At 70.3% G+C, this 55,256-nt stretch carries 49 protein-coding genes and 2 pseudogenes; 29 read left to right on the forward strand and 22 right to left on the reverse strand.

What is annotated here, in order from left to right; all coding sequences use genetic code 11:
* Window positions 1–313 precede the first annotated feature (313 nt).
* Both cydB and BMZ45_RS14615 read right to left on the reverse strand, forming a co-directional pair.
* Window positions 314–1,321 (reverse strand): cytochrome d ubiquinol oxidase subunit II, encoded by a 1,008-nt coding sequence (cydB, locus tag BMZ45_RS14610; protein ID WP_091637291.1) that lies wholly within the window; start codon window positions 1,319–1,321, stop codon window positions 314–316.
* A gap of 70 nt (window positions 1,322–1,391) precedes the next feature.
* On the reverse strand, window positions 1,392–2,804 hold the full coding sequence (locus tag BMZ45_RS14615) for a cytochrome ubiquinol oxidase subunit I (protein ID WP_091637292.1): 1,413 nt from the start codon (window positions 2,802–2,804) through the stop codon (window positions 1,392–1,394).
* A 174-nt stretch (window positions 2,805–2,978) separates the two neighbouring features.
* Here BMZ45_RS14615 and BMZ45_RS14620 point away from each other — a divergent pair, with 174 nt between their 5' ends.
* The 4 genes from BMZ45_RS14620 (at window position 2,979) to hemF (ending at window position 8,239) form a co-directional block, all read left to right on the forward strand.
* Window positions 2,979–5,369 carry a S9 family peptidase gene (locus BMZ45_RS14620; RefSeq protein WP_091637293.1) on the forward strand — a complete coding sequence of 797 codons (2,391 nt, stop codon included), beginning with the start codon at window positions 2,979–2,981 and terminating at the stop codon, window positions 5,367–5,369.
* Window positions 5,370–5,468: 99 nt separating this feature from the next.
* Entirely contained in the window at window positions 5,469–6,593 is a 1,125-nt protein-coding gene (locus BMZ45_RS14625) for a hypothetical protein (protein ID WP_091637294.1), read from the forward strand.
* Window positions 6,590–7,273: a hypothetical protein gene (locus BMZ45_RS14630; RefSeq protein ID WP_091637295.1), complete on the forward strand. Its 684-nt coding sequence runs from the start codon at window positions 6,590–6,592 to the stop codon at window positions 7,271–7,273. The genes BMZ45_RS14625 and BMZ45_RS14630 overlap by 4 nt, the downstream gene beginning before the upstream one ends.
* Window positions 7,274–7,342: 69 nt before the next feature.
* On the forward strand, window positions 7,343–8,239 hold the full coding sequence (hemF, locus tag BMZ45_RS14635) for an oxygen-dependent coproporphyrinogen oxidase (protein WP_091637296.1): 897 nt from the start codon (window positions 7,343–7,345) through the stop codon (window positions 8,237–8,239).
* A gap of 84 nt (window positions 8,240–8,323) precedes the next feature.
* On the opposite strand, the gene BMZ45_RS14640 is transcribed toward hemF, so the two are convergent.
* Both BMZ45_RS14640 and polA read right to left on the reverse strand, forming a co-directional pair.
* A complete protein-coding gene (locus BMZ45_RS14640; protein WP_091637297.1) occupies window positions 8,324–8,818 on the reverse strand; it encodes a DUF421 domain-containing protein in 495 nt (164 codons plus the stop codon).
* A gap of 413 nt (window positions 8,819–9,231) precedes the next feature.
* Window positions 9,232–12,000, reverse strand: coding sequence for a DNA polymerase I (gene polA, locus BMZ45_RS14645; RefSeq protein WP_091637298.1), 2,769 nt, complete (start codon window positions 11,998–12,000; stop codon window positions 9,232–9,234).
* Between the two features lie 228 nt (window positions 12,001–12,228).
* Between polA and BMZ45_RS14650 the strand changes: the two genes are divergently transcribed.
* The 3 genes from BMZ45_RS14650 to BMZ45_RS14660 all read left to right on the forward strand — a co-directional run bounded on the left by BMZ45_RS14650 (window position 12,229) and on the right by BMZ45_RS14660 (window position 15,001).
* Window positions 12,229–12,528, forward strand: coding sequence for a DUF2782 domain-containing protein (locus BMZ45_RS14650; RefSeq protein ID WP_091637299.1), 300 nt, complete (start codon window positions 12,229–12,231; stop codon window positions 12,526–12,528).
* A 14-nt stretch (window positions 12,529–12,542) separates the two neighbouring features.
* A complete protein-coding gene (locus tag BMZ45_RS14655) occupies window positions 12,543–12,980 on the forward strand; it encodes a GNAT family N-acetyltransferase (protein WP_091637300.1) in 438 nt (145 codons plus the stop codon).
* 299 nt (window positions 12,981–13,279) lie between these two features.
* A complete protein-coding gene (locus BMZ45_RS14660; RefSeq protein ID WP_091637301.1) occupies window positions 13,280–15,001 on the forward strand; it encodes a hypothetical protein in 1,722 nt (573 codons plus the stop codon).
* A 62-nt stretch (window positions 15,002–15,063) separates the two neighbouring features.
* Here the strand turns inward: BMZ45_RS14660 and uvrD are convergent, their stop codons facing one another.
* Window positions 15,064–17,241 carry a DNA helicase II gene (gene uvrD / locus BMZ45_RS14665; protein ID WP_091637302.1) on the reverse strand — a complete coding sequence of 726 codons (2,178 nt, stop codon included), beginning with the start codon at window positions 17,239–17,241 and terminating at the stop codon, window positions 15,064–15,066.
* A gap of 60 nt (window positions 17,242–17,301) precedes the next feature.
* Between uvrD and BMZ45_RS14670 the strand changes: the two genes are divergently transcribed.
* Together BMZ45_RS14670 and BMZ45_RS14675 are read left to right on the forward strand one after the other, a co-directional pair.
* The gene (locus tag BMZ45_RS14670; RefSeq protein WP_175489085.1) at window positions 17,302–18,264 is read left to right on the forward strand and encodes a M61 family metallopeptidase; all 963 of its coding nucleotides are present in this window, start codon (window positions 17,302–17,304) and stop codon (window positions 18,262–18,264) included.
* Between the two features lie 164 nt (window positions 18,265–18,428).
* On the forward strand, window positions 18,429–18,659 hold the full coding sequence (locus tag BMZ45_RS14675; RefSeq protein WP_091637304.1) for a hypothetical protein: 231 nt from the start codon (window positions 18,429–18,431) through the stop codon (window positions 18,657–18,659).
* Window positions 18,660–18,769: 110 nt separating this feature from the next.
* On the opposite strand, the gene BMZ45_RS14680 is transcribed toward BMZ45_RS14675, so the two are convergent.
* On the reverse strand, window positions 18,770–19,408 hold the full coding sequence (locus BMZ45_RS14680) for a TIGR00645 family protein (protein WP_056177824.1): 639 nt from the start codon (window positions 19,406–19,408) through the stop codon (window positions 18,770–18,772).
* Window positions 19,409–19,598: 190 nt separating this feature from the next.
* On the opposite strand from BMZ45_RS14680, the gene BMZ45_RS14685 reads away from it, so the two are divergent.
* From BMZ45_RS14685 to BMZ45_RS21850, 3 genes are read left to right on the forward strand one after another with little or no spacing between them, the layout of a single operon-like run.
* The gene (locus BMZ45_RS14685) at window positions 19,599–20,294 is read left to right on the forward strand and encodes a glutathione S-transferase N-terminal domain-containing protein (RefSeq protein WP_091637305.1); all 696 of its coding nucleotides are present in this window, start codon (window positions 19,599–19,601) and stop codon (window positions 20,292–20,294) included.
* Window positions 20,295–20,341: 47 nt separating this feature from the next.
* Entirely contained in the window at window positions 20,342–22,537 is a 2,196-nt protein-coding gene (locus tag BMZ45_RS14690; protein ID WP_091637742.1) for a S9 family peptidase, read from the forward strand.
* Window positions 22,534–23,388, forward strand: coding sequence for a transglutaminase-like domain-containing protein (locus BMZ45_RS21850; protein ID WP_091637306.1), 855 nt, complete (start codon window positions 22,534–22,536; stop codon window positions 23,386–23,388). The genes BMZ45_RS14690 and BMZ45_RS21850 overlap by 4 nt, the downstream gene beginning before the upstream one ends.
* Window positions 23,389–23,397: 9 nt before the next feature.
* On the opposite strand, the gene BMZ45_RS14700 is transcribed toward BMZ45_RS21850, so the two are convergent.
* Window positions 23,398–23,934, reverse strand: a complete 537-nt coding sequence (locus tag BMZ45_RS14700; RefSeq protein WP_091637307.1) for a hypothetical protein — start codon at window positions 23,932–23,934, stop codon at window positions 23,398–23,400.
* A gap of 40 nt (window positions 23,935–23,974) precedes the next feature.
* Window positions 23,975–24,526: a hypothetical protein gene (locus tag BMZ45_RS14705; RefSeq protein WP_091637308.1), complete on the reverse strand. Its 552-nt coding sequence runs from the start codon at window positions 24,524–24,526 to the stop codon at window positions 23,975–23,977.
* A gap of 112 nt (window positions 24,527–24,638) precedes the next feature.
* Between BMZ45_RS14705 and BMZ45_RS14710 the strand changes: the two genes are divergently transcribed.
* Both BMZ45_RS14710 and BMZ45_RS14715 read left to right on the forward strand, forming a co-directional pair.
* Window positions 24,639–25,157 (forward strand): cytochrome c oxidase assembly factor Coa1 family protein, encoded by a 519-nt coding sequence (locus tag BMZ45_RS14710; RefSeq protein WP_175489087.1) that lies wholly within the window; start codon window positions 24,639–24,641, stop codon window positions 25,155–25,157.
* A gap of 84 nt (window positions 25,158–25,241) precedes the next feature.
* Window positions 25,242–27,044 (forward strand): DUF885 domain-containing protein, encoded by a 1,803-nt coding sequence (locus BMZ45_RS14715; protein WP_091637310.1) that lies wholly within the window; start codon window positions 25,242–25,244, stop codon window positions 27,042–27,044.
* A gap of 91 nt (window positions 27,045–27,135) precedes the next feature.
* Here BMZ45_RS14715 and BMZ45_RS14720 read toward each other — a convergent pair whose 3' ends face one another.
* Complete coding sequence (locus tag BMZ45_RS14720; RefSeq protein ID WP_139215526.1) at window positions 27,136–29,433, reverse strand: serine hydrolase domain-containing protein; 2,298 nt, start codon at window positions 29,431–29,433, stop codon at window positions 27,136–27,138.
* Between the two features lie 167 nt (window positions 29,434–29,600).
* On the opposite strand from BMZ45_RS14720, the gene BMZ45_RS14725 reads away from it, so the two are divergent.
* Complete coding sequence (locus tag BMZ45_RS14725) at window positions 29,601–30,344, forward strand: helix-turn-helix domain-containing protein (RefSeq protein ID WP_091637312.1); 744 nt, start codon at window positions 29,601–29,603, stop codon at window positions 30,342–30,344.
* Window positions 30,345–30,541: 197 nt separating this feature from the next.
* Here the strand turns inward: BMZ45_RS14725 and BMZ45_RS14730 are convergent, their stop codons facing one another.
* On the reverse strand, window positions 30,542–31,225 hold the full coding sequence (locus tag BMZ45_RS14730) for a YdcF family protein (RefSeq protein ID WP_091637313.1): 684 nt from the start codon (window positions 31,223–31,225) through the stop codon (window positions 30,542–30,544).
* A gap of 200 nt (window positions 31,226–31,425) precedes the next feature.
* Here BMZ45_RS14730 and BMZ45_RS14735 point away from each other — a divergent pair, with 200 nt between their 5' ends.
* From BMZ45_RS14735 to BMZ45_RS14750, 4 genes are read left to right on the forward strand one after another with little or no spacing between them, the layout of a single operon-like run.
* Window positions 31,426–32,607 carry a beta-ketoacyl-[acyl-carrier-protein] synthase family protein gene (locus BMZ45_RS14735; protein WP_091637314.1) on the forward strand — a complete coding sequence of 394 codons (1,182 nt, stop codon included), beginning with the start codon at window positions 31,426–31,428 and terminating at the stop codon, window positions 32,605–32,607.
* Window positions 32,604–33,383 carry a beta-ketoacyl synthase chain length factor gene (locus BMZ45_RS14740; RefSeq protein WP_091637315.1) on the forward strand — a complete coding sequence of 260 codons (780 nt, stop codon included), beginning with the start codon at window positions 32,604–32,606 and terminating at the stop codon, window positions 33,381–33,383. The genes BMZ45_RS14735 and BMZ45_RS14740 overlap by 4 nt, the downstream gene beginning before the upstream one ends.
* Entirely contained in the window at window positions 33,376–34,203 is an 828-nt protein-coding gene (locus BMZ45_RS14745) for a glycosyltransferase family 2 protein (protein WP_091637316.1), read from the forward strand. The genes BMZ45_RS14740 and BMZ45_RS14745 overlap by 8 nt, the downstream gene beginning before the upstream one ends.
* A 35-nt stretch (window positions 34,204–34,238) precedes the next feature.
* Window positions 34,239–35,489 (forward strand): cation:proton antiporter, encoded by a 1,251-nt coding sequence (locus tag BMZ45_RS14750; RefSeq protein WP_091637317.1) that lies wholly within the window; start codon window positions 34,239–34,241, stop codon window positions 35,487–35,489.
* Between the two features lie 10 nt (window positions 35,490–35,499).
* Here BMZ45_RS14750 and BMZ45_RS14755 read toward each other — a convergent pair whose 3' ends face one another.
* The 10 genes and pseudogenes from BMZ45_RS14755 to BMZ45_RS14800 all read right to left on the reverse strand — a co-directional run bounded on the left by BMZ45_RS14755 (window position 35,500) and on the right by BMZ45_RS14800 (window position 43,338).
* Complete coding sequence (locus tag BMZ45_RS14755) at window positions 35,500–35,991, reverse strand: hypothetical protein (RefSeq protein WP_254776658.1); 492 nt, start codon at window positions 35,989–35,991, stop codon at window positions 35,500–35,502.
* Window positions 35,992–36,104: 113 nt separating this feature from the next.
* Window positions 36,105–36,845 carry a 3-oxoacyl-ACP reductase FabG gene (gene fabG, locus BMZ45_RS14760; protein ID WP_091637319.1) on the reverse strand — a complete coding sequence of 247 codons (741 nt, stop codon included), beginning with the start codon at window positions 36,843–36,845 and terminating at the stop codon, window positions 36,105–36,107.
* Window positions 36,846–36,973: 128 nt separating this feature from the next.
* Window positions 36,974–37,459, reverse strand: a complete 486-nt coding sequence (locus BMZ45_RS14765; protein WP_091637320.1) for a hypothetical protein — start codon at window positions 37,457–37,459, stop codon at window positions 36,974–36,976.
* 76 nt (window positions 37,460–37,535) lie between these two features.
* Window positions 37,536–37,967 carry a phosphotransferase gene (locus BMZ45_RS14770; RefSeq protein ID WP_091637321.1) on the reverse strand — a complete coding sequence of 144 codons (432 nt, stop codon included), beginning with the start codon at window positions 37,965–37,967 and terminating at the stop codon, window positions 37,536–37,538.
* The gene (locus BMZ45_RS14775; RefSeq protein ID WP_091637322.1) at window positions 37,954–40,299 is read right to left on the reverse strand and encodes an MMPL family transporter; all 2,346 of its coding nucleotides are present in this window, start codon (window positions 40,297–40,299) and stop codon (window positions 37,954–37,956) included. The genes BMZ45_RS14770 and BMZ45_RS14775 overlap by 14 nt, the downstream gene beginning before the upstream one ends.
* A complete protein-coding gene (locus BMZ45_RS14780) occupies window positions 40,296–41,027 on the reverse strand; it encodes a LolA-related protein (protein WP_254776659.1) in 732 nt (243 codons plus the stop codon). Before BMZ45_RS14780 ends, BMZ45_RS14775 begins: the two co-directional genes overlap by 4 nt.
* 49 nt (window positions 41,028–41,076) lie before the next feature.
* Window positions 41,077–41,967: pseudogene (locus BMZ45_RS14785) on the reverse strand (acyltransferase); the annotation flags it as partial.
* On the reverse strand, window positions 41,964–42,251 hold the full coding sequence (locus tag BMZ45_RS14790) for a hypothetical protein (RefSeq protein ID WP_091637324.1): 288 nt from the start codon (window positions 42,249–42,251) through the stop codon (window positions 41,964–41,966). The pseudogene BMZ45_RS14785 and the gene BMZ45_RS14790, both read right to left, overlap by 4 nt.
* Before the next feature lie 81 nt (window positions 42,252–42,332).
* Complete coding sequence (locus BMZ45_RS14795) at window positions 42,333–43,022, reverse strand: hypothetical protein (protein WP_091637325.1); 690 nt, start codon at window positions 43,020–43,022, stop codon at window positions 42,333–42,335.
* A 46-nt stretch (window positions 43,023–43,068) separates the two neighbouring features.
* Window positions 43,069–43,338, reverse strand: coding sequence for a phosphopantetheine-binding protein (locus BMZ45_RS14800; RefSeq protein ID WP_056177784.1), 270 nt, complete (start codon window positions 43,336–43,338; stop codon window positions 43,069–43,071).
* 123 nt (window positions 43,339–43,461) lie between these two features.
* On the opposite strand from BMZ45_RS14800, the gene BMZ45_RS14805 reads away from it, so the two are divergent.
* From BMZ45_RS14805 to BMZ45_RS14815, 3 genes are all read left to right on the forward strand, one after another.
* Window positions 43,462–44,853, forward strand: coding sequence for an NAD(P)/FAD-dependent oxidoreductase (locus BMZ45_RS14805; RefSeq protein ID WP_091637326.1), 1,392 nt, complete (start codon window positions 43,462–43,464; stop codon window positions 44,851–44,853).
* Entirely contained in the window at window positions 44,850–45,869 is a 1,020-nt protein-coding gene (locus BMZ45_RS14810) for a chorismate transformation enzyme, FkbO/Hyg5 family (protein ID WP_254776660.1), read from the forward strand. The genes BMZ45_RS14805 and BMZ45_RS14810 overlap by 4 nt, the downstream gene beginning before the upstream one ends.
* Before the next feature lie 169 nt (window positions 45,870–46,038).
* Complete coding sequence (locus BMZ45_RS14815; RefSeq protein WP_091637327.1) at window positions 46,039–46,287, forward strand: hypothetical protein; 249 nt, start codon at window positions 46,039–46,041, stop codon at window positions 46,285–46,287.
* Window positions 46,288–46,431: 144 nt separating this feature from the next.
* Here the strand turns inward: BMZ45_RS14815 and BMZ45_RS14820 are convergent, their stop codons facing one another.
* Both BMZ45_RS14820 and BMZ45_RS14825 read right to left on the reverse strand, forming a co-directional pair.
* Window positions 46,432–47,994 (reverse strand): dipeptide ABC transporter ATP-binding protein, encoded by a 1,563-nt coding sequence (locus tag BMZ45_RS14820; protein WP_091637328.1) that lies wholly within the window; start codon window positions 47,992–47,994, stop codon window positions 46,432–46,434.
* Window positions 47,991–48,830 (reverse strand): ABC transporter permease, encoded by an 840-nt coding sequence (locus BMZ45_RS14825; protein WP_091637329.1) that lies wholly within the window; start codon window positions 48,828–48,830, stop codon window positions 47,991–47,993. The genes BMZ45_RS14820 and BMZ45_RS14825 overlap by 4 nt, the downstream gene beginning before the upstream one ends.
* A gap of 115 nt (window positions 48,831–48,945) precedes the next feature.
* Between BMZ45_RS14825 and BMZ45_RS14830 the strand changes: the two genes are divergently transcribed.
* The 7 genes and pseudogenes from BMZ45_RS14830 to cysA form a co-directional block, all read left to right on the forward strand.
* The gene (locus BMZ45_RS14830; RefSeq protein WP_217643211.1) at window positions 48,946–49,380 is read left to right on the forward strand and encodes an RrF2 family transcriptional regulator; all 435 of its coding nucleotides are present in this window, start codon (window positions 48,946–48,948) and stop codon (window positions 49,378–49,380) included.
* On the forward strand, window positions 49,377–49,595 hold the full coding sequence (locus BMZ45_RS14835) for a DUF2292 domain-containing protein (RefSeq protein ID WP_091637331.1): 219 nt from the start codon (window positions 49,377–49,379) through the stop codon (window positions 49,593–49,595). Before BMZ45_RS14830 ends, BMZ45_RS14835 begins: the two co-directional genes overlap by 4 nt.
* 139 nt (window positions 49,596–49,734) lie before the next feature.
* Window positions 49,735–51,195: an OprO/OprP family phosphate-selective porin gene (locus tag BMZ45_RS14840; RefSeq protein WP_091637332.1), complete on the forward strand. Its 1,461-nt coding sequence runs from the start codon at window positions 49,735–49,737 to the stop codon at window positions 51,193–51,195.
* 56 nt (window positions 51,196–51,251) lie between these two features.
* A complete protein-coding gene (locus BMZ45_RS14845) occupies window positions 51,252–52,256 on the forward strand; it encodes a sulfate ABC transporter substrate-binding protein (RefSeq protein ID WP_091637333.1) in 1,005 nt (334 codons plus the stop codon).
* Between the two features lie 162 nt (window positions 52,257–52,418).
* Entirely contained in the window at window positions 52,419–53,288 is an 870-nt protein-coding gene (cysT, locus tag BMZ45_RS14850) for a sulfate ABC transporter permease subunit CysT (RefSeq protein WP_057160106.1), read from the forward strand.
* Window positions 53,278–54,129, forward strand: a complete 852-nt coding sequence (gene cysW, locus BMZ45_RS14855) for a sulfate ABC transporter permease subunit CysW (protein ID WP_091637334.1) — start codon at window positions 53,278–53,280, stop codon at window positions 54,127–54,129. The genes cysT and cysW overlap by 11 nt, the downstream gene beginning before the upstream one ends.
* A 145-nt stretch (window positions 54,130–54,274) precedes the next feature.
* Window positions 54,275–55,114, forward strand: a pseudogene (cysA, locus tag BMZ45_RS14860) (sulfate ABC transporter ATP-binding protein); the annotation flags it as partial.
* Window positions 55,115–55,256 lie beyond the last annotated feature (142 nt).

The raw sequence follows: 55,256 nt of genomic DNA on the forward strand, positions 1-55,256 counted from the left end.
AGCAAGAGAAAGTGACCCGCATGCGCAGCAGGCGGAAGCCTTTGACTTTCGGCCAGAAAAGACGAAAGCAAAGCCAAAGCAAATCCTCCCCAACCCTCCTTTTCCAAAGGAGGGAGCTAGGAGCAAGAGCTTGCTAGTGTTCAACCGTGCACGAACCTGTGGCTCGTAAGCCGCACGCCTTCACCCCTTTTTAAAGAAGGGCGCCAGGAGCGAAAGAACGTGACGCATAGGCGCAGCAGACGAAAGCCGATGATGAGTCAGCGCCCATCCCGCGCACCAGTCGGATGCAGCCGGCCATAAACAAGCCCAGGCCTCAGTGATACCCCGCATCCGCCGCGATCTTCCCCTTGAACACGCTATACGACCAATACGTGTAGCCCAGGATCGCCGGCAACAACACCACCAACCCCACCAAGACGAAGCCCTGCGACGAAGGCGGCGACGCCGCCTCCCAGATCGTCAACCCCGGCGGCACGATGTTCGGCCAAATACCCAACACCAGCCCCGCGAAACCGAGCACGAAAAAGCACAGCGTCAACACGAACGGCGCCACATCGCGCCCCTCGCGCAACGCCGCCCGCCACAGCCCGAACGCATTGGCCAACACCAACAGCGGCACCGGCGACAACCACAGGAAATTCGCGCCCTCGAACCAGCGCGCCATGATCCGCGAGTCCAGGAACGGCAGCCACGCGCTGACCAGCCCCATGAACACCACCACCACCAACACCAACGGCCGAGTGAGCGTGCGCGCGACCTGCTGCATGCGTCCCTCGGTCTTGAGAATCAGCCAGGTCGAACCCAACAGCGCATAGCCGAACACCACCGCCGCGCCGGTCAGCATCGAGAACGGACTGAACCACTCGAATGCGCCGCCGATGTACTTGCCGCCCTGCAGCGGCATGCCCTCGACCAGCGCACCCAGAATCACCCCCTGCGCGAACGCGCACAACAGCGAACCCAAAGCGAACGCCGCGCCCCAGGCCGGCTTGGCGCGCGTCGCCTTGAAGCGGAACTCGAACGCCACGCCGCGGAACACCAGCGCGATCAGCATCAGCAGCACCGGCAGATACAGCGCCGACAGCACCACCGCATAAGCCTTGGGGAACGCCGCCAGCAGACCCGCGCCGCCCAGCACCAGCCAGGTCTCGTTGCCGTCCCAGATCGGCGCGGCGGTGTTCATCATGTGATCGAGCTGGCCCTCGTCCTCGGCGAACGGCGCCAGGATGCCCAGGCCGAGCACGAAGCCGTCCAGCAGCACGTACATCAGCACGCCGAAGCCGATCACTCCGAACCATACGATTGGCAGCCAGTATTCCATCGTCCACCACCTTCTGCGTCGCTCCCGCCGCGGCGGGACTTCGTGAAGCGCGCGTACGGCGCGCCGGCGATCACGCCTTGCTTTCGGACGGCTCGTCCGGCACCGACAACGGCCGTGCGGGCGTCTTCTCGCCCAGGCCTTGGCGCGGCGCCGGCTCATGCGGATGCGGGCCCTTGCGGATCAACTTGATCAAGTAACCGATGCCCGCGCCGAACACGGTCAGGTAGGCCACCGCGAACACGATCAGCGAGGTCATCACGCTGCCGGCATTGACCGCGCTGACCGCATCGGCGGTGCGCAGCAAGCCGTAGATCACATAGGGCTGGCGCCCGATCTCGACCACGTACCAGCCGGCCAGGATCGCGACGAAGCCGCTCAGGGTCATCGCGCGCCAGCCGTTCAAGACCCAGCGCCCGAAGCCGCGGCCTTCGTAGAGTTGCTTGCGCTTCCACGCCCACAGCGAGGCCAGCACCAGCAGCAGCATAGCCACGCCCAGGCCGACCATGATGCGGAAGGCGTAGAACACCGGCTTCACCGGCGGACGTTCCTCCGGCGGCACCGATTTCAGCGGCTGGATCTCGCCGTCCAGGGTGTGGGTGAGGATCAGGCTGCCGAGTTTGGGGATCGCGATTTCGTAGTCGTTGCGCTCGGTACGCTCGTTGGGCACCGCGAACAGCACCAGCGGCACGCCCTCGCCCTGGGGCTTGGCCTCCCAATGCGCTTCCATCGCCGCGACCTTGATCGGCTGATGTTCGCGCGCGTTGAGGCCATGCAGGTCGCCCACGTAGACCTGCGTCGGCACCGTGATCGCGGCGAACACCACCGCCGCCTTCAACATGCGCTTGGCGGCGTCGACGTGCACGCCGCGGCGCAGATAGCCCGCGCTGACGCCGCCGATCAGGAAGCAGGTGGTGATGAACGCCGCCAGCACCATGTGCGCGAGGCGGTACGGGAAGGACGGATTGAAGACGATCGCCCACCAGCTGTCGGGTTCGAACACGCCCTCGACGATCTTGTAGCCGGCCGGCGTCTGCATCCAGCTGTTGGCCGAGATGATCCAGAACGTGGAGATCAAGGTGCCCAGCGCGACCATGCAGGTCGCAAGGAAATGCATCTTCTCCTCGACCCGATTCCAGCCGAACAGCATCACGCCCAGGAAGGTCGCTTCCAGGAAGAAGGCGGTGAGCACTTCGTAGGACAGCAGCGGGCCGAGGATATTGCCGGCTTGTTCGCTCAGCACGGCCCAATTGGTGCCGAACTGGAAGCTCATGACGATGCCGGACACCACGCCCATGCCGAAGGACACGGCGAAGATCTTGGTCCAGAAGAAGAACAGGTCGCGCCAGACGGTGTCGCGCGTGCGCAGCCAGCGCCATTCCAGGAACGCGAGCCAGCTCGCCAGTCCGATCGTGAAGGCCGGGAACAGGATGTGGAACGAAATCACGAACCCGAACTGGATACGCGACAGCATCAAAGCATCCACGGCACGACTCCTGTCATGTCCCGCAATTGCAACGGGGCTTCAGATTCGCAGGGCCATTGTGCGCCGCGTCATCGGACCGGTAAAGCACCGTGACCCATGGCCCAATCACGCAAACCATTGAGGCTGCTACCCTGCGTCAATTTGCCCACCCTAGACTTCCAACCAGGTCCGCCGATGCGCCTAGTTCCGAACGCTCTGACCCTGTCGCTGGCCGCGCTGTTGCTCGCCCCCAGCGTCCACGCCCAAACGCCGATCACGCTCGCCCAGACCATGGCCGATCCCGACTGGATCGGGCCGCCGGTCGAACAGGCCTGGTGGGCCTGGGACGGGCAGCGCGTGCAGTACCAGCTCAAACGCGAGGGCGCCACGGTACGGGACACCTGGCAGCAGGGCACCGGCGCGAACGCGGTGGCCGCCAAGATCGACGGCGCCGCGCGTGCCGATCTCGACGCCGCGCAGCCGGTCTACGACGCGCAGCGCGCGCGCATGGCCTATGTGCGCAACGGCGATGTGTTCGTGCGCGATCTGCGCAGCGGCGCGCTGACCCAGGTCACGCGCAGCAACGACAAGGAATCGCGCCCGCAGTGGAGCCACGACGGCAAGCTCGTGTTCCGCGTCGACAACAACTGGTATCTGTGGCGCGCCGGCCAGGGCGTGAGCCAGGCCGCGCAGCTCAAGGCCGAGAACGACCCGGCCAAGCCGCCCAAGGCCGACGACCTGCGCGAGCGCCAGCTCGCGACCATCCGCACGCTCAAGGACGATCGCGACAAGCGCGAGGCCGCGCGCGAGCAGGACGAAGCCTGGCGCCGTGCCGACAACAGCCGCGCGCCGGCGCCGGTCTATCTGGGCAGCGATGTCGAGATCGCCGACAGCGCGCTGTCGCCCGACGGTCGCTGGATGCTCGCGGTCACCCAGGCCAAGGGCGCCGATGCCGGCCAGGGCGGCAAGATGCCCAAGTACGTGACCGAATCGGGTTACGAGGAATTCGAGGAAGTGCGCACCCGCGTCGGCCGCAACGCGCCGCTGCCGCAGAAGCTGTGGCTGATCGACGTGGCCGCCGGCAAGTCGACCGAGCTCAAGTTCGACGGCCTGCCCGGCATCGGTGAGGACCCGCTCGCGGCGATGCGCAAGGCCGCCAAGAAGGACCCGCTCAAGGGCGACCGCGCGGTGCGCATCGAGACCGACGGCGACGGCAGCGGCCCGGCGATCCGCTGGAGCGACGACGGCCGCCAGGTCGCGGTGCTGGTGCGCGCGATCGACAACAAGGACCGCTGGCTGACCACGGTGGATCTGGCCAGGGCCGCGCTGGTGGTGCGCAACCGCGGCAACGACCCGGCCTGGGTCGGCTGGAACACCAGCGACTTCGGCTGGCTGCCGGCCGCGGGCAACGGCGACGCGGCGTTGTGGTGGGTGTCCGAGCAAAGCGGCTACGCGCATCTGTACGTGGGCGAAGGCAACGGCGCCGGACGCGCGCTCACCTCCGGACGTTGGGAAGTGTCCTCGCCGCAGGTCGGCGCCGACGGCCGCAGCTTCTACTTCGTCTGCAACCGCAAGTGGCCCGGCGACTACGAGGTCTGCGCGGTCGATCGCAACGGCGGCGCGGTGCGCGAAGTCACCGCCTTGAACGGCGTCGAGGATTTCACGCTCTCGCCCGACGGCAAGCGCCTGCTGCTGCGCTACTCGTCCAGCTACATGCCCGCGCAGCTGGCGGTGATCGGCAGCGACGGCGAAGGCCTGACCCAGCTCACCGACACCCGCAAGCCCGAATTCAAGAACCGCGAGTGGATCCAGCCCGAGTACGTGCAGGTACCGTCCAAGCACGGCGCCGGCACGATCTGGGGCAAGTTCTACGGGCCGAAGAACTACGAGCCGGGCAAGAAGTACCCGATCGTGATGTTCGTGCACGGCGCCGGCTACCTGCAGAACGTCACCGAGCGTTACCCGAACTACTTCCGCGAGCAGATGTTCCACAACCTGCTGGTGCAGCAGGGCTATGTGGTGCTGGACCTGGACTACCGCGCCAGCGCCGGCCTGGGCCGCGACTGGCGCACCGCGATCTACCGCCAGATGGGCCATCCGGAGCTCGAGGACTACCTGGACGGCCGCGACTGGCTGATCGCGAACAAGCAGGGCGACGGCGATCGCGCCGGCATCTACGGCGGCTCCTACGGCGGCTTCATGACCTTCATGGCGCTGTTCCGCGAACCCGGCAAGTTCAAGGCCGGCGCCGCGCTGCGCCCGGTCACCGACTGGTCGCAGTACAACCACGAGTACACCTCCAACATCCTCAACACGCCCGAGCTGGATCCGGAGGCCTACAAGAAGTCCTCGCCGATCGAGTACGCCGAAGGCCTGCAGGATCACCTGCTGATCGCGCACGGCATGATCGACGACAACGTGTTCTTCAAGGACTCGGTGATGCTGTCGCAGCGCCTGATCGAGCTGCGCAAGGACAAGTGGGAACTCGCGCCCTACCCGATGGAGCGCCACGGCTTCACCCATCCGGACAGCTGGTACGACGAGTACCGGCGGATTTACGAGTTGTTTGAGCGCAATCTCAAGTAAGACGGCATACGGAGCGCATGGCCAACGCTGTGCGCTCCGGTCGCCGGTGCCGAGTACCGGCTCTCGTACGGCAGGCGCGAAATCGATATCGTCGCCACCATGATCGATACCGGCGCCATACAAGCCCGCTCATCCTCCTGGTGCGTCGGCCGTAACGCGGCCTGGGCCGCGCTGGCGGGCGCGTGGGCCGCGCTGTGCCTGTCGCTGCCGCGATTGGGCTATGCGCTGCTGGACGAACCGGTACGCCGGCAGGCGCTCGCGCTGATGGACATGCCCGGCCGGGCGGTGGCGCGGTTCCTGTCGCTGCCCGCATGGCCGCCTTGGCTGACGCTGGTGCTGAGCGCCTTCGTCGCAGTCGCGGCCCTGGCCTTGGTTTGGCTGCTGGTGCTGCACTGGCTCGATCGCGATGAAGGTGCGCGCGCCTCGCTGCGCTGGTGCCTAGGTACCTTGCCGATGCTGGTGCTGTGGAGCCTGGGGCTGGCGGCCGCGCTCGGCGTGGCGATGCTGTTGTCGACGCTCCTGCAAACCGATCACCTCTTGGCCATCTTGCTGCTGCCCATTGCTTATATGTTGTCCTTCCCGCTGTTTTGTCTGCGCCGCGACATCATCGCGCGCGCAGCGCCGCCGCTGGCCTGGCGACCCGGTTGGCCCGGCTGGCCGGCGATCGGCGTGGCCATTGCTTGCGGCTTTCTGGCGGCGATGGCCATGCACGCCGAGACGGCCTTGGTATCTGCATTGCCGGCCTTGGACTGGCCGGCCGCATTGGCCGGCTGGTTACTGCAATCGGTGGTGCTGACGGTCGGGGTACTGCTGTGGCTGCGGCATACGCGCTGGGCGCGGCTGCCGGCGAATCTGCGCGACGCGCTGCGCTGGGTCCGTCTGCGGCGCGGGTTCGCGGTGCAGTGGCTGGCCGCGGGCCTGCTCGTGTTCGTGCTCGCGCCGCCGCTGCTCGCCGTCGCCCTGGACGCGACCTTCTTTCTTCCCTCCATCGCACATATGCTCGACACGCATCAGGTCGCCCGGCCCCACGCCTTTACGGCCTGGGCCTGGTTCGGCGACGCGATAATGCAATATTGGTGGAGTGTCCTGGGCCTGCTGGTCCCATGGCTGGGCTTGACCGCCAGCGCGCGCAGCCTGATGCAGGTCGAAGACGCGCCTGCGGCGCAGACGAGCGCGAGCATCGCAGTGCCAGCATCGCCCGCAATCCGGAAGGAGCCGCCATGAAGTACCGCCTGCCCCGCGGCGCGCTCGCCGCCCTCCTGCTGCTTCCCGCCTTGGCCATCGCCCAGGACGGCCGCGCCGCGAAGCCTGGTTATCAGGAGCAGGTCGCGTTGCGCAACTTCACCACCTCGCTGATGCGCGAGGCCATCGTCGCCGAGTGCCGCGCCAAAGGCTATGCCGGCATCGATCAGCTGCAGACGGCTTATCTGCAATGGCGCACGCCGCGCGAGGTCTCCATCGCCACCGGACAGGTCGCCGCGCTGAGCCGCTATCCGGATCTGGGCGGCAATGCGGCCGCGCAGCGCAGCAACTTCCGCAAGCAGTTCGACAAGAGCCTGAAGCCGGGCATCGAGGCCAATCCCGCCGAGGCCTGTTCGGCGGCGCTGTCGACCTTCCTCAGCGGCCTGCCGATTCCGTTCAGCGGCGACACCCGCACCTCGCAGGAACTGCGCTTCGACATCTACAAGCAGGCCATCGTGGCCGGCAGCGCGGCCAACGGCTGCCTGGAGTTCGACAGCATCGAAGGCAGCGTGCTGGAGACCTCCAAGACCGACGCCGGCGCCACCGAGCGCTGGCTGCTCAAGGGCTGCGGCAGCCAGGTCGCGCTGACGGTCAAGCACCAGCCCGCGGCCAACGGCGGTTCCGATTTCGTCATCTCGGTCGCGCCCGCCACCCAGCCCTGAGGCGCACCGTGCCTGGCGGTTCGCCGGGCGGCATCGAGCGCGCGCACGCGGCCCGGTAGAATGCGCGCCATGAGCGATTTCGACCGCGTACGCGACTATCTCACCGGCCTGCAGGACCGCATCTGCGCCGCCATCGAACAGGCCGACGGCGGCGCGCGCTTCGTCGAGGACGTCTGGCAACGCGCCGAGGGCGGCGGCGGACGCACCCGCATCCTGCGCGGCGGCAAGGTGTTCGAGCAGGCCGGGATCGGTTTCTCCGACGTCTCCGGCACCCAGCTGCCGCCGTCGGCGACCGCGGCACGCCCCGAGCTCGCCGGCGCGTCCTGGCGCGCGGTCGGGGTGTCGCTGGTGTTCCACCCGCACAACCCCTACCTGCCCACCACCCACGCCAACGTGCGCCACTTCCGCGCGATGCGCGACGGCGAAACCGTGGCCTGGTGGTTCGGTGGCGGTTTCGACCTGACCCCGTTCTATCCCTTCGACGAAGACGTGCAGCACTGGCACCGCACCGCGCGCACGCTGTGCGAACCCTACGGCGCGGAGCGCTACGCCGCGCACAAGCGCTGGTGCGACGAGTATTTCTTCCTCAAGCACCGCAACGAGACCCGCGGCGTCGGCGGCCTGTTCTTCGACGATCTGCACGACGACTTCGAGCGCGACTTCGCGTATCAGCGCGCGGTCGGCGACGGCTTCCTCGACGCCTACCTGCCCCTCGTCGAGCGCCGCCGCGACACGCCCTACGGCGACCGCGAGCGCCAGTTCCAGCTCTACCGACGCGGCCGCTACGTCGAATTCAACCTGGTCCTGGACCGCGGCACCCTGTTCGGCCTGCAGTCGGGCGGGCGCACCGAGTCGATCCTGATGAGCCTGCCGCCGCTGGTGCGCTGGGAGTACGGCTACGCGCCGGAGCCGGACAGCGCCGAGGCGCGCCTGGCGCAGTACCTGGTGCCGCGCGACTGGCTTTGAAGCAGGAGTGAGCGTAGAGGAGTGAGAAGTGAGCGAACGCCGCTCTTATTCACTGCTCACTCCTCTACGCTCACTTCTCGCCCATCACCGCGGCGGCGCGTGTCCCTTCTCGCGACTCAAAATCGTGATGTGGCCGTTGGTCTCCAGCATCGCCAGGCCGATCTCGTCGACCTCGGCGCAGTCGTTCTCGCGCATGGCCTTGTGGAAATCGGCGCGACTGACCAGCTCGCGCCGCAACACCTCGCGATAGACGTGGCCGTCGCGTGCCAACACCACCGGCACGCCCTCCAGCGCGCGCTCGAAGCGATCGCTGCGCGAGGTCAGGTAGCCGACGCCCCAGTTCAACAGCATCAGCGTCGCGGCCAGGATCAGGCCGCCGCCGACGGTGGTGTCGGTGCCTAGCAGCGCGTTCTGCACCGCGTTGCCCAGCAGCACGATCAGCAGCATGTCGAACGAGGTGAACTGCCCCATCGTGCGCTTGCCCGACAAGCGGATCATCGCCAGCAGCACGAAGTAGACGACGCAGGCGCGCAGTACGTATTGCCACCACGGCATCGTCAGATCGAAGGCGTCGGACATGGAGGCGGCTCCTGCTGGGCGATGGCGTTGGCGGGGATTGTGGCCGCTCCGCGTGCGCAACGCGTATGGCCCGCGCGCGGACCGGGGCCGGCGGCATGCACGACCGCGGGCGAGACGCGGCGCGGTCGGCGCTGGCGATCGGGTCGCATGCGGGGCGCCGCGGTGTCGGCGGCACAAATAAAAAGCCCCGCAGGCAGGGGGGGCCGGCGGGGCTGGTGGAGCGGGACCTGGGGAGGGGCCTTCGCTCCGGGATCACTCCAGGGGAGGGAGAGATCAGCGACAGACGTTGCATCTGTCGCGACCTATATGACCACCTGGCACATGGATAGTTCGTGAAGATCGAAGTTAATAATTTGTTGGATTCAGGACCGATTCATGCTGCCAAACGCAGCAACGACGGGCTTTTCCGATTATTAATGCGCCTCGTCCCAATTATCACCGACCCCGCTGTCGACGACGAGCGGCACCTTCAGTTCGGCCGCCCCGGACATCATCGCCCCAGCCTGGGCGACCAGGGTGTCGACGAAGCCGGCCTGGGTCTCGAACACCAGTTCGTCGTGCACCTGCAGGATCATCCGGGCCTGGCCGCCCTGCCCGGCCAGCCAGGCGTCGATGGCGATCATGGCGCGCTTGATGATGTCGGCGGCGGTGCCCTGCATGGGGGCGTTGATCGCGGCGCGCTCGGCGCCCGCACGCAGGCCCTGGTTGGAAGCCTTGATGTTCTCCAGGTACAGGCGGCGGCCGAACACGGTCTCGACATAGCCCTTCTCGCGCGCGTCCTGGCGGGTGCGCTCCATGAAGTCGCGCACGCCCGGGTAGCGGCTGAAATAGAGCGCGATGTAATCCTGGGCCTCGCCGCGGCCGATGCCGAGCTGGCGGGCCAGGCCGAACGCGCTCATGCCGTACATCAGGCCGAAGTTGATCGCCTTGGCGGCGCGGCGCTCGTTGCCGCTGACCTCGTCCATGGCCTTGCCGAACACTTCCGCGGCGGTGGCGCGGTGGATGTCGGCGCCGGACGCGAACGCGCGCAGCAGGCCTTCGTCCTCGGACAGGTGGGCCATGATCCGCAGCTCGATCTGCGAATAGTCGCAGGCGACCAGCTTGCAGCCTTCCGGCGCGACGAAGGCGCGGCGGATGCGGCGGCCGTCCTCGGTGCGGATCGGAATGTTCTGCAGGTTGGGGTCGCTGGACGCCAGGCGCCCGGTCGCGGCGCCGGCCTGGTGATAGCTGGTGTGGACGCGGCCGGTGTCGGGATTGACGATCTCCGACAGCTTGTCGGTGTAGGTGCTGCGCAGCTTCGCCAGGCCGCGGTACTCGAGGATGATGCGCGGCAGCTCGTGCTGGTCGGCGATCGCCTCCAGCGCTTCCTCGTTGGTGCTGGGCTGGCCGGTCGGCGTCTTGATCAGCGCCGGCAGCTTGAGCTCGTCGAACAGCAGCGCCTGCAGCTGCTTGGGCGAGTCCAGGTTGAAGGTGCGCCCGGCCAGCTCGGTGGCTTTCTGCTGGGCCGCGAGCATGCGCTTGCCCAGGTCCTGCGACTGCCGGCGCAGCTCGTCGGCGTCGATCATCACGCCGTTGGCCTCGATGCGCTCCAGCACCGGCACCAGCGGGATCTCGATGTCGCGGTAGACGCGCTCCAGCGCCGGCTCGGCGGCGAGCCTGGGTCCCAGCACGCGGTGCAGGCGCAGGGTCACGTCGGCGTCCTCGGCGGCATAGCGGGTGGCGTCGTCCAGCGCGACCTGCGAGAACGAGATCGCCTTGGCGCCCTTGCCGGTCACGTCCGAGTATTTGATGGTGTCGTAGCCCAGGTAACGCTTGGCCAGCGAGTCCATGTCGTGGCGGCTGGCGGTGGCGTTGTAGACGAAGCTCTCCAGCATGGTGTCGTCGGCGTAGCCGGCGATCTCGACGCCATGACGGCGCAGCACGTGCAGGTCGTACTTGCCGTGCTGGCCGAGCTTGCGCCGCGCCGGATCGGCGAACACCGGGCGCAGCGCGCCCAGCACCGACTCCATGGCCAGCTGCGCCGGCACGCCGGGGTAGTCGTGGCCGAGCGGGATGTACCAGGCGCGGCCAGGCTCGACCGCGAAGCTCAGGCCGACCAGGCGCGCGCGCATCGGGTCCAGCGAATCGGTCTCGCAGTCGAAGGCGAACTCGGCGGCGCCTTGCAGGGCCGCGACCAGCGCGTCCAGCTGCGCCGGCTCCACCACCGTCTCGTACTCGCCCTGGGCCGCGAGCGCGGCGTCGGGCGCCTCCGCGGGCGCGGACGAGCGCGCGTGACCGGCCGCGGTCGCGCGCAGGCCGGCGCGGTCGGCGGCAAGTTCGTTGTCGGCGTTGCCGGTGGCGCCCTCGAGCTCGCGCAGCGCCTGCTTGAAGCCGTAGCGCGCGTACAGCCGGCGCAGGTCGTCGGCGTGGCGCTCGCGCAGCGCCAGCTCGGCCGGGCCGCGTTCCAGGCCCACGTCGGTCTTGATCGTGGCCAGCTGGCGGTTCAGCGGCAGCCGCGCCAGCGCCGCGCGCAGGTTCTCGCCGATCTTGCCCTTGATCTGATCGGCATGCGCGATCACGCCGTCCAGGCTGTCGTATTCGGCCAGCCACTTGGCCGCGGTCTTGGGGCCGCACTTCTCGACGCCGGGGATGTTGTCGACGCTGTCGCCCATCAGCGACAGCAGGTCGATGACCTGGTTCGGGCGCACGCCGAACTTGGCGATCACGCTGTCGTCGGAGTCCATGCGGCTGCCGGTCATGGTGTTGACCAGGGCCACGCCGGGGCGCACCAGCTGGGCGAAGTCCTTGTCGCCGGTGGAGATGGTGACGTCGATGCCCTCGCCCGCGGCCTGCAGCGCCAGGGTGCCGATCACGTCGTCGGCCTCGACGCCGTCGATGCGCAGGATCGGAATGCCCAGCGCCTCGACGATCTCGCACATCGGCAGCACCTGCGCACGCAGGTCCTCGGGCATCGGCGGGCGATTGGCCTTGTACTGCGGGTCCAGATCGTCGCGGAAGGTCTTGCCGGGCGCGTCGACCACGAAGGCCACGTAGTCCGGGCGTTCGTTCAAGGTCGCGCGCAGCATGTTGACCACGCCGAACAGCGCGCCGGTGGGTTCGCCCGCATCGTTGCTCAGCGGCGGCAACGCATGGAAGGCACGGTAGAGATAGCTGGAGCCATCGATCAGGACGAGTCGTTTCATGCGGGCGATTCTACGCCCGACGGTCGCGCCCGCCGCGAATGCGGAGGCTGCCGTCGGAAAGGAGCGCGGAAATCCACGCTTCGTGGCGATTCGGTTTGCATCCCACACCCCCGCCGTCCTCCGGAAGGCCACCCCCTTAACTTAAGGAGGCACTTGCTCCGCTGCTTCGATGCGGCCGCTTCACGGCGGGCGGGGGTATCCTGAGGGCCTGGATTCCGGAGAACCGCCATGCGCACCCTCACCGCATCGCTCGCCCTGCTGCTGCTCGCCCCCCTGGCCGGTTGCGCCACCATGGGCGGCGGCGACCCCACCGCCGACCTCAGCAACCCCGAGGTCACGCGCCGCGCCACCCAGGACGGCGACAGCGTCGAGGAGTACCGCGTGGCCGGCCAGCTGCGCGTGGTCAAGATCACCCCGCTGCGCGGACCGGTGTATTACCTGGTCGACAGCGACGGTGACGGCACCCTGGACAGCAGCAAGGGCGAGGGTCCGATCTCGCCGGTGCAGTACAAGCTGTTCAGCTGGTAAGCACGGCGGCGCCCATGTCCGAACACGAGATCCGCATCCTCGGCGGCGAAGACGAACTGCGCGCGATCTGGCCGCTGGTATCGCAGCTGCGCCCGGAGTTCGACGAAGCGCGCTTCCTCGCCCAGATCCAACGCCAGATCGCCCAGGGCTGCCGCGTCACGGTGCTGTTCGACGACGGCGGCGCGCCGCGCGCGTTCGCGTGCTGGCGGGTGCTGGAAATGCTCGCGGTCGGCCTGCACGTCTATGTCGACGACCTGGTCACCGATCAGAGCGTGCGCAGCCGCGGTTACGGCAAGGCCATGCTGGACTGGCTCAAGGCCGAGGCGCGGCGCCTGGGCTGCGCGCGCCTGCAGTTGGATTCGGGCACCCAGCGCCGCGACGCGCATGCCTTCTATCTGCGCGAAGGGCTGCGCATCGAGGCCTTCCATTTCGGGATCGCGCTGGACGAGTGAGTCCCGGCGCTAGGCGACGCGGCGAACCGTCGCGCGCACCTGCTCAAGCCGATTGCAAGTTGGCTGGACGCGAGCGTCGCGTTCGGCGGCGGCACGCGCCGGCCTAGCGCGCGCCTGCGCCCGCGCGGCCGCCGTTCGTCGCCGGCTTGGCGCCGATCTGGAACGGCGCGCACAAACGACTTTGCCGATTCGGTGATTTCGGCGCGCGCGCCCGCGTTAAATCTAGGCGCCGGCGTGGAACCGCTCGCGCCGGTCCGGCCTTGAAGGCCGGTTCCGATGTTCAACATGGAGGTTCATCGATGCCTAGTCTGAAGCCGCGCAGTCTGTCTGCGCTGATCGCCCTTGCGCTGATCGCACCGGCCGCCAATGCGGCCCCCACCTGTCCCGCCAACGTCCTCGCCCAGCCGAAGACCAACCAGTTGTACGTGCTGTATCCGACCGTCACCACGCCGTTCCCGTCGATCGGTCCGTCCACCTCGGCGGCGCCGTTCAACGTCGCCGACCTGGATCCGGTGGTGGGCAGCACCACGACGCTGCGCAATCGCATCACCGATTTCATCGTCGACGATTACTGCGAGTTCAACGTCAAGATCAATCCGGTCACCACCCTGCCCGCCCCGACGGAACCGCGCTGGCAGATCGTGGCGGTCGGCTCCGACACCGCCGGCAGTCTGTTCGGCCAGGCCCAGGCCGTGGACACCAACGACGCCGACCCGCAGGACTACGCGCGGGTGTGGGCGAAGTCGTTCAAGGACACCTACGGCGCCGCCGGCCAGCCGCTCAACGGCATCGGCTCCACCCTGGAGCGCTGGTCCACCGCGATCGGCACCACCACCTCGCACGAAGCCGCGCACAACTACGGCGCCGCGCACGGCCACTCCGCGCCGCGACCGACCGAGGACGGGCAGAACTGGCACATCATGGCGACCGGCTCGACCGGCCTGACCGGCGAGATGCGGGCCGCGCGCAATCGCCACTTCAGCGATACCGAGTACGAGATCCTCGGCCACAACGTCGGCCTCAACACCAAGACGTTGCACAACTGGGATTTCGTCAATCCCAACAACACCAACGCCAACAAGATGCGCATCAAGCTGCTCAGCACCAGCAACAGCCTGAGCATCAACTGGTGGTACAACGGTTCGGAAAGCCCCTGGCAGAACCCGACCGTCACCTACACCGGCGGCACCCAGAACTTCCAGGGCAACGTCTATTACGTGCACAACCTGGACTTCGCCACCGCCAAGCCCTGGAGCGGGCCGACCGCGGGCGTGGTGATGCCGGCCGCGCCGTTCCACACCGGCGCCAGTTTCGCCGGCGGCGCCAGCGTGATCGTGTTCGACGTGCAGTTGTTCAACGGCGCCACCCTGCTGCCGTTGGCGCCGCGCCTGGCCGGCTACGACGCCGGCGACATCGACGTCGCCAGCGGCGCGTTCAACCTGAACTTCTTCAACACCAACCCAGCCGCGGGCGCGCTGGAGCTGTCGGAAGTGCAGATCTTCCGTTCCCCGCGCATGCTCGACATCTCGGCGATGATGCGCAACGGCCGTCCGGTCGATATCCGCGGCCAACCCGTGGAGTTCTTCTCCAGCAGCATCATCCGCAAGCAGACCGTGGCCGAGCGCCTGCAGGTTCCGCTGGGCAAGATGACCGACCCACGCACCGTGGACATCGTCTACAAGCCCGAGGACTGCCCGCAGGGCGCCAAGGGCAAGCAGGGCCCGGGCGACCATGCCAGCAGCGAGATCAGGTACTGCCACAAGGGCAATGCGCTGAGTCTGTTCCCCAACACCTACACCTACCTGGTCGCCAACGTGATCGAACCCAATGCGACCTATTGGGATCCGCGTCTGCGCAAGTTCGTGCAGGGGCCGCAGCAGAACACCATCTACTACCAGGTGGGCGGCGTGGTGCCGGACCTCAACCGCAACGGCCAGGACGATCTGATCGACATCCGCACCGGCGTGTCCAAGGACGAGGACCGCAACGGCGTGCCGGACGACGCCCGGCCGGAGCAGTGAGGGTTTGAAGCGGTAGTGTCATCGTCGATGCGCCGGGCTCGGGCCCGGCGCATCGCATCGGCTCAGGCGGGTTGCAGGTTGGCGTAGGCCAGCACCAGCCATTTGCTGCCGGCGTCGTCGAAGTTGATCTGCACGCGCGCGTGCGCGCCGGTGCCTTCGTAGTCGGTCACGGTGCCGACGCCGAAACTGGCGTGGCGCACCTGCGCGCCCAGCTTGACCGGCGGCGCCTCGATCGCGGCGTGGCCGTAGTCGCGGCGCGGCTGGTTGCCGAACACCGGACGCGAGACCTGCACCTTGGGCCGTACCTCATGCAGCAGCGACGGCGGGATCTCGCGCAGGAAGCGCGAGGGCACGCCGTACATGTCCATGCCGTGGATGCGCCGGGTCTCGGCGTAACTGAGCACCAGCTTCTGGCGCGCGCGGGTGATGCCCACGTAGGCCAGGCGGCGCTCCTCTTCCAGGCGTCCGGACTCCTCGGTGGAACGGTTGCTCGGGAACAGGCCCTCTTCCAGGCCGCCCAGGAACACCAACGGGAATTCCAGGCCCTTGGCGCTGTGCAGGGTCATCAGCTGGACGCCGTCGTCGCCGGCCTGGGCCTGGCCTTCGCCGGCCTCGAGCGCGGCGTAGCTGAGGAAGGCGATCAACTCCGGCATGGCCGCTGCATCGTCCTCGTCGCTGCGGGTGAAGCGCGAAGCCACCGAGACCAGTTCGTCCAGGTTGTCGGTGCGCGAATCGAGCTGGCCGCGCGATTCGTTGGCGTAATGCTCGCGCAGGCCCGAGCGCTGCAGGACGTGGTCGATCTTCTCCGGCAGCGGCATCGAGACCAGCTCGGCCTCGAGTTCGTCGATCAGCTTGACGAAGCCGGCCAGCGCGTTGCGCGCGCGAGCGGCCAGCAGGCTCTCGCCCGCCATCCAGCGCGCCGCGACCCACAGCGGTGCGCCGTCGGCGCGCGCGCGCTTGCGCACTTCGTCCAGGGTGCGCTCGCCGATGCCGCGCGTGGGCGTGTTGACCGCGCGTTCGAAGGCGGCGTCGTCGGCGCGGTTGGCGACCAGGCGCAGGTAGGCCAGGGTGTCCTTGATTTCGGCGCGCTCGAAGAAGCGCTGACCGCCGTAGACGCGGTAAGGCACTTGTTCGGACAGCAAGGCTTCTTCGTAGGCGCGCGACTGCGCGTTGCTGCGATAGAGGATGGCGACGTCGCCGTGGCTGCCGCCGTCGCGCACCCATTGGCGCAGGCGCTCGACCACGAAGCGGGCCTCGTCCATTTCGTTGTAGGCCGCGTACAGGTCGATTGGCTCGCCCTGGCCGGTGTCGGTCCACAGCTTCTTGCCCAGGCGGTCCGGGTTGTGTGCGATCACCGCGTTGGCGGCTTCCAGGATGTTGGCGCTGGAGCGGTAATTCTGTTCCAGGCGGATGGTCTGGGCGCCGGGGAAGTCGCGCAGGAAGCGCTGCACGTTCTCGACCTTGGCGCCGCGCCAGCCGTAGATGGCCTGGTCGTCGTCGCCGACCACGAACACGTGGCCGCTGTCGCCGGCCAGCACGCGCACGAAGGCGTACTGGATGGCGTTGGTGTCCTGGAACTCGTCGACGAGGATCTCGCGGAAGCGGTGGCGGTAATGCGCAAGCAGGGCCGGGTTGTCGCGCAGCAGTTCGTGCGCGCGCAGCAGCAGCTCGGCGAAGTCGACCAGACCGGCGCGTTCGCAGCGCTCCTGATAGGCCTCGTAGGCGCGCCGCATCGCGTCGGCCCAGGGATCGGCGGCCGGCTGGATGTGCTCGGGGCGGCGGCCTTCGTCCTTCTGGGCGTTGATCCACCAGGCGATCTGGCGCGGCGGGAAACGCGCCTCGTCCAGCTCCAGCGACTGCACCACGCGCTTGACCAGGCGCAGCTGGTCGTCGCTGTCCAGGACCTGGAAGCCTTCCGGCAGCTTGGCGTCCTGCCAGTGCAGGCGCAGCAGGCGGTGGGCCAGGCCGTGGAAGGTGCCGATCCACATGCCGCGCGCGCCGTTGCGCAACTGCAGCTCGACGCGGTTGCGCATCTCGCCGGCGGCCTTGTTGGTGAAGGTGACCGCGAGGATGCCGTGGGTGGGCACGCCGAAGACTTCGTTGAGCCAGGCGATGCGGTGAGTGAGGACGCGGGTTTTGCCCGAGCCGGCGCCGGCCAGGACCAGATAGTGACCGGGGGCGGCCGATACGGCTTCGCGTTGGGCGGGATTGAGTGCGTCGAGCAGGTGCGATACGTCCATCGTCGTATTGTAGCGGCCGCACCCGCAGGAACCTTGCTCGGGCCTGGACATCCAATGCGCATGCGCCTATTGCCCTGTCTGCTGCTGACCCTGTGCGCGCTCGCCGCGGCGGCCCCGCCCGCGCGCGCCGCCGACGACGCAGGCGCCGCGCGCACCCTGCGCAGCGGCGGCAACGCGCTGCAGGTCCGGGTGGAAGGCGTGTCCGACCCCGAGCGGGTGGCGCTGCTGCAGCGCTGGGCCGCCGAATGCGGGGACGCCGCGCTGACCGCGTTCGGGCGCTATCCGCTGCGCACCGCGCAGGTGCGGATCCGCGAGATCGACAGCCGCGACCCCAGCCCGGTGCCCTGGGGCCAGACCCGGCGCGACGACGGCGTGGCGGTGCTGCTGTTCGTGCGCCGCGACGCCAGCCTGGCGCAGCTGCGCGCCGACTGGACCGCGGTGCATGAGCTCTCGCACCTGTTCCACCCCTATCTGGGCCGCGAGGGCCGCTGGATGGCCGAAGGCCTGGCCAGCTACTACCAGAACGTGTTGCGCGCGCGCGCCGGCCTGCTGACCCAGGACCAGGCCTGGCGCGCGCTGGACGCCGGCTTCGGGCGCGGCCGTCGGCTCGGCGCGGGCGCGGCCCTGGAGGAGCTGGGCCGCGGCGGCACCATGCGCGTGTATTGGGCCGGCGCGGCGTACTGGCTGGAAGCGGACCTGGCCTTGCGCCGCGAGCGCGGACTGGACCTGGACACGCTGTTGTCGCGCTACGCGCGCTGCTGCCTGGACGCGAGCGCCGACGACATGGACTCGGGTTCGCCGCAGGCGTTCGCGACCGAGCTCGATCGCCTCGGCGGCGACGGCGTGTTCATGCGGCTGTACCGGCGTTATGCGCGCTCGCGCGAGTTTCCGGATTTGAGCGCCGCCTATGCCGCGTTGGGGCTGGAGGCCGATGGCGGCGTGCTGCGCTATTCGACGCGCGCCGATGCCTCGGGTTTGCGCAACGCGATCATGAGTCCGCGCAAGCCCGACGCGGCGCGCTGAAGCTGTCGGCCCGGTTCGGCGCATCGGCGCGTCCGGCGCTGCCGAACGCCGCGGCTCCGGTGATAGATTGCGACGGTACGCGTTAGGCCATGGATTCGGCAGAGACGCCGCTGGCTGCCGGAACCACTCAACCGCATAGCGGCATCGGACAAGGAGTCTTACAGATGCACAAGATCTTGCTTGGCGCGGCGATCGCGCTGATCGGCCTGGGAATGAGCTCCAGCGCGAATGCCTGGCCGCCGCCGACCGCGACCTGCGACGCCTCCAACGCGGGGGCGCAAACCGCCACCCCGTTCGGCTCCGGTTACATCGTCTGGGAATGCGACGGCAGCCAGTGGTACTTCATGCTGCAGTACGTCTGCGACTCGAACGGCAACAACTGCATCCCGCTGTGATGCAGCGCGCTCCGAGCTAGAGCGCCGGACGCAGGGGCGAGCGCCTCTGCGTCCCCCCGCCCGTCGCGCGCCGCGGCGCGCGCGGGACCCGGCCGGCGCCCCTCGCCGGCTCAGTGCGCCGGCTTGGCCTTGGGCGCGTGCGCCATCAGCTTGTCGGTCATGGCGATGCCGATCGCCGAGACGATGAAGACCATGTGGATGATGGTCTGCCACATCACGCCGGTGGAGGTCGAAGTGGTGCACTTGGCCACCACGTCCTTCATGCCCGCGGCGACCGCGTCGGCGGCCGCACGGCTGGCGTTGATCGCCTCCAGCGTGTTGCACATCGGCAGGCCCAGGTCGCCGGCGGCGATGAAGGTCTTGAGCAGGTGGATCGAGGAGATGCCGATGATCGCCATCGCCAGCTTGACCTTGAGCACCGAGGCGTTGACGTGGCTCAGCCACTCCGGCTGGTCCGGGTGCCCTTCCAGGCGCAGGCGCGAAACGAAGGTTTCGTAGCCGCCCACGATCACCATCACCAGCAGGTTGGAGATCATCACCACGTCGATCAGGCCCAGCACGATCAGCATGATCCCCTGCTCGTTCAGGGTGTTGGCGCCGTGGATCAGGTGCCACAGTTCCTTGATGAACAAGAACACGTAGACGCCTTGGGCGACGATCAGGCCCAGGTACAACGGCAGCTGCAGCCAGCGCGAGCTGAAGATCAGCGCGGGCAGCGGATTGAGGCGTTCGGTACGCTCGACGGTCATGCGAGGGCCTGGCGGGCTGGTGTCAAAGGCCGCCCAGGGTAACGGCGCGCCCATGACCGCGCCAAGTCGCCGCCTGAACGAAGCGCCCCGCCAGCGCGGCCGCACGGCCGGAACGCGGCGTTCCCCACCGGCCGGGACCGCCGCCCGGCGCTGCGCTTACACTCGCCCTTCGTCCCCGCTCGGCCCGCCCATGATCGACCTGTACTACTGGCCCACGCCCAACGGCCACAAGATCACCCTGTTGTTGGAAGAAGCGGGGCTGGACTACCGCATCCGCCCGGTCGACATCGGCGCCGGCGACCAGTTCAAGCCCGAATTCCTGGCGATTTCGCCCAATAACCGCATGCCCGCGATCGTCGACCACGCGCCCGCCGACGGCGGCGCGGCGATCGCTGTGTTCGAGTCCGGCGCGATCCTGCATTACCTGGCCGCCAAGATCGGCAAATACCTGCCCGCCGATACGCGCGGCCGGGTCGAGGTCGACGAGTGGCTGTTCTGGCAGGTCGGCGGCTACGGCCCCATGCTGGGCCAGAACCATCACTTCAACCGCTACGCGCCGGACAAGATTCCCTACGCGATCGAACGCTACGAGCGCGAGACCCAGCGCCTGTACGGCGTGCTCGACCGCCGCCTGGCCGGGCGCGAGTACATCGCCGGCGACGCGCTCAGCATCGCCGATTTCGCCTGCCACCCCTGGGCGCATGCGCATGCCTGGCACTACATCGACCTGGCCGACTATCCCCAGGTGCGGCGCTGGCACGACGCCCTCGCCGCCCGTCCCGCGTTCCAGCGCGCGTATGCGCTGGAGCAAACCTATCGCCCGTCCCGCGAAATGACCGACGAGGCGCGCAAACACTTGTTCGGAACTCCGGCCCGCACCGCATGAACACTCCCCACCTCCGTCGCGGCCTCGCCGCCTGCCTGTTGCTCGCCATGTCGCTGACCGCCGTCCCCGCGCTCGCTCAGAACGCTCCCGAAAAACTCACGCTCGAAGCCCTGGCCGGCGACGCCCCGCTGTCGGGCCCCAGCCTGACCAAGCCGCGCATCGCGCCCGACGGCAGCCGGGTCGGCTTCCTGCGCGGCAAGGAGCGCGACAAGAACCGCCTGGACCTGTGGGCCTACGACATCGCCAGCGGCACATCGAAACTGCTGGTGGATTCCGACGACGTGCTGCCGGGCGCGGAAGTGCTCAGCGACGCCGAGAAGGCGCGCCGCGAGCGCCAGCGCATCGCCGCGCTGTCGGGCATCGTCGATTACCAATGGTCGCCCGACGCCAAGACCCTGCTGTTCCCGCTGGGCGGCGAGCTTTACCTTTACGACCTGAGCAAGACCGGCAAGGCCGCGGTGCGCAAGCTCACCAACGGCGAAGGTTTCGCCACCGATCCCAAGCTCTCGCCCATGGGCGGTTACGTGAGCTTCGTGCGCGGCCGCAACCTGTGGGTGATCGACCTGGCCGACGGCAAGGCCACCCAGCTGACCAGCGACGGCAGCGACACCATCGGCAACGGCATCGCCGAGTTCGTCGCCGACGAGGAAATGGACCGCCACACCGGCTACTGGTGGGCGCCCGACGATTCGGCGATCGCGTTCGCGCGCATCGACGAAAGCCCGGTGCCGGTGCAGAAGCGCTACGAGGTCTATCCCGACCGCACCGACGTGGTCGAGCAGCGCTATCCGGCCGCGGGCGACCGCAACGTGCTGATCCAGCTGGGCGTGATCGCGCCGCGCGGCGGCGAACCGCGCTGGGTCGATCTGGGCAAGAACCGCGACATCTATCTGGCCCGCGTCGACTGGCGCGATGGCCGGCACCTGACTTTCCAGCGCCAGTCGCGCGATCAGCACCTGCTGGAACTGATCGAAACCGATCTGGACAGCGGCAAGCAGCGCACCCTGGCCAGCGAACGCGCCCAGACCTGGGTGCCGTTGAACAACGACCTGCATTTCCTCAAGGACGGCCGCATCCTGTGGAACAGCGAGCGCAGCGGCTACGAACACCTGTATCTGTTGTCCGCCGACGGCCGCAAGGCCACGCCGCTGACCTCCGGCGACTGGCCGGTGGACAGCGTGCTGGCGGTGGACGAGGACGCCGGCCAGGTCTACTTCGCCGCCGGCAAGGACTCGCCGCTGGACGTGCAGATCTACCGCGTGGCCCTGAGCGGCGGCGCGATCGAGCGCCTGTCCAAGAGCGACGGCATCCACAACGCCAGCTTCGCGCGCAATGCCAGCGTCTACGTCGACAACTGGTCCAACCCGCTGACCCCGCCGCAGCTGGAGCTGTACCGCAACGACGGCAGCCGCATCGCCGCGTTGATCGACAACGACCTCGCCGACGCCAAGCATCCCTACGCGCGCTATCGCCAGGCCCACCGCGAAATCGAGTTCGGCAGCCTGACCGCGGCCGACGGCAAGACCCGCCTGCAGTACAGCGTGCTCAAGCCCAGCGGCTTCGACCCGGCCAAGCGCTATCCGGTGGTGGTCAACGTCTACGGCGGTCCGGCCGCGCAGACCGTCAAGCGCGCCTGGGCGCCGGACTTCAACCAGTACCTGGCCCAGCACGGCTATGTGGTGTTCTCGATCGACAACCGCGGCACGCCGCGGCGCGGCGCGGCCTTCGGCGGCGCGCTGTACGGCAAGCAGGGCACGGTGGAAGTCGCCGACCAGCTCAAGGGCGTGGCCTGGCTGAAGTCGCAGCCCTGGGTGGACGGCGAACGCATCGGCGTCTACGGCTGGTCCAACGGCGGCTACATGAGCCTGATGCTGCTGGCCAAAGCCAGCGACGCCTATGCCTGCGGCGTCGCCGGCGCGCCGGTCACCGACTGGGCGCTGTACGACAGCCACTACACCGAGCGCTACATGGGCCTGCCGGACAAGAACGTCGCCGGCTACCGCGAAGCGCGCGTGCTCGAGCACATCGACGGACTCAAGTCGCCGCTGCTGCTGATCCACGGCATGGCCGACGACAATGTGCTGTTCAGCAATTCCACCGTGCTGATGAGCGCGCTGCAGCAACGCGGACAGCCTTTCGAGCTGATGACCTATCCGGGCGCCAAGCACGGCCTCAAGGGCAAGGACAATCTGCACCGGATGCGCATCACCGAAAACTTCTTCGCGCGCTGCCTGAAGCCGTGAGCGCACGCGCATCGCGGCGTTGGCGAGCGGCGCTGGCCGGGGCTGCGCTGATCGTCGGCGTCGCCGCGCAGGCGCAAACACCGACGCCGACACTGGGTGCGACCGAGAGCCAGGCACGCGCGATCATCCATGCGCGCCTGGTCGCCTCGCCGTACAAGATGTCCGAGCGCGCGCGCAGTGGCCGCATCCGCTACGCGATCGCGTTCGAGCCGGCCCTGTCCTGGCCCTGGCCGGCCACCGGCGAGCAACGCGTGCAGGTGCGCGACCTCACCGACGCGACCGCGCTGATCGATGTCTGCGTCGACTGCGGGGCCGAACCGGCGCCGGACGCGGCCGAGCTGCAGCGCTATCTCGCGCCCAACGCCTGGATCGACAGCGACGAACGCAGCGTGCACGCGTTCGCACGCCAGCACGCGCGCGGCCAGGGCGTGGAGCGCCGCATGCAGTCGCTGGTCAAGGCCGTGCAGCAGCACATGAACGGCCCCATCGCCTACCGCGACTATCTCAGCGCCTCGCAGGCGCTGGCCTCGCGCGGCGGCGACTGCACCGAATTCGCGCTGCTGCTCGCCGCGCTCGGGCGCGCGCAGGGCATCCCGACCCGTATCGCTTACGGCATCGCGTACTCCAGCCGCTTCACCGGCGAGAGTCATGTCTTCAGTCCGCACGTGTGGACCCAGGCCTGGAACGGCCAGCGCTGGGTCAGCTACGACGCCGGCCTGGGCCGCTTCGACAGCGGCCATATCGCACTGCGCATCGGCGACGGCCTGCCGCAGGACGGCGCGGGCGTGATGTCGGCGATCGGTCGCCTGAAAGTGATCGAAGCGACCGGCGTGATCGACGGCGCGCGCTGAGACGCAGGCTTATCGGGAGCGACGGGCGACCGTATCCTCAACTGTCTGCACCAGCGCGGGGGCGGCGTCCAAACCGGCGACGTCGCGCATTGGCAATTCGGGCAGCTCGCTGTCGTCGACCCACTCGGCGTCGCGCGGATCGCTGACGCCACCGGTGATCGTGATGAACTCGAGCTCGGTCGGTTCGCATTCCACAGTCTCGGCGACCGGCAGCAAAGGCGCGGTGGCGACCGGCGTGGCGGAGGGTTCGATGGTCGTCGGCGCCAACAGCGACGGCGGATCAGCGGCGAACGCACCGCCCGACACCAAAGTCGCGGCGATCGCGATGCCGAAGCCGGCGCCGCGACGCAGCGGGGCCGGCCTGGGGACACGGTAGGACACGCAGATCGGCCCGAACGCCGCCTGCAGCAGCGTACGTCGCTCCGCCTCGCTCAAACCGTCCAGGGCATGCACCTGGGTCTTGCAATGGCCGCAGTAACCGTTCAAGCGACGCAGTTCGTCGATGCCGAGCGGGCAGGGCTGGTCGATCTTGGGTGCCAAGGCCATGGCGAGCGTTCCTGCGAGGGTGGGATACGGTCGTTAACGGCTAACGCGTGGAAACGGGGTTGCCCTTGCGGTCGACGGCGTCGGCGCGATCGAGCGCAGCCGTCGCGTCGTCCAGCGCGGCGGCCTCGCGCATCGGCAGTTCGGGCAGATCGCTGTCGTCGACCCAGTGCGCGTCCTGCGGATCGCTGACGCCGCCCACCGTGATGAACTCCAGGCCCGGATCTTCTTCCTCGCAATTCTGGACCGGCGCGGGTTCCAGCAGGGGCGACGCGGCGGAAACAGGCGTGGCCTGCTCGCTCGCTGCGACGGGCAACAAGGAAGGCGGATCGGCCGCGAACGCGCCGCCGGAGACCAGGGTGGCCGCAATCGCGATCCCGAAGCCGGCGCCGCGACGCGAGACGCTGCGGCGAGGCGTGCGGTAGGACACGCAAATCGAGCCTTCGGCCGAGCGCAGCAAGGCCCGGCGTTCGTCGTCGCTCATCGCATCCAGCGCATGCACGTGTTTGTCGCAGCGCCCGCAGTGGCCGTCCAGCCGGCGTTGCTCGTCGATGCCCAACGGACACGGCGAATCGATCTTCGGCACCTGAGCCATGGCATCCCCCTCTTTCCTGCGTTTTACCACGGCGCCTGCGCCCCGGCGTACCGCCTTGGCGCGAAGCCCAGGACTGCGGATACTGCGTCCATACGCACTAGGGAATGTCCGCATGTCCGTCGTCCCGCCGCCCCTGCCCCAGCGCGACTGGGCGCAACGCAATCGTCTGTGGCTGCTGCCGCTGCTGGCGGTGCTGTGCCTGGTGGTGCCGCTGGCCATCGTAGGCGGCGTGTTCTCGATGATCATGAAGGACATGAAGTCCCACCCTGCCTACGTCGAAGCGGTGACGCGGGCGCGCAACGATCCCCAGGTCGCCGCCGCGCTGGGCAGGCCGATCGAGACCGGCATGTTCGTGATGGGCAGCGTCAGCGGCAAGGACCAAGGCCATGCCTATCTCGAGATCCCGCTGGTCGGCGCCAAGGCCGAAGCCAAGCTGACGGTGGCGGCGCTCAACGAGGGCAAGGGCTGGGAGTACGCGACCATGCTGGTGCGGCTGGCGGACGGACGCGAGATTTCGCTGATCCCGACCACCGCGCCGGTCCTGGGCGAGTCGTCCGGCCCACCCGGCTGCGACCGGCCCGCGTCCGATGCCGACGATTCCGAGGCTTCCGGCGACGCCGACGACGCCTGATTCGCGGTACGTGACCTACGGCGCATGCCCGCGCCGGGCTTGGGGCCTATGGTCGGCGGACCTCCCACCGGCCCTCCGTCGCCCATGAAGACCCTCGCTCTCGCGATTTCCCTGGCGCTGCTCGCGCCGACCGCCGCGCTCGCCGCGCAGGCGGCCGCCAAACCCGCCGCTGCCGCCACGAAACCCGTACCGGCCTGGGTCACCACCAGCAACGGCTACGCCCAGATCCTGCTCAAGGCGCAGGGCGAGTTCGCGCCGGAGCAGATGTCGTTCTTCGGCGTGCCCGGCTTCGACGAGCGCGTCGCCGACCTCAAGCCCGATACCGGCAAGCGCTATCGCGCCACCATCGCCCAGGCGCGCGAGGAGCTGCGCGGCAAGCTCCAGCTCGAGCGCAACCCGGACGTGCGCCAGGACCTGGAGATCATGATCGCCGCCGCCGATCAGAGCATCGCCGGCAGCGAGATCAACGAACGCCTGACCCTGCCGTGGAACGACGCGCCGCAGATGGTGTTCCAGGGCATGCAGGGCCTGCTGTCCGATCAGACCCCGCCGGAGCGTCGCGCGCGCGCGCTGGCGCGCCTGAAGAACTACGTCGGCCAGGGCGCCGACGCCACGCCGATCACGGTGCTCGCGCGCCAGCGCTACGAAGAGCGCGCGACCGATGCCGCCAAGCTGCGTCCGACCAAGCTGGAGGTCGAGCAGGCGCTGGGCAACGTCGAGACCTACGCGGCCGGCATCCGCAAGCTGTTCGAGAAGTACAAGATCGCCGACGCCGAGCCGGCGCTGAAGGCGATGGAGCAGCAGTTCAAGGACTACGCGGCCTGGGCGCGCGCCACCGTGCTGCCGCAGGCGCGCACCGACAACCGCCTGCCGCCGGAGCTGTACGCGTTCGGGCTCAAGCAGTACGGCATCGACGTCGACCCGCAGCTGCTGATCCGCCGCGCCCAGGTCGAGTTCATGGAAACCCGCGCGGCGATGCGCCAGCTCGCGCCGCTGGTCGCGCAGGCCAAGGGCTTGAGCGGCATCGACGGCCACGACTACGTCGCGGTCATCGGTGCGCTGAAGAAGAACAGCATCCCCAACGATCAGCTGGAAGCGCGCTACCGCACGGTGATCGACGCGATCGATCCGATCATCCGCAAGGAGAAGATCGTCGACGTACCGCAGCGCCCGATGGTGATGCGCCTGGGCAGCGAGGCCGAATCGGCGGCGCAGCCGGCACCGCATTTCCTGCCGGCGCCGCTGATCGGCAACACCGGCCAGCAGGGCCAGTTCGTGCTGCCGATCGCCGTGCCGAATCCCGACGGCAGCAGCCTGCACTACGACGACTTCAACTTCGACTCGGTGGCCTGGACCCTGTCCGCGCACGAGGGCCGTCCCGGCCACGAGCTGCAGTTCACCGCCATGGTCGAGCGCGGCATCTCGCTGGCGCGCACCATGTTCGCGTTCAACTCGGTCAACGTCGAAGGCTGGGCGCTGTACGCCGAAGCCGAGATGGTGCCGTACGAGCCGGTGGACGGTCAGCTGATCGCGCTGCAGTTCCGCCTGATGCGCGCCGCGCGCGCGATGCTGGACCCGATGCTCAACCTGGGCATGACCGACCGCGAAAGCGCGGGCAAGGTGCTGCGCGAGCAGGTCGGCCTGTCGCCGGCGATGACCAAGCAGGAACTGGACCGCTACACCTTCAACGCGCCCGGCCAGGCCGGCAGCTACTTCTACGGCTACAGCCGCATCCTCGAGCTGCGCATGGAAACCGAGCTGGCGCTGGGCGACAAGTTCGACCGCCTGGCGTTCAACAACTTCCTGCTCGACCAGGGCCTGCTGCCGCCGGACCAGCTGGCCAAGGCGGTGCGCGAGAACTTCGTGCCGGCACAGCGCAAGCGCTGATCGGTCGCGAGCCACAGGCCGCGGGAGCCCGTCTCCCGCGGCCTGTTCGTTTCAGGCCGTCGCGCACCGCCGCATGCGCTTGCGCGTCGGCTCAGTAATTCAAGGTCGGCGTCAGCAGATGCAGGCCGAACACGAAGCCGACCAGGAGCGTGCAGGCCAGCGCGATCAGGCCGGCGCCCAGGCGATGCCAACGGTCGCGCGGCGCGCGCCAGACCTGGATCGCGTTCGCGATCGCGAGCGCGGCGATCGGCAGCGACAGCAGGGCCAGGCACTGGGCGAGGCGGATCCAGCCGTCCAGGCCGCCGTCGAGCAGGGCCATGTCGGCATCGGCGCGCGCCAGCAGCCATAGCCACAAACCGGCCATGGCCAGGTTCGAGAGCAGGCCCAGCCGCGTCGCCAGGCGCAGGCGGCGCGCGCGCCGATCCAGGGCCAGGCGCTGGCCGTAGTGGCGACGCAGCAAAGCCGCCGACGGCCACAGCAGCGCCATCAGGGCATGCACCGCCAGCACGCCCAGCAACAAGGGCAGCGACCAACCCGCCGAACGCCAGGCCGGCACCGGCTGCAGCCATACCGCCGGCGGATGCGCATCGCTGGCGACCGCGATCACCCGACCGCGATCGAGCTTCGCGGCCAGCAGCGCGTCGCCGTCGACCTCGCGCCAGACATAGGGCCGCACCTCGCGCCAGCGTCGCGGCCGATCGTCGGCGCCGCGCAGCGACGAGACCGTCAGGCTGCCGTCGTCGTGCAGCGCGATCCGGGTCTGCGACAGATAGCCGGCGAGCGCGAAGACGTTGTCGAACGAGCCGCGGCTGCTTTCGTAGCGGCCGACCAGTTGGCGGCCGTGCGTTGCGGCGCTGGCCAGGGTCGGCTCGGGTTTGCCCGCACGCGGGAAATAGCGCTGCTTGAAGCCGCGCACCACCTCGCGACGCAGCGCCGCCGCGCTCGCGGCCGGTCCGTCCACCGACACGAACAAGCCGACCTGCGACTGGGGAAACAGCAGCAGACTGCTCTGGAACGCCTCGGTGGCGCCGTCGTGACCGATCGTGAGCACACCGTTGTGGTCGTTGCGGAAGTAGCCCAGCGCCATCGCGTTCAAAGCCGGCAACGCGCGATACGCCGGCGCGTGCATGCGTCGCGCGGTGTCGGGCTGCAGCAGCACCGCTTCGCCCAGGCGGCCTTCGCCGAGCTGCATCAGCATGAAGCGCGCCATGTCATCGGCCGAGGCCGACAGGCCGCCCGCGGGCGCCGGATTGACCAGCTCGAACGCGCGCGCCGGCGCGTGGCGGCCGTCGCGGTAGGCGCCGGCCAGGTCCGGCGCCAGCGCCTTGGGCAGCGGCTGGCGGAAGCTGGAGCGGTACATGCCCAAGGGGCGCAGCACTTCGGCCTCGATGTAATCCTCGTAGCGCTGACGGGTCACGCGCTCGATCACATAGCCGGCCAACGCGGCGCCGTAGTTGGAATAGGCCGGCACCTCGCCGGGCGCGAACACGCGCGCGGGCTGCACCGACTTGAGATAGCGCGCGTTGCCGCGCAGGGCGCGCGCATCGGCCGCGAACAGATGCTTCAGCGATTCCTCGAAGCCCGCGGTGTGCGTCATCAGCTGGCGCATGGTCACCGGCCGGCCGCGGTAGGGCGGAATCTTGAAATCCAGGTAACGGTTGATATCGGCGTCCAGGTCGATGCGGCCGCGTTCGACCTGCTGCATCACCGCGGTCCAGGTGAACAGCTTGGACACCGAGCCCGGACGGAACAGGGTGCGCGCCGGATCGACCGGGGTGCGGCGGGCGACATCGGCATAGCCGTAGCCCTTGCTCAGCAACAGGCGGCCGTCCTTGACCACGGACAAGGTCACGCCGGCGATGTCGCTGCGCGCGAGCGCGCTGCCGATCACACCGTCGAAGTAGGCCAGGGCGTCGGCGGCGTCGAGCTGCGGCGCGACGTCGGCCTGCAGCGCGATGGCGTCGCCGGGCGCGAGCGCGACCGGATCGGCCAGGAATTCGGGCAAGGGGATCGGCGCTTCCTCTATCGGCGCGACCGCGAGCGCCTCGGCGCCCTCCGGGGCCGCGGCCGGATCGGCGGCCTCGGGCGCGACGGGCGGCGCCAGCGGCACGGCCTCGCTGCCGGCGCTGCGACTGGGCGCCACGCCGGGGCGCGGGGTTTCCTGCTCGAACACCACCGCGGCGGGATCGGCCGCAGCCGGCACCGGCTCGTCGGGCGCGGACGCGTCCGCCGGCGGCGGTACGGCGGCGGCTTGCGGCGGCGCGGCCTGCGCGGCGGCGGCCGGTGGGGCCGCGACGGCCGGCGGCGGCCGCAGCCCCGCGATCGCCAGCGCGAACACCAGCGAGCACAGGCCGACCCGACCCATCAGCGACTCCAGCGACTTGGACACCACGACACCCCCTGTGCCGCGATCGGCGGCGCGCCACATCCTAAGCGCCAGAGCCCGCCGCGACCGCGATTGCGGTAGGATTTTGCCATTACGGACAAACGTTCTCCAAAAGGAATGCGGTGCATGATCGCTTGGCAGGCCTCTCGTCTAGGCCCTAAAGTTCGGCCATGACCTCGACTACACGCGCAGCACGCCCCAAGCGTGACCCGAAAGGCAGTGTCTCCGGCATCGCCTCGCAGCCGGGCGACACCCTGCGCGCCTTGCGCACCCAGCGCGGCTGGACCCTGTCGGAACTCAGCGATCGCACCGGCCTGCCGATCTCGACCCTGTCCAAGGTCGAGAACAACCGCATGTCGCTGACCTACGACAAGCTGACCCGCATCAGCCGCGGGCTCGAGATCGACATCGCCGATCTGTTCGGCTCGTCCTCGCAAGCTTCGGCGCCGCAGCAGGTGCCGACCGGACGGCGCAGCATCACCCGCGCCAACGAAGGCTTCGCGATCGACACCGACAACTACGGCCAGCGTTTTCCGGCCTCGGAGCTGCGCCAGAAGCGCTTCACCCCGATCGTGGCCGAGATCCGCGCGCGCTCGCTGCAGGAGTTCGGCGAACTGATCCGCCACCCGGGCGAGGAATTCGCGCTGGTGCTGGAGGGCTCGCTGGAGCTGCACACCGACCTGTACGCGCCGGCGCGTCTGGAAGTGGGCGACTCGATCTACTTCGACAGCAACATGGGCCATGCCTATATCGCCGTCGGCGACGCGACCTGCCGCGTGCTGTCGGTGTGCACCGAATCGGAACCGCCCGAAAGCCTGCGCGCGACGTATCAGGCCGGCGCGAGCAACGCGCGCGGCCCGAGCGCCGCCACCGCGAGCCGACCCGCGCCGACCCGGCGCCGCGCCGCCGGCTGAGCCGGCGCGTCGCGGTCGCGCGCCAGCGCCTCCGCCAATCCGATTCGCCCTGAAAACAGCGCCGAATCGTGCGCGCGGCGGCTGGGTGCCGACTCGCTTTCTCGATCGGAAAACAGCCGCCGCAGCGTAAATCCTTGCCGCACCCCCCTACCTCGCGCAGCGCGACCGCGCGCCCAAAAGCGCAGACCCGACGCGGCTCAGCTCACCCGCGACAGCATGCGGCGATGGCCGATCAGGCGCGCCCAACGCGCGCCGATATCGCTCATGCACACGTAGGCGGCCTCGCCGGCCAGGCGCAGCAGCATGCGCGGGCCCAGCTGCAATCGCGGCTCGGCCGCGCACAGTTCCCAGTCGAAACCGAGCTGGCGCGCGAACAGCGCGCAGCGCGCGAGGTGATAGCGGCTGCTGAGCAAGGTCACCCGCGAGCGCATGCCGTCGCCCAGCAGATGGCGGGCGTTGCGCAGGTTCTGCAGGGTGTCGCGCGATTCGGCCTCCAGGCGCAGCGGCGCGTCCGGCGACAGGCCGCGCGCGAACAGGCCGCCGCGTGCGACCTCGGCTTCGCTGGGCTCGTCCGGCGCGCCGCCGCCCAGCAGCACCACGCTGGCCGGCGGACGCTCGCGCCACAGCGACACCGCGCGGTCCAGGCGCGCTTCGAAATCGCGGTCGATGCGGCCGCGCGGCGCGTGCTTGCCGAACAGCAGCACGCATTCGCCGAGCTCGGGCTGGCAGGGCGCGTTGCGCGCGACCCGCAGCACGTGCACGAAGTAACCGACATAGACCAGGCCCGCGCTCAGCGCGCACACCGCCGTGGCGACCGCGCAGGCGTGCAGCACGTCGCGATCGCCGAACAGGGCCAGGCGGTGGGCGGTACGGCTGGACATGCGCGCAAGCGAAGGAATGACGGCGGGATGCGCAGTCTACGCCCCCGCCCGGGCGTCGCCGCGTGCCGTCGGCCCGCCCCGCCGCAAGCGCACAGCAAGCTGAACGCCGCGGCGTAATCGCTGCACGCCGCGCTGGCTATACTCCGGCCTCATCTCGCCCGGAGTCCTGCGTGTCGCTTGAGTCGTTGCCGCCCCCGCCCATGCCCGCGCTGGCGATCCGCGCGTACACCGCGACCACCGCCCTGGGCCGCGGTCGCGAGGCCCAGGCCCAGGCCCTGCGCGAACGCCGCGGCGGTCTGCGCCGCAACGACTTCGGGCCCGATCCGCTGGACTGCTGGATCGGCCGCGTCGACGGTCTGGAAACCCTGGCCCTGCCGGCCGAACTGGCCGACTGGGACTGCCGCAACAACCGCCTGGCCTGGCTGGCCCTGAACCAGGACGGCCTGCCCGAAGCCCTGGCCGCGCTGGTCGCGCGCCGCGGCGCCGAGCGCGTGGCGGTGGTGCTGGGCACCTCCACGGCCAGCATCGGCGCCACCGAGGACGCCTATACGCGCCTGGTCGACGGCCAGTTCCCCGCCGATCTGGCGCGCGCCGAAGTCCATCAGCCGCATTCGCTGGGCGGTTTCGTGCAGCGCGCCACCGGCCTGCGCGGCCCCTGCGTGACCGTGGCCACCGCCTGTTCGTCCAGCGCCAAGGTGTTCGCCCAGGCCGCGCGCCTGATCGCCACCGGTTACGCCGATGCGGCCCTGGTCGGCGGCGTCGACACCTTGTGCGGCAGCGTGCTGTTCGGCTTCAACTCGCTGCAGCTGGTCGCCAGCGAACCCTGCAAGCCCTTCGACGCCGCGCGCGTGGGCCTGTCGCTGGGCGAAGCGGGCGGCTACGCCCTGATCGAGCGCGTCGACGGCGACGACGCCGGCGCGCTGCAATTGCGCGGCTACGGCGAATCCAGCGACGCCCACCACATGTCCGCGCCGCACCCGCAAGGCCTGGGCGCGCAGCTGGCGATGCGCGACGCGCTCGCGCGCGCCGGTATCGACGCGGGCCAGGTCGGCTATCTCAACCTGCATGGCACCGCCACGCCGGCCAACGACCAGGCCGAGGCGATCGCGGTGGCCGCGCTGTTCCCCGCCAGCCTGCACGCCAGCTCGACCAAGGGCTGGACCGGCCACACCCTGGGCGCGGCCGGGATCGTCGAATCGGCGATCGCGCTGCTGGCGCTGGAGCGCGGCGAATTGCCCGGCATCCTCAACAGCGTCGTGCCCGATCCGGCGTGCGGCCCGCAGATCCGTTTCGACAATGCGCACAGCCCGATCCGTTACGCGATGAACAACTCCTTCGGTTTCGGCGGCAACAACTGCTCGCTGGTGTTCGGCCGCGCATGACCGCCCTCGCCTACATCGAAGGCCTCGCCTATTGGAGCCGCGGCCTGCCCTCGTGGAGCGCGGCGCGCGACTACGCCGGCGGCGCCGAGGCGCTGGCCGACGCGCCCGCGCGGCCGTCGCCGCAGCTGCTGCCGGCCAACGAGCGCCGACGCGCGCCGGAAACCGTGGCGGTGGCGCTGGACGTCGCGCTCGCCGCCTGTCAGGCCGCGGGGCGCGACCCGGCCACGCTGGCCTCGGTGTTCGCCTCCGCGCACGGCGACCTGGCGATCACCGACTACATGTGCGCGACCCTGGCCGCGGATCCGCGCGCGATCTCGCCCACCCGCTTCCACAACTCGGTGCACAACGCCGCGGCCGGCTACTGGACCATCGGCGCCGGCTGCATGCGCGCCGCCACCGCGATCAGCGCCGAGCGGGCCAGCTTCGCCCAGGGCCTGATCGAGGCGATGGCGCAGTTGGGCGACGATGCCGAGGCGGTGCTGCTGGTGGGCTACGACGGCGAAGCCAGCGGCGCGCTGGCCACGGTCGCGCCCAGCGTCGGCCTGCTCGGCGGTGCGCTGGTGCTGTCGCGCACGCCGCGCGCGGGCGCGGTGCGCATGCGTGCGCAGCTGCGCGACGGCGCGGCCGATGCCGGCGGCGCGCTCACGCGACGTTCGCAGGGCAATGCGATGGCGGCGATGCTGCCGCTGTTCGACGCGCTGGCAGACGCGAGCGCGCGCGTGCGCCTGGCCGCGGGCGCCGGCCGCGTGCTGGAACTGGAGCTCGCCCATGACTGAGTCCGGGCGCCCGGAACGCGACAGCATCGCGGTGGTGATCCCCGCGCTCAACGAATCCCTGCGCATCCGCGAGACCGTGCTCGGCGCGCTCGCGCATTGCCCGAACGTGATCGTGGTCGACGACGGCTCCGACGACGGCACCGCCGAATGCATCGCCGATCTGCCGGTGACCCTGCTGCGCCACCCGCAGCGCATGGGCAAGGGCGCGAGCCTGCGCGACGGTTTCCGCGAGGCGCTGCGGCGCGGCTATGCCGGCGTACTGACCATGGACGGCGACGGCCAGCACGACCCCGCCGATCTGCCGCGCCTGCTGGCCAGCGCGCAACGCCATCCGGGCTGCATCGTGATCGGCGCGCGTTTGCGCAAGCGCGCCTCGGCGCCGGTGTATCGGCGCCTGGCCAACGAATTCGGCGACTGGGGCATAGGCTGGGGCTGCGGCTACCGCATCGCCGACAGCCAGAGCGGCCAGCGCTATTACCCGGCGGCGGTGTGCGCGCTGGACCAGGTGCCCGGCGAGGACTTCGTGTTCGAGGCGCAGATCCTGATCTCGGCCGCGCGCCGGCTCGGCACCGGCGTGGTCTCGGTTCCGATCGAATCGCGCTATCAGCAGGCCGACACCGAGGTGCGCTTCCGCAAGAGCCACTTCCGCCCGCTGCGCGATCTGTACCGCATCACCTCGCACGTGGTCGCCCAGGTCTGGGGCTACGGCGACGTGATCGAGGAATACTGGCGCACCCGCGCGGCCGTGCCGGTGATCGACGACCCCAGCGGCGAATTCGCCGCCCGCCGCGAACGCGACCTGCCCGCCGAGCCGCGCTGAGCGCGCGAGCGCGTCCGACACCGGAAGCCGCACCGATGACCCATACCCTGCTGCTGCAACTGCTGGTGATCCTGGTGGTGGCGCGCGCTTGCGGCGCGGTGCTGAAGCGCTTCGGCCAACCCGCGGTGGTCGGCGAGATGGCGGCCGGTTTCGTGCTCGGGCCGGTGGTGTTCGGCGCGGTGCTGCCCGAGGCGCATGCGGCCTTGTTCGCGCCGGCCTCGCTGCCGGCATTGGGCTCGTTGTCGACCTTGGGGCTGGTGTTGTTCATGTTCATCGTCGGCGCCGAACTGCGCGCGCCCGACGGCGTGCGCGCGCAGTTGCGCGAGGCCGGCGCGGTCGGTCTGTTCGGCGTGCTGCTGCCGGTGATCCTGGGCATCGCGGTGTCGCCCTGGCTGCATCCGCTGGCGCCGGCCGGCGTCGGCTTCTGGCCGTTCGCGCTGTTCATGGCCGCGGCGATGTCGATCACCGCTTTCCCGGTGATGGCGCGCATCCTCAAGGACCGCGGCCTCAGCCAGACCCGTCTGGGCCGGCTCGCGCTGGGCTCGGCCGCGATCGCCGACGTGTTCGCCTGGATCGTGCTGGCGCTGGTGGTGGCCCTGGTCGGCAGCGGCGAAGGCGTCTGGGGTTTCGCCAAGATCTGCATCGGCCTGCTGGCGCTGCTGGCCCTGGCCTTCGGCGTGCTCAAGCCCGCCTACGCGGCCCTGCTGCGCCGCTATGCGCCCGACGGCCATCCCTCGGTGGCGATGCTGGCCGCGCTGGTGATCGGCCTGCTCGCTTGCGCCGCGCTGACCGAATGGCTGGGCCTGCACGCGGTGTTCGGCGCCTTCGTGTTCGGCGCCTGCCTGCCGCGCGACGACCGTCTGCTGCGCACCCTGACCGAGCGCCTGGAATACGCGGCGGTGGTGATCCTGATGCCGATCTTCTTCGCCCTGGCCGGCCTCAACACCCGCGCCGAGGCCTTCGTCGGCGCCGGCCTGGGCGCCTTGGCGCTGATCCTGGTGGTGGCGGTGGCCGGCAAGATCGCCGGCGGCGCGCTGGGCGCGCGCATCGCCGGCTACGGCTGGCGCGACAGTCTGGCCACCGGCGCGCTGATGAACGCGCGCGGGCTGATGGAACTGATCGTGATGAAGGTCGGCCTGGACGCGGGCCTGATCGGACCGGAACTGTTCACCATGCTGCTGGCGATGGCGATCGCGACCACGGTGATGACCTCACCGCTGTTGAGCCTGTTCGCCGGTCGTGCGGCTAGCGCGGACGCGCCGCGCGCGCAGGGCACGCGGCGCTAGGACGCCAATCTCAGTTGCGCGGCGGCGCGGGCGGCGCGGGCGGCGGTGGCGCGGTCGGGCCCGGATCGCTGAGCGGCGGCGGATTGGCGACCCAGATCGCGACGCCGTGGCCGTACTTCTGACGCGGCGTGATGTCGATGCCGACGCCGCCGGAACTGAAGCTGCGACCGCCGTAACGGCCGCCACCGGCGCCGACGCTGACCCCGCCGCCGCCGTAGCCGTCCTCGGTGCCCTGGAACAGCACGCCGTTGGCGCCGAGCTTGGCGGCTTCGGTGCGCAGCTTGCCGATCACCGAGTTCATCTTGTTCTGTTCGCCGTAGGTGAACGCACCGCTGTTGCTCTGGAGCATGGCGATCTGCTCGTAGGAGCCCGGCGGCGGCGCGAAGTACACGCGCACCTGAGCCGGATCGATCGGCGGCCGCGGCGAGCCGACCAGGACGTGCGAACTGGCGCAGGCGGCCAGCATCGGAATCAGCAGGGCGAGAGCGAGATGACGGCGCATGGCGCGACTCCGCGGGTGGACGGTTGCGGCCATGCTACCCCCGACCCGGTGAGGCGGGGTGACGGCGCGCCGAACGGGCGCGGCGGGCCGACGGGTGGAGCCGGCCTCGCGGCCTAGCCCATGCCGCCGTTGATCCCGATCACTTGGCCGTTGATGTAGCCGGCCGCATCCGAGCACAGGAAACCGACCAGGGCCGCGACCTCGTCCGGACGGCCGGCGCGGCCGGCCGGCACCAGCTGGCGCAAGGTCTCGGGCGGAAACGCGTCGGCGGCCATGCGGCCTTCGATCACGCCCGGCGCGACCACGTTGACGGTGATCCCGCGCGAGGCCATTTCGCGCGCCAGCGACATCGAGGCGCCGTGCAGGCCGGCCTTGGCCGCGGCGTAATTGGTCTGGCCGCGATTGCCCAGCACCGCCGCCACCGACGACACGCTCACGATGCGGCCCCAGCGCGTGCGCGCCATCGGCAGCAGCAGCGGCTGGGTCACGTGGAAGAAGCCGTGCAGCGAAATGTCGATCACGCGCTTCCACTGCGCATCGCTCATGCCGGCCATCGGCGCATCGTCGTGCACACCGGCGTTGTTGACCACGACCTGGATCGGGCCGTCGGCCAACAGCCCTTCGATCGCCGCGCGCGCGGCCTCGCCATCGGCGACATCGAAGACCACCGCCTGGGCGCTGCCGCCGGCCTCGCGGATCGCCGCGACCGTGGCCGCGGCGCGTTCGGAATTGGCGTTGGCGTGCACGATCACGTGCAGGCCGTCGGCGCCCAGGCGCGCGCAGATCGCCGCGCCGAGATCGCCGCTGCCGCCGGTGACCAGGGCGCGGCGGGCAGTGGAGGACGGCTGGCTCATGCGCAGGGCTCGCGGCGGCGGAAACCGCGATTGTCCCCGCAGCGCGGCTGCGGCGGAAGCGCCCTGCGCGGACATGGCGGCGTGCGCACTCGCGTCGCGACCGTGCCTGCGGCCCGGCGCGCGCCGGCTCAGTACGGCGCGAAGCCCTCCGGATACGGCGGATCGCCGTCGTCGCCGTGGGTGTTCGCGGTCTGCGCCAGGGTCTGGGTGACGATCGCGCCGGTGTCGCTGCAGGCCAGCTGCTGGGTGCCTTCCCACACCGCCCAGTCCTCGCCGTTGCCGTCCAGCACCACGATCCAGAACTGCAGCGTGCGCTGCGCGTAAGGCTCCATCCGCATCGAGGGCGGATCCACGAAACTCAGCGTGACCGCGCCGCTGTCGTCCTGGCTCTCGTTCCAGCCGTTGAACACCGTCGACTGGCCGTGCACCAGCTGGAACAGGTCGGTCCAGGTGTCGGGTTCCATGCCCTCGACGTAGGGACGATCGGTGCGCTCGATCCAGTTCAGACGCGCGTTGTCGCGCTCTTCCAGGGCGATGCGCAGGGTGAAGCGATGGCCGAACTGGCCGTCGGCCTGGTACGGCTCCACGCTCAGCAATTCGAATTCGATGCTCATGGCGGTTCTCCGGTAGCGGCGGCGCGGACGCGCGCGACATCTACCTGGAACGCGCCGCCGTCGGCGCTGTGAACGCTCAGTCCGGGCGCAGCATCACCGCGGCGCGGCCGGACGCTAGCAGGACGCCCTGGTGATGCAGGGCGAACTCGTACTGCCAGCTGTCGCCGGCGTCGACCAGCTTGCGTGCCTGCGCCTCGATCGCGCCGGCCAGATCGTCGATGCGCGCCACGCGCAGTTCGACGCCGCGCAAGGCGACCAGCAAGCCCGGACGCGCGATCTCGCCGGCCGCGCGCGCGAGCAGTCCGCCGTGCACCGCCATCGCCTGCGCGCCGTACTCGCACAGGTGCAGCGCGCGCAGGCGGTCGTGGCTGCGCAACGGATGGGTGGGATCGCGATGCCCGTGGCTGCGCAGACGAATGGCGTCGGCGTCCCAGTCCAACACCTCCTCCCACAGGCACATCGTGCCCTGGTGCGGAATCAGCGCGGCGATCTGCTCACGGCTGCGCATCGGCGCGCTCCCGCATCGTCGCCGGCTCGCGCACGATCAACAGCGCGAGCACGAAGTTGAACGCCACGCCCAGCGCCACCGTGGCGCCGATCGCGCGCAGCACCGGGATCGACGAGGACGCCAGCAGCGCGAACACCAGCAAGGTGGTCAGGCTGCAGACGATCACTGCGTGCAGGGTGCGCAGCTGTTCGGCGTAGTCGTCGCCGGCGTGGTCGAAGAACAGCGCGTAATCCAGGCCCAGGCCGGCGGCCAGGATCAGCGCGACCAAATGGAACAGATTGAGCTCGATGCCCAGCCCGCGCAGCACCGCCAGGATCAGCAGGGTGGTCAACGCCATCGGCGCCAGCACCCGCAGCACCCGCCGCGGCGAGCGCAGCGCGACCCACACCGTCAGCGCCAGCAGCACCGCCGCCAGGCCCAGGGCCAGCAGCACGCGCCCGCGGTAGGCGGCGACCAGCGATTCGGAGGCCTGCTTGAGGTCCAGCAGCTGGGCGCCGTGCGCGGCGGCCACGCGCGCGACCGCGGCCGGATCGTTCAAGCCGTTCAACGAGACCAGCGCGGTGGCGTGGCCGGGACGCTGCAGCAAGAGGCCGGCGACGCTGGCCGCGAGCGGCGTGCCGTCCAGATCGGCGGCGATCAGCGGCGGTGCACTGCGCGCGGCGGCGACGTCGGCGGCGAAACCGGCGAAGGCGTCGGCACGGAACGGGCTATCGGCGACCGCGGCGGCCAGCGCCGTGTCCAGGGTCGCCGCGCCCGGCAGTTTGATCTGGCGCGCGCGCTGGGTGGCCGCGCTGGGCAGATAGCGCGCGGCGAGGTCGTAGCCGGCGATCGCGCCCTGCGCGCGCAAGGTTTGCAGCGCCGGCAGCAGGCGTTCGGACGCGCGCAGCGCGGCTTCGGCGTCGCCGGCCTCCAGCGCGATCACATAACGCACGTCGGGCGCGCCCAGCTCGCCGCGCAACTGCGCGTCGCGCGCGAGCGCGTCGGCCGGCACCGGGGTGAGCTTGGCCAGATCGTTCTGCCAGAACGCGCCCGGCGCCAGCCAGGCCACGCCCAGCGCGAGCGCGGCCAGCGCCAGCATCGCCGGTGCGCGCAGCCGCGGCAGCCGCGCCAGCGCCGCCCAGGCGCGCGCCAGCCAGGCCGAATCGGCGGCGTCGCGCGGCGAGGGATCGATCAGCGCCGGCAGCAGGAAGCGCGTGGTCAGCGCGGCCGTGCCCAGACCGACGATGGTGAACACCGCCAGCTGCTTGAGCCCGTCCACGCCCGAGACCAGGAAGGTCAGATAGGCGATGCAGGTCGAGGCCACGCCGGTGCCCAGGGTCGGCCACAGCGCGCGCGCGCTGGCCCAGGGCGACAGGCCCGGCCGCTGATGGCTGAACAGATGGATCGGATAATCCTGAGCCACGCCGATCAAGGTGAAACCGAAGGCGACGGTGATGCCGTGCACGCCATCGAACATCAGCGCGACCGCGCCCAGACCGGCCAGACCGGCGCTGGCCAGCGGCAGGCCGCCCAGCAGCGGCGCCTTCCAGCTGCGATAGGCCAGCCACAGCAGCAGCACGAACACCAGGCTGTCGATGGTGCCGATCAGGCTGGCCTCGCGCGCAGTGCGGCCGCCGATCTCGACCGAGAACGCGCCCGGCCCGCTCAGCGTGAGCTGCGCCTGGGATGCGCCGCGCGCCTGCGCGAAGGCGGCGCGGATCGCGTCCACCGCGGCCTGCTGGCCGGTGGGATCGAAGCCGGCCGCGCGCGTTTCCAGCGCCAGCAACGCCTCGCGGCCGGCGCGGTCGAACCAGACCCCGTGCAGGCGCTGCGGCGCGTTCGCCGGCTGCCAGGCCTCGGCCAGCTTCAGGGTTTCCAGGGTGGGATCGTTGGGCAGCAGCGGCTCCAGCATCGCCGAGGCCGGCGAGCCCAGGTCCTGCACGCGCGCCTGCAGCTCCTCGCCCAGATAGGCGGCGTCGAAGGCCTGCGTGTCCAAGGTCGGCGACAGCAGATAGCGATACGGGCGCAGGCGTTCGGGAATCGCGTCCAGGCCGAGGTCGGCGCCGTTGGCGACCAGCTTGAACTCCGGCTTGGCCGCGAGCGCGGCGCGCATCGCCTGCGACTGCGCGGCCAGCGCTTGCGGCGTGTCGCCGGCCAGCGCCACCAGCAGCAGCCGCGAACCCGGGCCTTCGCCGAGCTCGTCGATCAGCAGCTTCTGCGCGGGCGTGCGCGCGCTGGGCATGAAACGGCGCAGATCGCCGCTAAGTTCCAGATGGCGGCTGATCGCCCAGCCCGCGAGCGCGAGCGCGGCCAGCCACAACAGCGCGAGGCCGAGACGGCGCGCTGGCGTCATCGCTGCGCGGCGCCGTGGCCGCGGCACAGCGCCGCGAGCTGGCTGGCGTCGGTGATGCTGGTCGCTTCGCGCGCGGCGCCGGCCAGCAAGGTGCGTTGCAGTTCGATGCCGCCGCTGGCGTCCGAACGCGCCGGGCGCGCCTCGATGCAACGCAGCTCGGCGCCGCGCCCGCGCAGGGTGATGCCCTGCAGCTTGGCCGCGACCGCGCTGCTGCGCGGCGTGAGGGTCATGGTCCACTGCTGGCGCGTGCCTTCGGCGGCGACCAGGTACTGCTGCTCCAGGCGCTTGCGGTCGCCGGCCAGCAGGGCGCCGAAGCTGGCCTGCAGACCGGCCAGTTCCGGCGCGCGCGACAGCGAGAAGCTGCGCGCGGCCTTGCCGGCGCGCTGGATCTTCACTTCGCCGGCGCGGATGGTGGTGGTCTCGGCATAGGGCGCGCGCACCTCGCGCACCAGGGTGTCGTCTTCCAGGCGCTGGTACTCGCCGCTCAGGCGCAGCGGCGCCTTGAGCAGGGCCGAGCCGCGGATCTCGACGAAGGCGGTGCGCATCGACGCCGGCTGGGCCAGACGCGCCAGGATCCAGTCCGGGTCCACCGTGGCGCCGGGCGCGCTGGCCGCGGCCGGCTCAGGCGGAGCGGCGTACAGCGAGCCGGCGGCGCAGGCCAGCGCCAGCGCCCAGCCCCAGCGGCGCGGCCGGATCGTCCGGGGCGATGCCGTCGTGCGCAAGGCCATCGTGAGCGGTGCTGTCTTGCGCTGTGCTGTCTTGAACCGCGTCATCGGCATGCCAGAAGTCGTAGAAGTTGAACCAGTTGTAGGGGGCGTCGCAGGCGTGGTGCTGCAGCCGCGCGGCATAGCGTTCGACCATCGTCGCCAGCACGCGCGCCCGATCCTGGCGCGCAATCGCCGATCCGTCGCTGAACGGCTCGAACACCAGATCGTAGCGGGCGCCGCCGCGGTACAGGCCGAAGGCCAGCAGCACCGGCGCCTTCAAGGTCGCGGCGACCAGCCAGGGCGCGAGCGGAAACGGCGCCGGCGCGCCCAGGAACGGCGTGCGCAGCCAGGGTTCGCCGGGACGCGCGCGATCGACCAGCAAGGCCACCAGCGCGCCCTCGTCCAGGGCCTGCTTCACCGCCAGCACGATCGCCGGGCCGTCCTGGCCGGCGTCGATCACGCCGGCGGCGATGCGCGGATCCAGCGAATCCAGCAACTGGGTCATGGCCGGGTTGTGCGACTTGTCGAACACCACCCGCACCTGCACCTCGGGCGCGCTGCGCGCGAGCACGCGCAGAGCCTCGAAGCTGCCCAGGTGGGAGCCGAAGATCAGCGCGCCGCCGCGCGCGTGCTGGGCGCGCAGCTCGTCCAGCCCGCTGACCCGCACGTCGAAGTAATGCATCTGCCCGCCGAGCATGAACAAGCGGTCGAGGATGGTCGCGGCGAAGGTGTGGATGTGGCGGGCGACGTCCCACAGGCCCGGCGCGCGATCCAGCGCGCGCGCCAGGTAGGCGCGCGAGGCGCGCCGTTCCGGGCCGCGCACCAGCACGAAGTAGGCGGTGATCGGGTACAGGCACAGCCGCGCCAGGCCGCGTCCGCCGTGGCGGGCGATCGCGCGCAGCACGCGCAGCGCGAACGGACTGCCGCCCTCGGGGCGCTGTTTCCAGTGCTCGCCGCTCATGCCGGCGCGTCCGCGACCACTTCGCCGCTGGCCAACAGGGTGTCGCCGCGCAGCACCCGGAAGCGCCAGCGCGGCGCGGCGCCGTCCAGCTCGATGCGCGCGGTCTGCTCGGGCAGCAGCGGCTGGGCGAACTTCACCTGCGGCAGGCGCAGCCCGTTCAGCGGACCGTACCCGGCCTCGATCGCGTCCAGCACCCGGTCCAGCACGACCACGCCCGGCACGACCGGTCGTCCGGGGAAATGCCCGGGCAGACTGGGATGATCGGCGGCGATGCGGAATTCCATGCGGGCGGGGTTCGACGGTGTTTCGGCCTGGGTGGGCGACAGGATAAGCCACCGGCCCGTGACGCCATGCCGATCCTGGCGTCAGTCGAACAGACTGCGCCAGAACGAAGGGCCCAACCCGCCCATGCGACGCAGGAAATCCCAGAAGTTGCGGTAGGGCCGGTCCTGGAACACGCGCTTGCGGAACTGGTACTCGCCGATGAAAAAACCGCCGACGATGCCGTAGTTGAGCAGGTTGGCGAACAGCGACCACTGGTCCTGGCTGATCGCGATCGGCGGGGTCTGGCCCAGCCGCGCGAGCACGCCGCCGGGCACCGCGATCATCGCCAGGGCGGCGTTGGCCAGCGCCAGGCCGCCCAGCAGCCAGGCCCAGATCGCGGTGAGCTGGCGCGAGTAGCGGTAGACGTCGGCCGGCAGCTGGCTGGGCGTGCAGGTGTCCAGGGCGGCGACGATGCGGGTGATCAGGCCCTCGCGCGGCGCGCGCAGGCTGCGCGCGAACCACCACGACAGGGCGCCGGTGAACAGCACCGGCGGGGTCAGCAGCAACAGCTGCGGATAGATCGTGTGGGCGATCGCGGCCAGTCCGGCCAGGATCGCCGCGAACAGCAGCCAGGCGCCCAGGCGCAGGTGCAGCAGGGCCTCGATCTGCACGATCAGGGCCAGGTCAATCAGGGCGATCGCCGCCGGCCAGCCGCCGCCGTCGTGGCTGGCCCAGTGCGCCAGCAGGGGGTAGGCGATCGCCAGCAGCAGCCGCAGCACGGCGCCGGTCATGGCTGGACGGTCCGTGCGCGCGAGCGGCGGCCGGGCGCGGGCGCGCTCAGGCGGCCCGGCTTTGTTCGATGTGGGCCGACAGCGCGCGCAGCGAGCCGAAGATGCGGCGGTTTTCCTCGCTGTCCGAGCGCAGCTGGAAGCCGTACTGCTTGGACACCGCCAGGGCCAGCTCCAGGGCGTCGATCGAGTCCAGGCCCAGCCCATCCCCGAACAACGCCGCCTCGGGGTCGATCTGGGCCGGATCGACGTCCTCCAGGTTCAGGCTTTCGACCAGGAGTTGCGCGAGTTCGCGTTCGGCGGGGTTCTGTTCGGACATCGGGTCGATCCAACTACGGGCGGCAAGGTGCGCCACGATCCGGCATCGGGCGGCCGCGCGCAACCGTCCCCAGGTCCGGTCCGACCCGGACAGCGATCACGAACGGCGAGCTATCATTCTCCGATGAGCTCAACCATCCCCGCGCCCGGCCCCGCCGACGCCCCGCCGGACGCAAACCTGAACAGCCCCGCCTCCGCCCCGGAACTCAGCCCCGACGTCCTGGTCATCGGCGGCGGCCCCGCCGGCACCACCGCCGCGACCCTGCTCGCGCGCAAGGGTTGGAAGGTGCTGCTGCTGGAGAAGGACGCGCATCCGCGCTTCCACATCGGCGAATCGCTGCTGCCGATGAACCTGCCCATCCTCGAGCGCCTGGGGGTGCTCGAGCAGGTCAAGGCCATCGGCACCCACAAACCGGGCGCCGAGTTCCCGATCGACGAACGCAACTACAACACCTTCCGCTTCGAGCGCGCGCTGAATCCCAAGTTCGGCTACGCCTATCAGGTCAAGCGCGAGGAATTCGACCAGCTGCTGTTCCGCAACGCCCAGGCCAACGGCGTGGACGCGCGCGAGCGGGTCAAGGTCGAGAAGGTCGAGTTCGGCGCCGACGGCCGGCCGTCGCGGGTGCATGCGCGCGACGCCGACGGCGCCGCGCTGATCGTGCGCCCGCGCTACGTGGTCGACGGCAGCGGCCGCGACGCCTTCTTCGGCAGCCAGCTCAAGCTCAAGCAGAAGAACCCGCTGCACCAGTCGGCGGCGATCTTCAGCCACTTCACCGGCGTCGAGCGCCGCGACGGCGAGGACGCCGGCAACATCACCGTGCAGCGCTTCTCGCACGGCTGGATGTGGCTGATCCCGCTGCAGAAGGACGTGATGAGCGTCGGCGCGGTGTGCTTCCCCGAATACCTCAAGCAGCGCCGCGGCGAGACCGAGGCCTTCCTGATGAAGACTCTGGAGTCCGAGCCGCAGGTGTGGGCGCGTATGCAGGGCGCCCAGCGCGTCGGCGCGGTCCACGTCACCGGCAACTACTCCTACACCTGCACCCGGATGACCGGGCCGGGCTGGGTCATGGTCGGCGACGCCTACGCCTTCGTCGATCCGGTGTTCTCCTCCGGCGTCTACCTGGGCATGAACAGCGGCGAGCAGGCGGCCGACGTGGTGGACGGCGCGCTGCGCGATCCCGCGCGCGAGGCCGAGCTGCAGCGCGCGATGGTCAAGCGCCTCAAGCGCGGCCTCAAGCACTTCCAGTGGTTCATCTACCGCTTCACCACGCCGGTGATGCGCGCGCTGTTCAGCGCGCCGCGCAATTACTGGCAGGTCGAGCAGGCGGTGATCTCGATGTTGGCCGGCGACGTGTTCGACAACCCGGCGGTGCTGCGCCGCCTGCGCATGTTCCGCTTCATCTACGCGATGACGGCGATCCGCATGGCGCCGCAGGCGCTGCGCGGCTGGTTGCGGCGCAAGCGCCAGGTCGGCGTGGATTTCCGCGGCGACACGCTGCAGCAGGGCAACCCGTGAGCGCGGCCGCGACCGTGGTGGCCGCGACGCCGCGCTACAGCGTCGACTACACCGACGCCACGCCCGTGCAGGCCCTGGCCGGCGACGACGTGCTGGCGGTGTTCGGCTTCGGCGCGAACGCCCCGCATCACGACGACCCGCGCTATCTGCGCGTGGCCCTGGAGCCCTACGGCGAGGCCAAGCTGGAAGTCTGGCGCGGCTCGGCGCCGGTGGCCTGCGGCCGCGACGGCGACCTGGCCTGGTCGGAGGACGGCGCGCTGCAGTTCGGCGCGCTGGAACTGGACGAACCGCCGGGCCTGCACGTCAACGACGGCATCGCCGCGGTCGCCGAGACCATCTACGCGCGCATGATCGAGTTCACCCGCGCGCGCGGCTATCCGCATCTGCTGCGGATCTGGAACTACCTGGACGGCATCACCGTCGGCCAGGGCGACGCCGAGCGCTACCGCGTGTTCTGCGTCGGCCGCGCCGCCGGCCTGGGCGATTTCGAACCGGGCCAGCTGCCGGCCGCGACCGCGATCGGCAAGGTCAGCGAGGCCGGCGAAACCCGCCGCCTGCTGGTGTACTGGCTGGCCTCGCGCACGCCCGGCACGCCGCTGGAGAACCCGCGCCAGATCAGCGCCTACCGTTACCCGCGCCAGTACGGCCCGCAACCGCCCAGCTTCGCGCGCGCGATGCTGCCGCCGCTGGGCAGCGCGATGCCGCTGCTGCTGTCGGGCACCGCGGCCATCGTCGGCCACGAGTCGCGCCACATTGATTCGGTCGACACCCAGCTCGACGAAACCCTGGCCAACTTCGACAGCCTGATCGCCGCCGCGCGCGCGCAACGGCCGTCGCTGCCGGCGCGCTTCGGCGCCGGCGCGCGTCTGAAGGTCTACGTGCGCGACCGCGAGGAAGTGCCGGCGGTGATGGCGGCGATGGACGCGCGCCTGCCCGGCATCCAGCGCATCGTGCTGCAGGCGGCGGTATGCCGGCGCGAACTGCGCGTGGAAATCGACGGCGTCCACGACCTCTAAGCCTCGCCTACGCGGAACCGCAGGCGGCGGCGCGCCGAAGGCGAGCCGCCACCGCCGCTGTCCAGGCCGGCCAGGGGTGTCGAAAGACACCCCCTCCAGCTCTTGAATCCCGGCGATCCGGCAGCATCATGGGCTGGAGCGCATCCGCGCCCGCATGGGAGAACGCACGATGGGATTGATCAGCCTGATTTGGGGCATCCTCGCGATGATCTGGATGGTGATCGCCCTGATTCCGCTGCTGGGCTGGGGCAACTGGCTGCTGATCCCGTTCGCGGCGGTCGGCGCCATCATCGCCGCGATCGGCATCCTGTTCACGCGCGAGCAGAACCGCGGCCGCGCCAAGGCCGGCCTGGTGCTGAACGCCATCGTGATCGTGGTCGGCGTGATCCGCCTGTCGATGGGCGGCGGCATTATCTGAGTTCGCACGTAGCACCGTGATCCGCACAGGGTGGTTTCGCAGCCGCCCTGTGCGATGCCGCGACGGCTTCAGCTTTGGGGTAGGAGCGGCGTAAGCCGCGACCACGTCGTAGCCGAAGGAGCGCGGTCGCGGCTTACGCCGCTCCTACCCCACAGCCGTCTTCGGCCGCGCCGCCAGCAACGCCTGTGTATGCGCATGCTTGGGCGCGCGCAGCACCTCGGCGGTCGCGCCGGTTTCGACGATGCGTCCGGCCTCGAGCACGGCGATGCGCTCGGCCACCGCGGCCGCCGCGGCCAGGTCGTGGGTCACGAACAACAGCGCCAGGCCGCGCTCGCGCTTGAGCGCGGCCAGCAGGGCCAGGATCGCGCCGCGATGGTGCGCGTCCAGCGCCGACACCGCTTCGTCGCAGACCAGCAGCTCGGGATCGGTCGCCAGCGCGCGCGCGATCGCGATGCGCTGGCGTTGGCCGCCGGAGAACTGGTGGGGGTAGCGATCCAACATCGCCGCCTCCAGCCCGACCGCCTGCAACAACTCGCCGGCACGCGCGCGGCGCGCGGCCGCGTCGCCGCGCGCATGGATGCGCAGCGGCTCGGCGACGATCTCGGCCACGCGCATGCGCGGATCCAACGAGGCGTAGGGGTCCTGGAACACCACGCCGGTGCGCGCGCGCAGCCGACGCAAGGCGCGCGGCGACGCGGCGTTCAGATCGATGCCGTCCAGCAGCACGCGGCCCTGCGCACCGCGCAAGAGCCGCAACAAGACGCGACCCAGCGTGCTCTTGCCGCTGCCGCTTTCGCCGACCAGGGCCAGACCCTCGCCGCGACGCAGCTCGATCGACACCGCGTCCAAGGCGGGGCGCGGCGCGCGCGGATACCGCATGCCCAGGCCCTCGCCGCGCAGCAACACCGGCGCATCCGCGGCCAAGGGGTCGGCCGGTGCGGGCGCGATCGCATCGGCGGCCAGCAGCTCGCGGGTATAGGCGTGCTGCGGCGAGGCGAACACCGCCGCGGTATCGCCGCGCTCCACCGCCTGCCCGCGTTGCAGCACCACCAGGCGCTGCGCGTAGGCGCCGACCAGCGGCAGGTCGTGGCTGATCAGCAGCAAGGCCAGGCCGTCCTCGCGCCGCAGCGTGTCGAGCAGATCCAGGATCTCGCGCGCGATGCGCGCATCCAGGGCCGAGGTCGGCTCGTCGGCGATCAACAGCCGGGGCCGCGTCGCCAGCGCCAACGCGATCGCGATGCGCTGGCGTTGGCCGCCGGAGAACTGATGCGGATAACGGCGCAACGCCGCGTCCGGATCGGGCAGCTGCACGCGCGTCAGCAGGCTGCGCGCCTCGTCCTGGGCGGCGTCGCGCGCCAGGCCGCGCACCAGTCGCAGCGTTTCCAGCAGCTGGCTGCCGACGCTGCGCAGCGGATGCAGGGCGGCCAACGGATCCTGCGGCACCCAGGCCAGCACGCGCCCGCGCAGCGCCGCATGCGCGCGCGAACCCAGCGCGACCGTCTCGCCGTCCACGCTCAGCCGGCCTTCGCCGCGCAGACCCGGCGGCAGCAGGCCCAGCAACGACAGCGCGCTCAGGCTCTTGCCGCTGCCGCTTTCGCCGACCACGCCCAGGCAGGCGCCGGCCTGCAACTCCAGATCCAGGGGGCCGAGCAGGCGACGCGCGCCGGTGTCCACGGTCAGCGCCTGCAGCGCCAGGGTCGCGCTCATGCGGCCGCGGCCTCGTGGTCGCCGCGCACGTCCAGCCAGTCGCGCAGGCCGTCGCCGAGGAACTGGAAGGTGGCCAGGGTCGCGACCAGAAAACCGGCCGGGAACAGCAGGGTCCAGGGCGCGCTGTCGAGCTCCTGTACGCCCTCCGACAGCAAGGTGCCCCAACTGGCCGAGGGTTCGTCCACCGACAGGCCGAGGAAGCCCAGGAAGCTCTCGACCAGGATCGCCTGCGGCAGGATCAGGCCCAGATAGACGAAGGCCAGCGGCAGCAGGTTGGGCAGCACGTGCCAGCGCAGGCGCTGGCCGAACGCGGCGCCGGCGGCCTGGGCGGCCAGCACGAACGGCGCCTCGCGCAGGCGCGCGGCCTCGGCGCGCATCACCCGCGCCAGGTCGATCCAGACATAGCCGCCGATCGCGGCCAGCAGCAGGCCCAATGAGCGCTCGAACAGGGTCAGCAGCAGGATCACCACCAGCAGGAAGGGCAGCGCCGAGAACACGTCGAGCACGCGCAGCAGCGCGCGCTCGACGCGGCCGCCGGCGAGCCCGGCGATGGCGCCATAGCCCAGCCCGATCGCCAGCGCGACCACGCTGGCGAGCAGGCCGATGGTCAGCGACAGACGCCCGCCGGCCAGGGTGCGCGCGTACACGTCGCGGCCGATCGCGTCGGTGCCGAACCAGTGCCCGGCCGTGCCGGGCGCGACCGACAGGGCCTCCCAATCGGGCGTATGCGGGTCGTAGGCGCTGAGCCAGGGACCCAGCCAGCACAGCGCGGCCAGCACCGCCAGCGCGATCAGGCAGGCGCGGGCCACGGGCGGGAGGGGTCGCAGGGATCGCATGCGCGCATCCTAACGGGCACATGCCGCCTGGGCATATGCAGATGACGCATCGCCTTTTCCGTCGTGGCGGCCTTTGCGGCCTTATTCCCTACATGGCGAATAGGAAATGCTGACGATGAAGGCGAAATACGCACTGCGCGCGATGTGCGCGCTGGCGCGCGCCGACGACGGCCGGCTGCAAGCCCGGGCGATCGCCGAACACAGCCGCACGCCGGAAAAATTCCTGGAATCGATCCTGGTCGACCTGCGCGAGGCCGGTTTCATCCACAGCCGCCGCGGCCAGAAGGGCGGGCATGCGCTCGCACGCCCGGCCGAGCAGATCCGCGTGGGCGACCTGATCCGCGCCATCGACGGGCCGCTGGCGCCGGTGCGCTGCGCCAGCGTCAGCGCCTACCGCGCCTGCGCCGATTGCCCGGACCCGGCGCAGTGCGAACTGCGCGCGCTGATGCGCGAAGCGCGCGACGCCCTGTCGCGGGTGCTGGACGGTTGCAGCCTGGGCGAGCTCGCGCGCGGCCAGGGCGCCGCGCTGCTGACCGGAGACGCGGCATGAACGCGGCCCGGCGCAAATCGCGCGCAGCGTCCGCGCCCGAGTTCGAACCCGCGGTCAACATCGTCAACCTCAGCGACAGCGAGTTCGCGGTGCTGACCGCGCTGCGCGAGATCGGTTACGGTCAGGTGGAAGTGGTGGTGCACGGCTCGCAGATCGTGCAGATCACGCGCAGCGAGCGCGTGCGCGTGGAAGAGCCGCGGGGCCGGCCGCTGTGAGCGCCCCGCGTTCGCGCCGGTACGCGCGCCGCTGCCGAGGCTCGCGTTGTCGACGCCCGCTTCCGGCTTCGACGGATTGAGGCCCTCCGCCGCGCACGCCCTACTCTCTCTCCCACCTACTCATTCCAAGGAACCCGCCATGCCCCATCGACATCGGCGAGCTGGCACCGCGACCGCCTCCCCCGCCCGCCTGCTGGGCGCGCTGGCCTGCGCGCTGGCCCTGCCCGCGCAGGCGCAGTCCTCCGGCGTCAGCGTCGAAGACCTGGCGCGCCGCCTGCAGGCGATCGAACAACGCCTGGGCACCGCGCCCACCGACGCCGGCACCGCCGCGGTCGATCCGGCCGACCTCGACCAGCGCCTGCGCGTGATCGAGCGCAAGCTGGAACTGCAGGCCGAAGCCGAAAGCGCGCGCGTGGCCTCCACGCCCGTGGTGACGTTGAGCGCGGCCAAGGGCCTGTCGGTGAAATCGGCGCCGCCCGGCGATCTGGAGATCAAGTTCCGCGGCCTCATCCAGGCCGACGGCCGCTTCTTCATCGACGACCAGCGCGTGCCGCAGAACGACACCTTCCTGTTCCGCCGCGTCGAGCCCACCATCGAAGGCACCTGGGGCTCGCTGTTCGCGTTCCGCCTCGGCGCCCAGTTGGCCGGCGACAGCGCCACCGTCAACGACGCCTATGTCGACGTGCGCTTCAGCCCGCGCGCGACCGTGCGCGTGGGCCGCTACAAGGTGCCGCTGGGCCTGGAGCGCCTGCAGTCCAGCAGCGCCGGCGCGATGGTCGAGGGCGGCTTCGCCAGCGAGCTCGCGCCGGTGCGCGATCTGGGCGTGCAGCTGCAGGGCGAATTCGCCGACGGCGCGGTCAGCTACGCGGTGGGCGCCTTCAACGGCGCGCCCGACGGCCGCGACGGCGCCACCACCAATCCCGACAACGAGTTCGAACTGATCGGCCGCGTGTTCGTGGAGCCGTGGAAGAACAGCGGCGGCGTCCTGTCCGGCCTGGGCTTCGGCGTCGGCGCCAGTCAGGGCGACAAGCGCGGCACCGGCAACAATTTCCTGCCGCGCTACCGCACGCCCGGGCAGGCGCAGTTCTTCAACTACCGCAGCACCGTGGTCGCCGACGGCGAGCACACGCGCTGGTCGCCGCAGGCTTATTACTACCGCAACCGCCTGGGCCTGCTCGGCGAATACATCCGCTCGCGCCAGGAACTACTGCTGCCGGCCAGCGGCGCGCGCGCCGCGCTCGATCACGACGCCTGGCAGCTCACCGCCGGCTGGGTGCTCACCGGCGAGGACGCCAGCTACAAGGGCGTGGTCAAGCCCAGCCAGCCGTTCACGCCCGGGGGCGACGGTTGGGGCGCGTTCGAACTGGTCGCGCGCTACGGCCGTCTGGACATCGACGACGACGCCTTCCCGCGCTACGCCGATCCGGGCGCGGTCGCGTCCGAGGCCAGCAGCTGGGGCCTGGGTCTGAACTGGTACCTGACCAGCAACTTCAAGCTGGTCGCCAACTACACCCAGACCGACTTCGAGGGCGGCGCGCCGGCCGGCGCCGATCGCGAAGACGAAAAGGCTTTCTTCACGCGGGCGCAATTCTCCTTCTGAGCATGCTCCTCACCGGCGCCTAGACCGCGCCCGTCACGACGCAAAGAGATCCCCACATGAAAACCCTACTCTCCTCCCTCGTCGTCGCCCTGTCCCTGGTCACCGGCTCGGCCGTGGCCAAGGACGTGGAACTGCTCAACGTCTCCTACGATCCGACTCGCGAGTTCTACGCCGAGGTCAACACCGCCTTCGCCGCGCAGTGGAAACAAGAGACCGGCGAAACCCTGAAGATCCGCGCCTCGCACGGCGGCTCCGGCAAGCAGGCGCGCTCGGTGATCGACGGCCTGGAAGCCGACGTGGTCACCCTGGCGCTGGCCGCCGACATCGACGCCATCGCCACCAACGGCAAGCTGCTGCCGAGCAACTGGCAGTCGCGCTTGCCGCACCAGAGCTCGCCCTACACCTCGACCATCGTGTTCCTGGTGCGCAAGGGCAATCCCAAGGGCGTGCGCGACTGGGGCGACCTGGTCAAGCCGGGCGTGGCGGTGATCACGCCCAACCCCAAGACCTCCGGCGGCGCGCGTTGGAACTACCTCGCGGCCTGGGCCTGGGCCTCGCAGCAGTACCGCGACGGCGGCAAGGTCGTCGACTACCTCACCCGTTTGTTCAAGAACGTGCCCGTGCTGGACACTGGCGCGCGCGGCTCCACCACCACCTTCGTCGAGCGCGGCATCGGCGACGTGCTGCTGGCCTGGGAGAACGAAGCCCTGCTGACCCTGGACGAGCCCGGCAACCGCGGCAAGTACGAGATCGTCGTGCCCAGCCTGAGCATCAAGGCCGAACCGCCGGTGGCCTGGGTCGACAAGAACGTGGCCAAGCACGGCACCCGCAAGCAGGCCGAGGCCTATCTGCGTTTCCTCTACACGCCGCAAGGCCAGCGCCTGGCCGCCAAGCACCACTACCGCCCGGCCGAGCCGGACAAGGTGCCGGCCGCCGAGCTGAGCCAGTTCGCCCAGGTCAAGCAGGTGACGATCGACGGCGCCTTCGGCGGTTGGAAGAAGGCGCAGGCGGAGCATTTCGCCGACGGCGGGTTCTTCGATCGGATTTATCAGCCGAAGTGAGTTTTGGGCGGTGGCAGGGGTTCGATCGAATCGCCGGGCGTGGCGATGCGCCCAAGACGATCGAACCCTCGTCACCGTCATTCCACGTAAGCGCTTCGCGGGAATGACAAGTAAGCCAGCGCGCACAAGCGCATACGAAAACGGAGCCAGCAACCCGACCCCATGAGCACCATCGCCCTCCCACCCCTAACCGCCTCGCGCTGGCGACGCCCCCTGCCGGGCTTCGGCCTCAGCATCGGCCTGGGCCTGGCCTGGCTGAGCCTGGTGGTGCTGCTGCCGCTGGCGGCGCTGACCATCCGCGCCGCCGGGCTGGGCGCGGAGGGCTGGTTGCGCGCGGTGCAGGATCCGCGCGTGCAGGCCGCGCTCAAGCTCAGTTTCGGCGCCGCGTTCGCGGCCTCGGTGCTGGCCTTGTTCGCCGGCGCGCTGATCGCCTGGGTGCTGGTGCGTTACCGCTTCCCGGGCCGGCGCCTGCTCGACGCCCTGGTCGATCTGCCGTTCGCGCTGCCGACCGCGGTGGCCGGCATCGCCCTGACCGCGATCTATTCCTCCAACGGCTGGGTCGGGCGCTGGCTGGAACCGGCCGGGTTCAAGATCGCCTACGCGCCGGCCGGCATCGTGATCGCGCTGGTGTTCATCGGCCTGCCGTTCGCGGTGCGCACGGTGCAACCGGTGCTGGAAGCGCTGGGGCGCGAACAGGAGGAAGCCGCCGCCTCGCTGGGCGCTTCGCGCCTGACCACGCTGCGCCGGGTGATCCTGCCCGAGCTGCTGCCGGCGCTGCTGACCGGCTTCTCGCTCGCGTTCGCGCGCGGGCTGGGCGAGTACGGCTCGGTGATCTTCATCGCCGGCAACCTGCCCTACAAGACCGAAATCGCGCCGCTGCTGATCACGATCCGGCTGGAGGAATACGACTACAACGGCGCGATCGCGATCGCCGCGCTGCTGCTGGCGGCGTCCTTCGTCTGCCTGCTGGCGATCAACGCGATTCCGTCGCTGTTCGCGCACGAACGCCGGGAGCGCCGCCATGGCCCGTGAGCGCGACGACCTGCAGGAACCGGCGTGGCTGCGCTGGCTGCTGATCGTGTCGGCGGTGCTGGTGATGGCGCTGCTGGTGGTGATGCCCTTGCTGATGGTGCTGGGCGCGGCCTTCGCCAAGGGCGTCGGGGTGTGGTTCGCCGCGCTCAAGGAACCCGACGCGGTCGCCGCGCTCAAGCTGACCTTGTTCACCGCCGCGATCGTGATTCCGCTCAACGCGGTGTTCGGCGTGTTCACCGCCTGGGCGGTCACCCGTTTCGAGTTCGCCGGCAAGCGCGTGCTGCTGGCCCTGATCGATCTGCCGTTCGCGGTCTCGCCGGTGGTGGCGGGCCTGTGCCTGGTGCTGCTGTTCGGCTCGCACGGCTGGTTCGCCGAGCTGCTGGCGCAGTACGACATCAAGATCCTGTTCGCGCGCCCCGGCATCGTGCTGGCGACGCTGTTCATCACCTTCCCCTTCGTGGTGCGCGAGCTGATCCCGCTGATGCAGCAGCAGGGCGCCGACGAGGAACTGGCCGCGCGCTCGCTGGGCGCCGGCGCCTGGACCATGTTCCGCCGCGTGACCCTGCCCAACATCAAATGGGGCCTGCTGTACGGCGTGCTGCTGTGCGGCGCGCGCGCGATGGGCGAGTTCGGCGCGGTGTCGGTGGTGTCCGGCCATATTCGCGGCCTGACCAACACCCTGCCGCTGCACATCGAGATCCTCTACAACGAATTCGACAGCACCGCGGCCTTCGCGGCCGCGTCGCTGCTGGCCGGCCTGGCCCTGGTCACGCTGGTGATCAAGTTCTGGCTGGAAGCGCGTCACGGCGACGCCCTGGCGCAATCACACAGGCGGCATTGATATGAATCTCATCGCTACAAACCAGGCAAGAGCGAACGATCCCGCGCTGTGGCGTCCGGCGGACCTGGACGCGGCCTTGCCGGTCGAGGTCGTGCCTTCACCGGCCTTGCGTCATGATGGCCGCAGAACGGTTCAGGGCAAGGGCATGGACCTGCACATCCAGGGCATCGGCAAGCAGTACGCGAACGTCGCCGCGCTGGACGCGGTCGACCTCGACATCGCGTCGGGCGAGCTGGTCGCCTTGCTGGGTCCCTCGGGCTCCGGCAAAACCACCCTGCTGCGCGTGATCGCGGGCCTCCTGCATCCCGACAGCGGCCGGCTGCTGTTCGGCGACGAGGACGCGACGCGGCTGAGCCTGCGCGAGCGCAACGTCGGCTTCGTGTTCCAGCATTACGCGCTGTTCAAGCACATGACCGTGGCCGAGAACATCGCCTTCGGCCTGCGCAGCCGCCCGCGCAAGCGGCGCCCCGACAAAGCCACGATCGCGCGCCGGGTGCAGGAGCTGTTGAGCCTGATCCAGTTGCCGGAGCTCGGCGGCCGCTATCCCGAGCAGCTGTCGGGCGGTCAGAAGCAGCGCGTCGCGCTGGCGCGCGCGCTCGCGATCGATCCCACCGTGCTGCTGCTGGACGAGCCCTTCGGCGCGCTCGACGCCAAGGTCCGGGTCGAGCTGCGGCGCTGGCTGCGGCGTCTGCACGAGCAGACCGGGCAGACCACGCTGTTCGTCACCCACGATCAGGAAGAGGCGCTGGAGCTGGCCGACCGCGTCGTCGTGCTGCGCGACGGCCGCATCGAGCAGGTCGGCACGCCGGAGCAGATCTATCGCGAGCCGGCATCGGCCTACGTGTTCGATTTCATCGGTCGCGCCAACACCCTGGAAGGCCGGGTCGAGCGCGGCCAGTTCGGGATCGACGGCCACGCCCTGCGCCTGCCGGCCGACGGCGTCGCCGACGGCGCGGCCAAGCTGTATCTGCGTCCGCACGACCTGGCCCTGACCGCCGCCGGCGACGGACTGTCCGCACGCGTGCTGGCGCTGCACCGCCTGGCCGACCGCATCACCGTGGAGCTGCAGCTGGACGGTCAGGCGCGCGCGCTGGAACTGGACCTGGTGGCGACGCCGGATGCGGTGG

It is taken from the genome of Lysobacter sp. cf310 (assembly GCF_900114355.1).
Classification (GTDB): Bacteria; Pseudomonadota; Gammaproteobacteria; order Xanthomonadales; family Xanthomonadaceae; genus Lysobacter.

What these genes read in the sequence shown, in the direction of transcription:
- cydB (WP_091637291.1), bottom strand. Translation starts at nt 1,321, where the DNA reads ATGGAATACTGGCTGCCAATCGTATGGTTCGGAGTGATCGGCTTCGGC.
- BMZ45_RS14620 (WP_091637293.1), top strand. Translation starts at nt 2,979, where the DNA reads ATGCGCCTAGTTCCGAACGCTCTGACCCTGTCGCTGGCCGCGCTGTTG.
- BMZ45_RS14625 (WP_091637294.1), top strand. Translation starts at nt 5,469, where the DNA reads ATGATCGATACCGGCGCCATACAAGCCCGCTCATCCTCCTGGTGCGTC.
- BMZ45_RS14630 (WP_091637295.1), top strand. Translation starts at nt 6,590, where the DNA reads ATGAAGTACCGCCTGCCCCGCGGCGCGCTCGCCGCCCTCCTGCTGCTT.
- hemF (WP_091637296.1), top strand. Translation starts at nt 7,343, where the DNA reads ATGAGCGATTTCGACCGCGTACGCGACTATCTCACCGGCCTGCAGGAC.
- BMZ45_RS14640 (WP_091637297.1), bottom strand. Translation starts at nt 8,818, where the DNA reads ATGTCCGACGCCTTCGATCTGACGATGCCGTGGTGGCAATACGTACTG.
- polA (WP_091637298.1), bottom strand. Translation starts at nt 12,000, where the DNA reads ATGAAACGACTCGTCCTGATCGATGGCTCCAGCTATCTCTACCGTGCC.
- BMZ45_RS14650 (WP_091637299.1), top strand. Translation starts at nt 12,229, where the DNA reads ATGCGCACCCTCACCGCATCGCTCGCCCTGCTGCTGCTCGCCCCCCTG.
- BMZ45_RS14655 (WP_091637300.1), top strand. Translation starts at nt 12,543, where the DNA reads ATGTCCGAACACGAGATCCGCATCCTCGGCGGCGAAGACGAACTGCGC.
- BMZ45_RS14660 (WP_091637301.1), top strand. Translation starts at nt 13,280, where the DNA reads ATGCCTAGTCTGAAGCCGCGCAGTCTGTCTGCGCTGATCGCCCTTGCG.
- uvrD (WP_091637302.1), bottom strand. Translation starts at nt 17,241, where the DNA reads ATGGACGTATCGCACCTGCTCGACGCACTCAATCCCGCCCAACGCGAA.
- BMZ45_RS14670 (WP_175489085.1), top strand. Translation starts at nt 17,302, where the DNA reads ATGCGCCTATTGCCCTGTCTGCTGCTGACCCTGTGCGCGCTCGCCGCG.
- BMZ45_RS14675 (WP_091637304.1), top strand. Translation starts at nt 18,429, where the DNA reads ATGCACAAGATCTTGCTTGGCGCGGCGATCGCGCTGATCGGCCTGGGA.
- BMZ45_RS14680 (WP_056177824.1), bottom strand. Translation starts at nt 19,408, where the DNA reads ATGACCGTCGAGCGTACCGAACGCCTCAATCCGCTGCCCGCGCTGATC.
- BMZ45_RS14685 (WP_091637305.1), top strand. Translation starts at nt 19,599, where the DNA reads ATGATCGACCTGTACTACTGGCCCACGCCCAACGGCCACAAGATCACC.
- BMZ45_RS14690 (WP_091637742.1), top strand. Translation starts at nt 20,342, where the DNA reads ATGTCGCTGACCGCCGTCCCCGCGCTCGCTCAGAACGCTCCCGAAAAA.
- BMZ45_RS14700 (WP_091637307.1), bottom strand. Translation starts at nt 23,934, where the DNA reads ATGGCCTTGGCACCCAAGATCGACCAGCCCTGCCCGCTCGGCATCGAC.
- BMZ45_RS14705 (WP_091637308.1), bottom strand. Translation starts at nt 24,526, where the DNA reads ATGGCTCAGGTGCCGAAGATCGATTCGCCGTGTCCGTTGGGCATCGAC.
- BMZ45_RS14710 (WP_175489087.1), top strand. Translation starts at nt 24,639, where the DNA reads ATGTCCGTCGTCCCGCCGCCCCTGCCCCAGCGCGACTGGGCGCAACGC.
- BMZ45_RS14715 (WP_091637310.1), top strand. Translation starts at nt 25,242, where the DNA reads ATGAAGACCCTCGCTCTCGCGATTTCCCTGGCGCTGCTCGCGCCGACC.
- BMZ45_RS14725 (WP_091637312.1), top strand. Translation starts at nt 29,601, where the DNA reads ATGACCTCGACTACACGCGCAGCACGCCCCAAGCGTGACCCGAAAGGC.
- BMZ45_RS14730 (WP_091637313.1), bottom strand. Translation starts at nt 31,225, where the DNA reads ATGTCCAGCCGTACCGCCCACCGCCTGGCCCTGTTCGGCGATCGCGAC.
- BMZ45_RS14735 (WP_091637314.1), top strand. Translation starts at nt 31,426, where the DNA reads ATGCCCGCGCTGGCGATCCGCGCGTACACCGCGACCACCGCCCTGGGC.
- BMZ45_RS14740 (WP_091637315.1), top strand. Translation starts at nt 32,604, where the DNA reads ATGACCGCCCTCGCCTACATCGAAGGCCTCGCCTATTGGAGCCGCGGC.
- BMZ45_RS14745 (WP_091637316.1), top strand. Translation starts at nt 33,376, where the DNA reads ATGACTGAGTCCGGGCGCCCGGAACGCGACAGCATCGCGGTGGTGATC.
- BMZ45_RS14750 (WP_091637317.1), top strand. Translation starts at nt 34,239, where the DNA reads ATGACCCATACCCTGCTGCTGCAACTGCTGGTGATCCTGGTGGTGGCG.
- BMZ45_RS14755 (WP_254776658.1), bottom strand. Translation starts at nt 35,991, where the DNA reads ATGCGCCGTCATCTCGCTCTCGCCCTGCTGATTCCGATGCTGGCCGCC.
- fabG (WP_091637319.1), bottom strand. Translation starts at nt 36,845, where the DNA reads ATGAGCCAGCCGTCCTCCACTGCCCGCCGCGCCCTGGTCACCGGCGGC.
- BMZ45_RS14765 (WP_091637320.1), bottom strand. Translation starts at nt 37,459, where the DNA reads ATGAGCATCGAATTCGAATTGCTGAGCGTGGAGCCGTACCAGGCCGAC.
- BMZ45_RS14770 (WP_091637321.1), bottom strand. Translation starts at nt 37,967, where the DNA reads ATGCGCAGCCGTGAGCAGATCGCCGCGCTGATTCCGCACCAGGGCACG.
- BMZ45_RS14775 (WP_091637322.1), bottom strand. Translation starts at nt 40,299, where the DNA reads ATGACGCCAGCGCGCCGTCTCGGCCTCGCGCTGTTGTGGCTGGCCGCG.
- BMZ45_RS14780 (WP_254776659.1), bottom strand. Translation starts at nt 41,027, where the DNA reads ATGGCCTTGCGCACGACGGCATCGCCCCGGACGATCCGGCCGCGCCGC.
- BMZ45_RS14790 (WP_091637324.1), bottom strand. Translation starts at nt 42,251, where the DNA reads ATGGAATTCCGCATCGCCGCCGATCATCCCAGTCTGCCCGGGCATTTC.
- BMZ45_RS14795 (WP_091637325.1), bottom strand. Translation starts at nt 43,022, where the DNA reads ATGACCGGCGCCGTGCTGCGGCTGCTGCTGGCGATCGCCTACCCCCTG.
- BMZ45_RS14800 (WP_056177784.1), bottom strand. Translation starts at nt 43,338, where the DNA reads ATGTCCGAACAGAACCCCGCCGAACGCGAACTCGCGCAACTCCTGGTC.
- BMZ45_RS14805 (WP_091637326.1), top strand. Translation starts at nt 43,462, where the DNA reads ATGAGCTCAACCATCCCCGCGCCCGGCCCCGCCGACGCCCCGCCGGAC.
- BMZ45_RS14815 (WP_091637327.1), top strand. Translation starts at nt 46,039, where the DNA reads ATGGGATTGATCAGCCTGATTTGGGGCATCCTCGCGATGATCTGGATG.
- BMZ45_RS14820 (WP_091637328.1), bottom strand. Translation starts at nt 47,994, where the DNA reads ATGAGCGCGACCCTGGCGCTGCAGGCGCTGACCGTGGACACCGGCGCG.
- BMZ45_RS14825 (WP_091637329.1), bottom strand. Translation starts at nt 48,830, where the DNA reads ATGCGATCCCTGCGACCCCTCCCGCCCGTGGCCCGCGCCTGCCTGATC.
- BMZ45_RS14830 (WP_217643211.1), top strand. Translation starts at nt 48,946, where the DNA reads ATGAAGGCGAAATACGCACTGCGCGCGATGTGCGCGCTGGCGCGCGCC.
- BMZ45_RS14835 (WP_091637331.1), top strand. Translation starts at nt 49,377, where the DNA reads ATGAACGCGGCCCGGCGCAAATCGCGCGCAGCGTCCGCGCCCGAGTTC.
- BMZ45_RS14840 (WP_091637332.1), top strand. Translation starts at nt 49,735, where the DNA reads ATGCCCCATCGACATCGGCGAGCTGGCACCGCGACCGCCTCCCCCGCC.
- BMZ45_RS14845 (WP_091637333.1), top strand. Translation starts at nt 51,252, where the DNA reads ATGAAAACCCTACTCTCCTCCCTCGTCGTCGCCCTGTCCCTGGTCACC.
- cysT (WP_057160106.1), top strand. Translation starts at nt 52,419, where the DNA reads ATGAGCACCATCGCCCTCCCACCCCTAACCGCCTCGCGCTGGCGACGC.
- cysW (WP_091637334.1), top strand. Translation starts at nt 53,278, where the DNA reads ATGGCCCGTGAGCGCGACGACCTGCAGGAACCGGCGTGGCTGCGCTGG.